The following is a 57,447-nucleotide window of genomic DNA, read 5'->3' on the forward strand; positions in this document are numbered from 1 at the left end:
TCGTTGATGACTTCGCCGTTGCGGCCGCCCATGCCGTGCCACCAGGTGATGTCGGTCGCCGCGAAAGCCGTCGAAGCGGTCATGGCCAGCGCAATGGCTGCCGTCGCCGTCTTGAACATGTCCCTATTCCTTTCAGGAGCTGGTTTCGCGCGACGGCTACGCGCCGGAGGTAACAGTTTCATTTCGCCAATGTGACACTTTGGTGATCCCTCTGCCCCGCGCGGCGGCTGCCCTGAGCCGCGCCACCCGAGCGGTTAACCGCTTTCCGGACCGCGATGAGGACGGTTTGCGCGGCCGATCTCCCCCGGCTTCGCGCCCCTCAGGTCCGCCGGGCAAGCGCCTCGCGGGCGGAACCGGACCGGGGTCATTTCGCGTTTTGATTGAGACCGCTCGGGCTCGACGGTGGGGGCAACCGGATGGTTTTCCTAAAATTCTCCCTGTCCAATCCCCGCCAACGCCCCACAGCGACGTGACCCCAAAGCGGTCATAATGATATATTATCATTTAAAATCAATACAATGAAATGGTCTCCTCAAGCGCAATCTCCATCCGCCAGGCGATATTGTCGGCTTTTTGATCGGTTTAACGCTTGAACATCCGTCAAATTCGCGGAAGCTCGAGGCACACGTAAAAATTGCAATAAAGGACGTTGTTGTGGAACTCACCGTTGAAAGACGTCTTGGGCTTAAAGTCCTATTCGCCCATGGAGAGCTTCGATCGGAGAACGCGGCGGGCAATGCCGCCCGCAAGCTGATCGAAGACCTTGCCCAGCGCGATGTCATTGTCGCGGAATCCAATTCCACCGATGACGCGGCCGCGCGCATTCAGACCGACGCCGGGCTCCAATGCGTTCTGCTCGACTGGTCGCTTGCGGATGAAGGCGGCACGCAGCAGGCCGAAAACCTGCTGTCGCTGATCCGGGCGCGCAACGCCACCATCCCGATCTTTCTGGTGACCTCGCGGCAGACGGCGACCGAATTGCCGATGTCGGTGCTGGAACAGGTGAACGATTTCATCTGGCTGCTTGAGGACACCGCCGAGTTCATCGGCGGGCGTGTTGTCGCCGCAGTGAAGCGGTACCGCGAAACCGTGCTGCCGCCGATGTTCAAGGCGCTGGCCAATTTCGCCAGCGTCTATGAATATTCCTGGCATACCCCGGGCCATACCGGCGGCACCGCCTTTCTGAAGCACATCGCCGGTCGCGCCTTCTTCGAATTCTTCGGCGAGGAGCTGTTCCGCTCCGACCTGTCGATCTCGGTTGGCGAGCTTGGCTCGCTGCTCGATCACTCGGGCCCGATCGGCGAGGGCGAGAAATACGCCGCCCGGGTCTTCGGTGCCGACCGCTCCTATACCGTGACCAACGGCAGCTCGACCTCGAACCGGGTCATCATGATGGCCAGCGTCACCCGTGGCCAGATCGCCCTGTGCGACCGCAACTGTCACAAGTCGGTCGAACACGCGATGACCCTGACCGGCGCCATCCCCACCTATCTGGTGCCCTCGCGCAACGGGCTGGGGCTGATCGGCCCGATCCATCCCGAAACGCTGACCGATGCGGCGATCCAGAGCGCGATCGCGGACAACCCGCTGACGGCCAAGGCGGTCGACCCCGCCCCGGTGCATGCGGTCATCACCAATTCGACCTATGATGGGCTGTGCTATAATGTGCTCAGGGTCGAGGAGCTGATCGGGCAAAGCGTCGACCGGCTGCATTTCGACGAGGCCTGGTATGGTTATGCCCGGTTCAACCCGATCTATCGCGGCCGCTTTGCCATGCATGGCGCCCCCGAGGGTCGCGACCGCAGCGGCCCGACCGTCTTTGCCACCCAATCGACCCACAAGCTGCTGGCGGCGCTGTCGCAGGCCTCGTTCATCCATGTGCGCGACGGGCGCAAGCCGATCCCGCACAACCGGTTCAACGAGGCCTTCATGATGCATGCCTCCACCTCGCCGCAATATGCGATCATCGCCTCGAACGATGTCAGCGCGGCGATGATGGATGGTGTCGGAGGCCTGACACTCACGTCGGAATCCATCCGCGAGGCGATCGCCTTCCGCCAGATGATCGCCCGCATGCGGGCCGAGCTGACCGACGCCGGCGACTGGTTCTTCAGCGTGTTCCAGCCGGAAACCGTCAAGATCGGCGGCAGCCGGATCGCCTTCCAGAACGCCGATGCGGACCGGCTGGCGCAGGAGCCTTCGGCCTGGGTGCTGCATCCCGGCGACGACTGGCACGGCTTCGACCGGCTCGAGGATGACTATTGCATGCTCGACCCGATCAAGGTGTCGATCGTCACCCCCGGCATGTCGGCGCAGGGAGAGCGCGGCGACTGGGGCATTCCCGCCGCCATCGTGTCGGCCTATCTCGACACCCAGGGCATCGTGGTCGAAAAGACCACGGATTTCACCATCCTGTTCCTGTTCTCTTTCGGCATCACCAACGGCAAATGGGGCACGCTGGTCAACGCCCTGCTGAACTTCAAGAAAGATTACGACACCAACCGGCCGCTGCGCGATGCCCTGCCCGATCTGGTTCAGGCCCATCCCGATCGCTATGGCGCCATGGGGCTGAAGGATCTGGCGGTCGAGATGTTCGCCGCGATGGGAGAGCTGAAGACCACCGAGACCATGGCGCAGGGCTTTTCCACCCTGCCCGTCCCGGTGCTGTCGCCGGTCGAGGCCTATGAGCAGCTCGTGCTCGACCAGATCGAATCCCTGACGCTCGACGAGATGGCGAACCGGGTGGTCGCGACCGGGGTGGTGCCTTATCCGCCAGGCATCCCGCTCTTGATGCCGGGCGAAAACGCCGGGCCGGCCGATGGCCCGCTGCTCGCCTATCTCAAGGCGCTGGAGGCCTTCGACCTGCGGTTCCCGGGCTTTGCCCATGACACCCATGGGGTCGAGGTCGAGGACGGGCGCTATCGCGTTCTCTGCATCGCCCCTGCCACCAGCTGAGGAGCCTCGCAATGACCGATACGACCTCTTCCCAGGGCTCCGGCGGCACCAAGATCGGCCTGGTTCCCGCCACCCTGATGGTGGCGGGCAACATGATGGGCTCCGGCGTCTTCATGCTGCCGGCCAACCTCGCCACCATCGGCGGCATTGCCGTCGTCGGCTGGCTGATCACCCTTGTCGGCGCGCTGGCGCTGGCGCTGGTCTTCGCCAAGCTCGCCGCGCTCGATCCCGCGGCCGGCGGCCCCTATGCCTATTCCCGCAAGGCCTTCGGCGATTACATGGGCTTTCAGACCAACCTGATCTATTGGCTGGCCAATGTGGTGGGCAACGTCGGCCTGGCGGTGGCCGGGCTCGGCTATCTCACCTATTTCTTCCCCGAGCTGAAAATCCCGCTGGTGCTGGCCCTGGGCCAGATCGCGATCATCTGGTTCTTCACCTACGCCAATATCCTGGGACCGCGCTTTGTCGGCCGGTTGCAATCCGTCACCACCGTCGCGGCGCTGTTCCCGATCATCGGCATGGCGATCTTCGGCTGGTTCTGGTTCTCGACCGACACCTATGCGGCAGGTTGGAACGTCTCGGGCAAGGATTCCTTCACCGCTGTCGGCGCGACGCTGAACTTCACCCTCTGGGCCTTCATCGGGGTCGAGACCGCCTCGGTCTCGGCGGGCGTCGTCGAGAACCCGCGCCGCAACGTTCCGATCGCCACCCTGGGCGGCGTGGTGCTGGCGGGGGTCTGCTATGTGCTCTCTTCCACCGCAATCATGGGGATGATCCCCAATGCCGATCTGATCACCTCGGCCGCGCCCTTCGCCGATGCGGTCCGCATGGCGCTGGGATCCGAGGCCGCCAATATCGTCGCGATCTGCGCCGCGGTCGGCTGTCTGGGATCGCTTGCCGGCTGGACCCTGCTGGTCGGCCAGAGCGCCAAGGCCGCCGCCGACGACGGGCTGTTCCCCAATGTCTTCTCGCGCACCAATGCCAAGGGCGTGCCCTCGGCCGGGTTGGCGATCGTCGCCGTGATCATGAGCGTTCAGGTGCTGGCCACGATGTCGCCGACGGCGTCGGAGCAATTCGGCAAGATCGCCTCGATCGCGGTGATCATGACCTTGCTGCCCTACATCTACTCGGCGATCTCGCTCAAGGTGCTGAGCTTCACCAAGGTCCAGCATCACGAATATGCGATCTACACGCTGATCAGCCTGGTGGCGGCGATCTATTGCCTGTGGGCGATCGTCGGCTCTGACGGGGAACAGACCCGCTGGTCGCTGATCTTCGTGGTCTCGACCATCGTGTTCTATGCCATGGCGCTGAACCACAAGCGCCAGGTCGAGGCGCATCAGGTGCAGGTCGGCGGCCATGTGCCGCGCATCGTCCGCTATCTGACCTTCACCATCACCCTGGTGGCCTTGGCGCTGATGCTCTGGGTCTCGGTCGGCAAACCGCCTGCCGGCAAGCTCTATACCCGCTCGCCGCAGCCGGTCGCCGGCGCCCCCAGCGCCAGTGCGCCGACCTCCGGCCAACCGGCGAAGCCGTAGGCCGGCCCTGAGGCACAGCGAAAGGGCGGGCCACGGTCCGCCCTTTCCTGTCGACGCAGGCGCGCAAAGCCGCGCGGTCACCTTTGCCGATTGCCCGGTTCTCAGCCGCTGCTAGCATGGCGCATTGCCCCCTTGCTCCGGATAGTTTGAAAATGAGTAAACCCACCTTCCTTATTCCCGCCCTGCTGGGCCTCACCCTCGCCTCTGCCGCCTTGGCCGCGAATGACAGCGCAGAGACCGCGCCGCAGCCCAAGCTCGGCCCCGACGCGGTACCGATCACCGCCGATCACGCCTATCTGATCACCGCCCCGGCGCCCGACTATTGGGCCTTCTCGGCCTTTATCAAACCGCAATTCACCAGCTCGGCCTGCTCGATCGCCGCCGTCACCGGCGCGCTGAACGGGCTGCGCGGCCTACCCGCCAAGGCCGAGGACACGGTGACCACCCAGCCGCAGATGCTGGAGCTGGTCGGCGACCCCGACTGGGCCACGCTTTCGGCCGAGGGGGGTGACGGGGTGACCTTCGATCAGCTCGTGCAATTCACCGGCAAGGCCCTGAAGGCCACGGCGATGGAGGGCTATCGCACCGAGGCTTTCAAGCCCGCTGATGAGAGTGCCGCCTCCCTGGACACACTGCGCAGGCTGCTGACGACCAACGAGGCCACCGCCGAGGACGCGCTTTTGCTCTATTTCAACCAGGGCGTCGTCACCGGTGACTGGGACGGGCCGCATGTCTCGGTGATCGGCGCCTATGACGCCGAGGCGGACAGGGTGCTGATTCTGGAGGTCGATCAAGAGTGGTATATCCCCTACTGGACCCCGACCCCGGTGCTGCTGCGGGCGATGCTCAAGCCCACCGGGGCAGAGCATGGGGTGCTCGAAGGCGAAACCGGCGGGCTCGTTCATATCGTGAAGTGACACCACAGAGGCAGCAGGCCCGCCGCCCCGGTCACATCAGAACAAGCGGCAGGCCCCGAGGGCCTGCCCACCCCATCTTCGATGGCCCAAAACCTCGAATCCAGACCGCGCGAAGATCTCGCATCTCGCGAAGGTGTGCTCTTTTTGAAGCCTTTCTTTTGCGGTATGCTGGAGTCGGGCCGCAATCAGAACGGCCTGTAGTTAAAACGTTTTCCGTCTCCGAAAGGGTCAAACATGCTCCGCTTCAAAGTCCTCGCTGCTGTTCCACTGCTTTGCCTGCTCCCGGCGTGCGAGAACAGCGGATCGAAATACACCCCGATCATCGACGGGGCCGTTGGGCCGAACTATTCCAATGACCTCGCCTATTGCCAGGCGCTCGCCTCGCAACAGGGGACCTTCTCGAACAACACCGCTGCAACCGCCGCAACCGGCGCCGCCGCCGCCGGCGGCACCACGGCCGTACTGAACAACAAGGGCACCAATGTGCGCGACGCAGCCCTGGTCGGCGCGGTCGCCGGGGTTGCCGTGGGTGCCCTGCAACAGCAGCAGAACAAGGAATCCATCATCAAGAACTGCATGCGCGGTCGCGGCTACCGGGTCGTCGGCTGACACGCGGATCACGGCGCCGCCCGCTGCGGAAAATGCGGGCGGCACCGGTTCCCGGGGCACCCTGGCCCTGATGATGTAAGTGGAGTGGCGGCGCGAGCCGCCTTTCCTGTTTTCGGGGTCCCCCCGAGGGCCGCGCGGTCGCAGCGTGCACGCCTCCGAGGACCGGCGAGGTAATCACAGCACCTCGAAGAAATGCGTCCCGTCGCGGTCGAGCTGCGCCACCAGCCCATATTCCCAGTCGAGATAGGCCTGCATCGCCTCGCGCGGCGCCTCGGTTCCCTCGTAGGGCCGGCGGTAGCGGTCGACCCGGGGCGAGGCGAGGCGCGTCTCCCCCTCCTCCACCGGCAGCCCCGCCGCCGCCCAGGCGGCAAGCCCCCCTACGAGCAATCGCACCGGACGCCCGGTCAGCTCGGCCAGATCGCTGGCGGCAAGGGCCGCCAGCACCTCGTCCGGCGTCGTCACCACATAACAATCGGCCTCACCGATCTGGCCCAGCGCCTGCGCCAACTGGCTGCGCAGGGCGAACCAGGCCCCCGGGACGTGACCCCGGACATAGGCGGCCGAGGTCGAGACGTCGACCACAGCGGTTCGCGGCCCGGCCCCGTCAAGCCACGTCGAAAGCTCTCCTGGCGTGATCCGCTCGACCGCGGGAACCGGGGGCAACGGCACCGCCGCCGCGCCCCTGGCACTGCGCGCCGCGGCCGGAACCGGGTCGAGGACGTGAACCTCCCACCCCATCTGCGCCAGCCAGGACGCGGTCATATCGGCGCGCGTGCCGTCATCATCCGCCAGCAACACCAGCGCGCCACGTACCGGGAGGGTGTGGTCGGTCTCCTGCACCAACTGACCGCCGGGCACGTTGACGAAGCCCGGCAGATGCCCCGCCGCATAGTCTTCGGCCGGTCGCACGTCGATCAGATAGACCGAGCGCCCGGACCGCGCCAACCGCGTGGCCTCGGCCAGTGAGACGCGCCCAACGCCGGCGCGCCGGGCCACCGCCCGCGCATCCCGCGCCGCCTGCGCCCGCGCTCGGGCCGAGGGCGGTTGCGCCCTTCGCCCGGCGCCGGTGTCCAGCGCCAGCCCCGCCAGGGTCCAGCCGATGGTGCCGTTGCGCAGGCCCGCCACCGGGTTGGGGATACCGGCGTTGATCAATGACTGGGTGCCGATGATCGACCGCGTGCGACCGGCGCAGTTGACGATCACCTGGGTCGCCGGATCGGGGGCGAGATCGCGCACCTGCAGCACCAGTTCCGCCCCCGGCACCGAAATGCCGCCGGGGATGCTCATCGTCGCGTATTCGTCGAACCGCCGCGCGTCGAGGATTACCGGCGGGCTCTCCGAGCCGATCAGCCGCGCCACCTCCTCGGCGGCCAGCAGCGGCGTGTGCCGGCGCGCCTCGACCAGTTCGCCGAAGGCCTTCGACGGCGCGTTCACGTCGATGAAGGTCTCGAACCCCGCCGCCTCCCAGGCGGCCAGCCCACCGGCCAGCAGTTGCAGGTCGCTGAACCCGAGCCGCCGGAGGATGCGCGCCGCGACCGGGGCGAGATCGCGATATCCGTCATGGCCGTAAAGCACGATCGGCACGTCCCTTCGCGGGATCCGCCGCAGCGCGTCGGCTTCAAGCCGGCCGAGCGGGAAATTCGCGGCCCAAAGTGGATGGCCGGTGGCGAAGGGATCTTCCTCGCGCAGGTCGGCCAGCAGGATTTCGTCGCGGGCAAGAAGCCGCGCGCGGACCTCGGCGGGGGTGACGCTCGGGATATCCTCGGCCTCGGGCCGGGTGGTCAAAGACTGGAAAGTCATGTCATCGCTCCTGCGGTCTCAGAAGAAGGCCCCGGTCGGCGGCAAGGCCCCGGTCAGCTGCTGACGCCCAAGGAATTGCTCCTTGTAGAGGCGCGGGTTATGGGCGGCGATCACCTTGATGTTGCGCCAGTGCCGGTCGAGCGCGGCGCTGCGCGACACCACCGAGCCTGAGCCGAGGTCGATCAGCCAGCCGGCAAGCTGCGGCGCGAGATCGTCGGCGACCACCTTGGCCTCGCTCGCGGCCAGGGTCGCGGCCAGCATCGCGTCGTATTCGTCGACACCGCTGCGGGCGTCCCAGCCCTGCTGGAGCGTCGCGACCGCCCGGTCGGTCACCGCCTCGATCGCGGCGGCATAGGCGCGGATGCGACCCAGCAGGGCTTGCAGGACCGGTTCGCCCGAGGGATGCTCGGCCTCGCCGTGATAGAAGTTGCGCCCCCTGCGATGCAGCACCTCGGTGGCGTCGAGCGTGACGCGCCGGGCGATGCCCGCGATGCAGTTGGTCAGCCAGATCTGATGGAAGGTATAGCGCCAGGGCGCCGCGCCTTCGCGCTCTGGCGGATCGAGCGGATAGACGGCGGCAATCGCCACATCACGAAAGCGCATGGTGCCCGATCCGGTCAGCCGCTGGCCAAAGCCCTGCCAATCGTCTTCGGTTCCGACGCCCTCGCCCCGCTCGACGAGATATTGCACCGTCTCGCCCGACCGCCCGTCGATCGCGGTGCCGACGAAGGCGTCGTTATAGAGGTTCCCGGTGGCATAGGGCTTGTCACCCGAACCACGATAGCTCTGGCGCGCCTCGTCCCAGTCGATCCGCGACAGCACCCGGCTGGGCGGCGCCCCGGCCGCCTGGGCATCGGTTTCGGCAAAGCTCAGCCCCACCGTGGCATGCGCCGCCGCAAGCTCCAGCACGCGGGCGTGCAGCGGGTGCGTCAGGTGGCGCAGCGCGTGTTCGACCTGCCAGGAATGGTTGCGGAAGGCATGGGCCAGGTTGGAATCGACCGCCGCCAGATCGCGGGCGACGCCGAAGAAATCGGTCAGCGAGACCCCGCCGCCCCCCGAGGCGACCGGCAGCCGGAGCGCGCCGATGCCGGCCGCCTTCAGCGCCGCCATCTCGGCATGGGGCAGCCCCGCCGCGGTCTCGCGCCCCGGGGCGGTCCGGGCGAGATCTTCGAACAAGGGACCAAGGCCGAGGCCGGCGGAGAGCGGTGAAATCAACCTCGGCCGATCGGCGGAAGGTCTGGAACTGTCAAGCATGGGAAGTCCTTTCTGGTGCAGGGGGATCAGACCGCGGCGCGCAGGTCGGCGGCATCGCCGGCCACGAAGCGCGGCAGGCCCAGGTTGTCGCGCAGGGTGCGCCCCTCGTATCCCCGGCGATAGCGGCCGAGCCGTTGCAGGACCGGGATCACCTGATCCGCGATCAGGTCCAGCCCCTCGGGCTGGACGTCGATATTGAGGTTGAATCCGTCGGCGCCGCGCCGGTCGACCCAGTCAACCATGTCCAGCGCAAAGCTCTCGGGCGTGCCGACATAGACGCGGTGGCCGCCGGTGATGTTCGAGAACATCAGATCGCGGATATTCCAGCCGTTCAGTCGCGCCTCCTTCAGCATCTCATTGCGATGCCAGCGCGAGGCGATCGGCACGCTGTCCTCATTGGCCTCGATCTCGGCCCAGGGAAGCGGCGCGTCGAGATCGGCAAGGCGGTCGGGATCGACAGCCAGATGGTGCGACAGCTCGTCTCGCAGCGCCGCGGCATCGAGCCCGTCGTCCAGCGCGCGCTTGCGCCGGCGCGCCTCCTCCTCGGTGGCGCCGAGGATCGGGAACAGCCCCGGCATCACCAGCAGGTGGTCGGGATCGCGCCCATAGCCAAGCGCCAGCGCCTTGACCTCGGAGTAGAAGGCCTGGGCGCCCTCGATCACCCGCTGCCCGGTGAAAAGCGCATCGGCATAGCGGGCGCCGAAGGCGCGGCTGTCGGCCGACTGGCCGGCCTGGAAGATCACCGGCCGCCCCTGCGGCGTCTCGGGCACAGAAAGCGCGCCCCGCGCCGAGAAATGCTGGCCCTCGAAGGCCAGCGGCCGCAGCCGCGCCGGGTCGAGATAAAGGCTGCGTTCGGTATCGGCGACGACCGCTTCGTCGGGCAGACTATCCCAGAAACCGGTGACGATGCGGACGAATTCCTCGGCCCGCAGGTAACGATCCTGCTGGTCCCAGCCCTGCGACAGGCCGAAGGCGCCCAGCGCCGGCGCGGTCTGCGAGGTGATGATATTCCAGGCGGCACGGCCACCGCTGGCATGATCGACCGAGGCGATCTGCCGGGCGATGGTATGGGGATGCCCGAAGAGCGTGGTGGTGGTGCAGACCAGCCCGACGTGCTCGGTATGCGCGGCGAGGTTCGCCACCAGCACCATCGGATCGAGCGCGCGCCAGGGCCGGCTATGGGCCTCGGACACCAGCCCGCCCGGCCCGTCGGCGAAGAAGATCGCGTCGAACAGCCCGCGTTCGGCCGATGTCGCGATCTGCACGAAATGGTCGATGTCGGTGGACAGATGACGCTTGTCGTCAAAGGTCTTCCAGGCGGCGTCGTGTCGGCCCGAGGCCAGGACGTTAACGCCAAGGCGGATATGGGGCCGGGTCATGCCGCACCTCCGGGGATCTTCACGCTGACCTCGGCCACGTCGATGCGGGACCGGATGATCTTCCGGTCGGCCAGCCAGTCGGCGGCGCGTTGGAAGCCGGCCATGAAATCCGCATCGTCGGGCTCGTGGAACCGGTTCACCCGCGCCAGCCCGGCGAGGTAATCACGCACCTCGTCGGCATAGCCGGCCTCGGCCTGGGCGATGGCCTCGGCCTCCTGCGGGTTCGCGCTCTGCCAGGCGCCCTCGGCGCTGTAGGCGTCGAGAACAGCGCGGACCAGTTCGGAATTTCGTTCCGAGAACTCGCGGCGGGTCACCAGCGAGGCGAAGTCGATCAGGAATTCCAGATCGCGCCCCTCGTTGAAGATGTCCTTGGCGTCATTCTCGAAGCGCGAGATATCGACGGCGGGCGACCACATCGACCAGGCATCCACCTTGTCCTGTGCAAAGGCCGGGCCGGCGTCCGGCGGATTGAGATAGACGACATTGACCTGATCGCGGTCGACCCCGTTCTGTTCGAGCGCCGCGACCAGCAGGAACTCTCCCAGACCGGAGCGGTTCACCGCCACCGAGCGGCCCTTGAGATCGGCGACGCTGTCGATGCCGCTGGTCTTCTTGACGATGATCGAGGTCGAGCGCGGCGCATAGATGTTGAAGCTGTTGAACACCAGCGGCGCGCCGGCCAGCATCGCGGCGAGCGCAGGGGTGGTCGAGCCCCAGAAGCCGAAGTCGGCGCTGCCGCCGACCACCGCCTGCATCGAGGGCGCGTGGTTGGGAAAGGGGCCGACCCATTCGACGCGGATGCCCTGTTGCGCCAGCCGCGCCTCGAAGGCGCCGCGCTCTTTGGCGACCAGGGTCAGACCACCACGGCCATAGCCGACGCGCACCACATCGGTGGTGCGGCTGAGCCCGGCACCGCCTTGCGCCAGCGCCGGAGAGAGAAGACCGCTCGCCGCGCTGGCGAGGACGGCACCGCCGCTGCGCAGCAGGCGGCGCCGGTCGATAAGGTTGCGTTTCATCTTGGATGTCCTTTCAGGAAAGAGGTCAGTGATGGGTCACGCCCAGCTCTTCCAGCAGGGCCTGACGCAGAAGCTGCCGGTCGATCTCGGCCGGGGTGAAGCTGGCGGCGATGCGACCGGTGCGCATGACCAGGATGCGATCGGCAAGGGTGATCGCCTCGTCCACGTCATGGGTGACGATCAGCACGCCAGGGCGGTGAACGGCGACCAGATCGCGGACCAGATCGTGCATCCGGATCCGGGTCAGCGCGTCGAGCGCGGCGAAGGGTTCGTCGAGCAGCAGGAGCTTCGGCTCGCGCATCAGCGCCCGGGCCAGCGCCACGCGCTGCGATTGCCCGCCGGAGAGACGCCGCGGCCAGTCGTCCTCGCGCCCCTGCAAGCCCACTTCGGCCAGGGCGCGGGCGGCGGCGGCGCGTCCCTCGACAGTCTCCCGCCCGAGCGCGACATTGCGCCAGAGCGTCGCCCAGGGCAGCAGCCGATGTTCCTGGAACACCACGGCAGGGCGCGCAGGCGCGCGGATTTCACCCGCATCGGGCGTATCGAGCCCCGCGAGCGCCCGTAAAAGCGTGGTCTTGCCACAGCCACTTTCGCCGAGGAGAGCCACGAATTCGCCCTCGCGGATCTCCAGATCGAGCGACTGAATGACCAGCCGGCTGCCATAGCGACGTTCGAGGCCGGTGACCGAGACCGCAAGCGGGATGTCTGCGAAACGGTCGCTGCGCGACAGGTCGCGAGAAACCGGGGGAAGATAGGTCATGCGTGACCCTCCGCATAGTTCGGGTGCCAGGCCAGCAGCCGGCGTTCGAAGACCCGGGCCAGAGCATCGGCGCCGACGCCGACGATCGAATAGATGACGATGGTGAGCAGGATGACGTCGGTCTGCAGGAACTCGCGCGCGTCCATGGCGAGAAAACCGATACCCCGAGTGGTGGCCAGGGTCTCGGCGATGATCAGCGCGAGCCAGGCCTGCGCCAGCGCATAGCGAACACCGGTCAGCACCGAGGGCATGGCGCCGGGCAGGATGATCCGCCGCACGATCGCCGGCCAGCCCAGCCCGGTGACGCGGGCCAGCTCCATCAGCTTGGGGTCGATCTGGCGCATCCCCAGCATGGTGTTGATATAGACCGGGAAAACCACCGCCAGCGCGACCAGAAAGAGCTTGGCCCCCTCGCCGACGCCGAACCAGACAATGACCAGCGGCAGAAGCGCCAGGAAGGGGATCGCCCGGATCATCTGCACCGAGCGATCGAGCAGCGTCTGCGCCAGGCGCGAAATGCCGACGGCCACGCCCAGCGCGAAACCGATGGTGCCGCCGATGACAAAGCCGATCGAGGCCCGCGCCAGCGAGGCGACAAGATGGCGCCCAAGCTCGCCGCTTTGGGCCAGTTCCCAGCCGGTGGCCAGAACGCGGCTTGGCGCCGGCAGGACGTGAGGGGTGACGAGCCCGCCGCGGGCGGCGAGTTCCCAAAGCAGGACAACCCCGGCCGGCACGGCCCAGGTCATCGCCAGCTGCGTCAACTGAAGGCCGGGCAGCAGGCGCATCCGGGCGGCCGGCGCCACGGTCGTCGTGGTATCTGCAGGCATTTCAATGTCTCCTGTCGGTTCGGGCATGACGGATCGGTCGCCGGCCCCGGGGGGGCAGCGTCACCGGCATGCGGTCGATGTTGCGATTGGTCTGGAGGCCGCGACCGGAGTCGCGCCGCGATCAGGCGGGTTGCGGGTGCCGCGCCAGCCGGCCGACGAGTTGCCCGGCCGCCGCGTTCAGCCGCGCCGAGATCTCGGGCGAGGCGATGGCGCCATCAAGGATGTCGGTCGGCCCCGCATAGACGCCCGTGGGCATGGTATCGGCCTCGAAGAAACCGAAGAGCGGGCGCAACTGATGTTCGATCACCAGCGCATGACGCAACCCGCCACCGGTCGCCGTCAGCAGGACCGGTTTGCCGCGCAGCGCCTCGGGCTCCATCAGGTCGAAGAGATGCTTGAACAGGCCGGCATAGCTGCCCTTGTGCACCGGCGTGCCAATCACCAGCGCCTTCGCCGCGACGATGCGGTCGAAGACCGCCCGCGCCTGCGGCTCCAGGTCTGTGGCGCGCTGAGCGGTGCCGAACCCCGGGCCGAGGTCGGTCAGATCGTGCACAAGGCCGCGCAAACCCGACAGTTCGGTCACCCGTCTGGTGGCTGCCTCGACCAGCGCCCGGGTGCGCGACGGGAGGTTCAGGCTTCCCGCGAGGCCGACGATATCGGTCATTTTAATCTCCTATATCTACCGTCTTTATCGAGATTTAGGCTAGGAGATCGGGGGCATTGCGTCCATTTCGAAGATCGCCCGGATTAGGGAAGCGTATTCTCCAAACGCGAGCTTCGGCGATAAGGTCTTTCTCTCGTGATCCGGCTGATCCCGGGGCTTAGCGAATGGTTCCGGTTGCCGACTGCACATTCAGAATTGGTGCGGCGGAGGAGCCGGAAAGGCAGACCTCAAGTTAGAAAAACATTTTCTATCAAAATATTACTGAATAATATTCATGCAAAACTTCATGGGAAAGATGGCGAACCGGCCAGCGCCATGGACCCTGGCGATGGTTTTCTATCCGTTCAGCGGCAAGTCCGCCGCGGCGGCATAGGCGGCGCGCATGGCGGCGATGAAACCGGTCACCGGACTGCGCTCCGGGCGATTGGCAAGCTGGATCACCGCCAGTTCCAGGCTCAGCGGCGTGGTCAGCGGCAGGATCCGCATGCCGCTGCCGCGCAGCGTCAGAACCGACAGGCTGTCAGCCACCGTGCACAACCCCGCCCCCCGGGCCAGGCCCACGGCAAAGGGGATGCTCAGCGCGGTCAGGCGACGGCTGGGTTCTATGCCGCGACGGATCAGCTCGGCCTCCAGCTTGCGGCCCAGGGGCGCGTCGACGTTATGGGTCACGCAGCCGGCTTCCATCAGCCAGGCCAGGTCGAAGGCCTCTTCTCCCGCGCGGGGGTGATCGGGGGGCAGTACCGCCACCAGGGGCATGTCGCCGATGATCCACTGCCGCAGCTCCGGCCGATTCGCGGCGGCGCCGCCAATGGCGAGGTCGATCGACCCTTCGCGCAGGGCCTGCAGCTGGTTGTTCTGGCGTCCGCTGTCCACCACGATGTCCAGTTCCGGGAACTGCCGGTGCAGCCGCCCGACCGCATCCGGCACCACCGCATAGGCAAGCGCCGCGGTGGCCATGATCCGCAGCGCCTCCTGAGTGCCGCGCCGGATCGACTCCACCGAATATTCCACCTGCCCCAACCGTTCGAACAGCCCGCCGCTTTCCGCATAGAGCCGCTGCGCCTCCCAGGTCGGTTCCAGCCGGCCCGAGACGTTGCGAAACAGGACGAAGCCCAGTTCGTCCTCGAATATCTGCAAATGGCGGCTGACCGTGGGTTGCGACAGGCGCATGGCGCGCGCCGCAGCGCTGACGCTGTCGGTTTCGAAAACCGTCCGAAAGACTTGAAGCCGATGCAGGTTAAGCCCGTCCATTTCGCTCCTCAAAGCGCCTAATTCTTCATCACAGCCCCGACGACCACCGCCTAGTCGTCCCTCGCCCAAAGGCGCAATGCGGGGCCTTCCCCGGAAACGCAGGGAAAATTCCCCTGAATGATCAGGCAAAGCCATAGCTTCGACGCATAGAATATCGAATATTTGTCGTATTGCCTATAGGCTGGCAGTCCAATTGTCTCTTCCGAAAGGAGACATTGATGCCGATCTTACCCTTCCTCTTTCTCTTCGCGACGCTGCTTTCGGGCTCGGCCATCGCCTATTTCGTCGGCGGCGCCACCATTGTCGGCTTCTTCACCCAAGACCAGCTGCGTTATCTCGCCGCCCTGCCGCAACGGGCGATGAGCCAGCTTGACGTCTTCGCCTTCCTCGCCATGCCACTGTTCATCCTGACCGGTGAGCTGATGAACCGCGGCGGCGTGACCGAGGCGCTGATCCGCTTCTCGCTGTCGATGCTGGGCCGCTTCAAGGGCGGCATGGCGCATGTGAACATCCTCACCTCAGTCTTCTTCGCCGGCATCTCAGGATCGGCGACGGCGGATGCCGCAGCGCTCGGCAACACCCTGGTGCCCGAGATGGAGCGGCAAGGTTATACCCGCGACTATGCCGCCGCGATCACCGCCGCCTCGTCGATCATCGGGCCGATCATCCCGCCGTCGATCATCCTGATCTTCTACGGGGCGCTGCTGAACACCTCGGTGGTCGCGCTCTTCGCCGCCGGCGTGGTGCCGGGTCTGCTGCTGGCGGCGGTGCTGATGGTGGTCAACGCGGTCATGGCGCATCGCTATGATCACCCGGGCGGCAAGGGATCCGAGATCCCGCGTTTCTGGCCATCGCTGCTGAACGCGCTGCCGGCACTGACCCTGCCGGCGATCATCCTCTCGGGCATCCTCTTCGGCGTCATGACCCCGGCCGAGGCGGCGGGCGTCGCCTCGCTCGCCGCGCTGGCCGTGGGGATGTTCTATGGCCGGCTGACCCTGCGCGACCTGCACGAGGCGCTGACCCGCACGGTGATCCTGTCGGGGGCGGTCTTCATCATCCTCGTCGCCGTGGCCACCTTCGGATATCTCACCTCGGTCGAGCAACTGCCGCGCAGGCTGGCCGAGCTGATCGGCGCCATCGGCCTGGACGCCACCGGCTATATGATCGTGCTGAACCTGATCTTCCTGGCCGCCGGCATGGTGATGGACGTCAAGGCCGCCGTGGCCCTGCTGGGTCCGTTGCTGATCCCGCCGGCGATCGCCATGGGGGTCGATCCGGTGCACATGGGCATTTTGATCGGCTTCAACCTGACCGTGGGGCTGCTGACGCCGCCCCTGGGGGGCGTGCTGCTGATCCTCTCGACGGTGGTCGACATCGGCTATTGGCGCCTGGTGCGCGCCACCCTGCCCTTCCTTCTGGTCGAGCTGATCCTGCTGGGCGTGCTGATCTACGTTCCCGCCATCTCGCTCACCCTGCCGCGCTATCTCGGCCTCATCAACTAACCAACAGGAGAGCAATCCATGAAAAACACCCTGCTTGCTGCAACCGTCAGCCTGCTGGCGCTGGCCGGCGCCGCCCAGGCGATGGACGATGTCGTCATCGCCTTCGCCGGCACGGAAGATCTGAAGAATGACGCGGAATATGTCTTCATCCATGCCTTTGCCGAAAGCCTCGGCAGCCATGGCGTCAACGTCGTCGTGCACCCGTCGAACGCCCTCGGCAAGGAAAGCGACCGGTTCGACCAGACCTCGCAAGGGCTGATCGCCGTCAATGTCGGCAACGCCGGATCGCTGATCAAGGCCTCAAAGTGGTCCTCCACCCTGTTCCTGCCCTTCCTGACCTCGGACGAGGCGGAATTCGACCGGGTGGTGGCGGAGTCCCATGCGCTGGATCACATCAACGCGGATGCCGGCAAGCTGGGTCTGCGCGTCGCCGGCTTTGCGATGCGCGGCGGCACCCTGGGCCTGTTCAACACCCAAAAGCCGGTGACCACATTAGCCGATGTCGCCGACATGCGGTTGCGCGCCCAGAGCGGTGACCAGGTGTCCGTCATGGCCGCCTGGGGGGCCAAGCCCACCGTCGTCAGCTGGGCCGAGACCCCGAACGCGCTGCAGACCGGCGTCGCCGTCGGCCATTTCAACCCGCCCTCGACCGTGGTTGCCGCCGGTCAGGTCGAGCTGCTGCATTATTTCACCCCGCTAGAGGCCGGCCCGGTGCCGAAGGTCATCATGATGTCCGACGACTGGTACAGCGGCCTGACCGACGAGGAAAAGGGCTGGGTCGACGCGGCGGTGGCGCATGGCGTCGAGGTGAACCGCGACTGGGCCCTCAAGCAGGTGCCCTATTTCGAACAGGTGATCCAGGACGGTGGCATCGAGATCACGCCGCTGGAGCCGGGCGAGCGCGACAAGTTCGTCGCCGCCTCGCGCTCGGTCTGGAACCAGATCGTGCCGCAGGAAAACATTGATTACATCACGCAATTCCTGAACTGATCCCGTTAGGATCGCAACTGGGGCGCGGTCATCCCGCGTCCCGACGGAGCCTTCAATGACATCGCTTGCAACTTTCCTGGAGCGGCTGAGCTTCGGCGTCGACCGCGTGCTGCGTGCCATCGCCCTGGTCGGTCTGGTGCTGATGGTGGCCTTCATCTCGCTGCAGGTCGTGGCCCGCTATGGCTTTTCCGCGCCCCCCGCCTGGACCGAGGAGGCCGCGCGCTATGCCATGGTCTGGGTCGGCCTGCTTGGGGCCTCCATCTCCTATCGCACCGGTTTCGACCCCCGGTTGGTCAAGCTGCCCGCCACCCTGCCGCGGCCGGTGCTGGGGCTGGCGGCGCTGCTGCGCGGCGCCGCAGTGGTGACCTTCCTGGGCCCGATCCTCTTCTTCTGCTTCTATGGGCCGGGCCTGAACCCCGCCCGCTCGTTCCTGGCGCGGAACATGCATACCACGGCCGAAACCTTCGACATGCCCACGATCTTCGTCGCCGTGACCGTGCCCATCTTTATCATCGCCATCTTCCTGCACGGGCTCGCCACATGCGCGCGGAGCCTTGCGAACCTCAGGGCCACCGGCCCGGACGGAGACACCAATGCCTCACATCACGCCTGACACGCTGCGCAACGACAGCGCTTTCATCACCCGCCTGACCGCGCTGCGCCAGGATCTGCACCGTCACCCCGAAACCGCCTTCGAGGAACATCGCACCGCCGATATCGTAGCCCGGCGCCTGGCCGAGATGGGGATCGAAATCCACCGCGGCCTGGGCGGCACCGGCGTGGTCGGCACGCTCAAGGGCAAGCGCCCCGGTCAGCGGGTGATCGCGCTGCGCGCCGACATGGACGCGCTTTTCATCGAGGAGCAGACCGGCCTGCCCTATGCCTCGGAGGTGCCGGGCAAGATGCATGCCTGCGGCCATGACGGCCATACGACGATGCTGCTGGGCGCCGCCGAGAAGCTGGCCGCCGATCCGGACTTCGCCGGCACCGTCCATTTCATCTTTCAGCCCGCCGAAGAGGGGTTGGGCGGCGCCCGGGTGATGATCGAGGACGGGCTTTTCGATCTGTTCCCCTGTGATGCTGTCTATGGGCTGCACAATGCCCCCAAGGAACCGCTTGGCCGCGTGCTGACGCGCCCCGGCCCCTTCATGTCGGCCGGCGATACCTGGGAGGTGATCTTTGAGGGCAGCGGCGGCCATGGCGCGATGCCGCATACCGCCACCGACCCGACGGTGCCGGCGGGCCAGTTCATCGCTGCCCTGGCGCAGATCATTTCCCGCAAGGTGCCGGCCACGGACTCGGCGGTGATCTCGGTCGGGCATATCGCCGCCGGGGACTACATGAGCCCTAATATCATCCCCGCCAAGGTGGTGGTGCGTGGCACCGCCCGATCCTATCGGCCGCAGATCCGCGACCTGCTGGAACAGTCGATCGGCAGCTTTGCAGAGCATTGCGCCGCGCCCCATGGCGTTTCGGCGCGGCTGATCTATACCCGCCGCTATCCGCCCTTGGTGAACACCGGTGCCGAAGTCTCCCGCGCTGTCGCCGCCGCCAGGGTGTCGGTGGGCGAGAACATGGTCGACCCCAAGGCGCCGCTTGCCGGCGGCTCCGAGGATTTCTCCTTCATGCTGGAAAAGGTGCCGGGCGCCTATGTGATGATGGGCAATGGCGACGGCCCCGAGGCCGCCTTCGTTCATACTCCGAAGTATGATTTCAACGACGCTCTGATCCCGATCGGCGTGGCCTATTGGTTGAACCTGGTGGCTGCCGAACTGGCGGCCTGAACCGACGCCCGCGCCCTCTTCGTCCAGGGGGCGCGGCGCTCGCCCGCCATGGCGATCCGCAGCCCGGCGCGTTTCTTCCCGTTCCTTTCCCAGAGCGAAGGGATTAGACTGTCCCCGAGGCAGACAGCAGGAGAAAACGATGCGCGGAACCGTCCTTTTGACGCTGGCGGCGGCGATGCTGACCGTGGTGTTGGGTGCGGCCCCCGCCGCGGCCGCCTGGCGCGACCGTTACGAGGTCTATGGCGTCGAGACCGACGACATGCTGAAGATGCGCGCCGGCCCCGGGACCGGCTATAACGTGATCCTCGGGCTGCCGAACGGCACCGTCCTGCGCATCCATAGCTGCCAGCAGACCGGCGGCACCCGCTGGTGCAACGTCTCGCTCGACCAGGCGCGCGGGCTCAAGGGCTATGTCTCCTGGGCCTATCTGCGGAAAAAGTGATCCGCCCGGCCTCAGAGGCGATCGCAGGCCGCCGCGCCGCAAGTGCCCCGCAAAACGGACAAAGGCCGGCCCGGGGGCCGACCTTTGCATGAACCGCGCCGGGCGCGGCAGATGATCCCAAGGCGGACCGGTCAGGAGCCGCGCGGCTTCGACGGGGTCGCGGGCATTTCGATGTTGATCTCAAGGCTCGACACCCCATCGTCACGCTGCATCCGGACCTCGACATCCTTGTCCTCGACGGTGACGTATTTCCGGATCACCGCGAGAATGTCGTTCTGAAGCTGCGGCAGGAAGTCGGCCGCGCCCGAGCCGCCAGCGCGCTCATGCGCCAGGAGAAGCTGCAAGCGATCCTTGGCCGTCTGGGCCGTCTTCGCGCGACGGGGTTTGAGGGAGAAACCGAACAAGCTCATGACGTGCGCCCGAACAGCCGCTGGAACAGGCCGGGGCGGCGTTCCTCGCCAATCCGCATCGGGATGTCCTCACCGGTGAGCCGCGCGACGGTATCCTCATAGGCGATGCTGGCGTTCGACGGCTCGTCGAGGATGACCGGCGTGCCGACGTTCGAGGCCCGCAGCACCGCCTGGCTTTCGGGAATGATCCCGATCAGCGGCACGGCGAGGATTTCGAGCACGTCCTCCACCGTCATCATCTCGCCCCTGTCGATCCGGGCCTGATCGTGACGGGTCAGCAGAATGCGGGCTTTCACCGGCTCTTCCGACTTGCTTTCGGCGCGCTTGGTCTTGCTGGCCAGCAGACCCAGGACGCGATCGCTGTCGCGGACCGAGGAAACCTCGGGGTTGGTCACCACCACCGCCTCGTCGGCAAAATACATCGCCAGTTGCGCACCGCGTTCGATCCCGGCCGGGCTGTCGCAGAGGATATAGTCGAACTCCTGCTTCAGTTCGTTCAGAACCGCCTCGACGCCCTCCTTGGTCAGCGCGTCCTTGTCGCGGGTCTGCGAGGTCGGCAGGATATAGAGCGTGTCGAGCCGCTTGTCCTTGATCAGCGCCTGTTTCAGCAGCGCATCGCCCTGGATCACGTTGATGAAATCGTACACCACCCGGCGTTCGCATCCCATGATCATGTCGAGATTGCGCAGACCGACGTCGAAGTCGATCACCACCGTCTTGTAGCCAAGCTTCGCAAGGCCTGCGGAAATTGCCGCCGCCGAGGTGGTCTTGCCCACCCCGCCCTTGCCCGAGGTGATCACGATGATCCTCCCCAGAGGCGGCTTGTCCTTCATTTGCGTCGTCATGCGAGCGCCTCCAAATGCAATCCGTTGTCCTTCAGAAACACCTGCAGGCTCTGCCCCCGCAGCGTGTCGCCGATGCTTTCGCTGGTGCGGTAGATCCCCGCGATGGCCAGCAGTTCCGCCTCTTGCCGCAGGCAGAAGATGCGCGCGGATTCGTCACCATGTGCCCCAGCGATGGCCCGGCCGCGGAGGGTGCCATAGACATGAATATTGCCCGACGCAATCAGTTCGGCCCCAGAGGAGACCGAGCCGATCACCGTCAGATCGCCGCGTTCGGCGAAGATGACCTGCCCCGAGCGCACCGGTTCGGTGATCAGCTTGTTGTCCGGAGGCAGCAGCTTGTCGATCTTGCGCCGGCCGCTGGCCGCGGCCTTTTCCACCGGAATTTCGCGCCCGATGGTCACCGGGATCAGCCCCAGTTCCGCCGCCACATCACATTGCGTGTCCGAGGCGTTCTGCACCCCGAAAACCTGCAGGTCCCGCCCGCGCAGCTGCACCACCAATTCACGGAGTAGATCGACATCGACCAGACCGGGCACCATGCCCAGATCGAGGATCAGCGGCGCATCGAGCAGGAGCTGCGGCGCCTGCCGCAATTGCTCGTCGAGGGCCTCGAAGAAAGCGGCGTCGAGGTCTTCGTTATCCAGCCGCAGGGCGATCGCGGTGATGAACCGTCCGCGAATCTGGAATGGCTGGGTCGATACCGAAGCGCGCCCGCCCCGGCCGTTTGCTTTGTCTGTCCGCACTTGGACCTTGCTCCTGCTCTCGTCGCGGGGTGCGATTCGAACGCACCCTTGATTTTCAGTCACCTAGCCGCCTTCGGCGGGTTTGCGCATCGTGGAACTACCTGAACGAACCGATTAAGCGATTTCCCGCTCCCTCTTGCCCGCCGACACAGAGACATTCCGCTTATGTGGGCCATCCAGGCTGGGCTGCATCTTGACGTGGCGCGATTTTGAGGTGGCGTGGCGACATGCAGCGCCTTCTTACGCGCCGCCGCGAACAATTCAACCCGAAACGGAAGCGAGCCCGGGCAGGAGGTGCGCGCGGCGGCGAGCCCTGCCCAGGCGATATTGACCAGTCTTGTGATGGCGCAATCTGACCCTGCCGCCCCCCCGGTGCCTCGCCCCCGGATCGCCGGTCGAGCCAACCCGGGGTGCAAAGGCGTTCCGGCTGGGTCAGGACGACAGGCTAGCCGCGGATGACCCCCATGACCGACGCGCCGAGCTGCTGCAGAGCCGCGTTGCGGGTGGCAAAGTCCGCGTCGACGTCCGACAGGAAGATGGTGACGATCCAAGGGGCGCGCCCGGCCGGGGTGACCACCGCCACGATATTGCGCGAATGACTGCCGCTGCCGGATTTGTCGAGGATCTGCCACCCCGCAGGAGCCTCCCGGCGCAGCAGCGCGCCGGTCACGCCACCGTGGCGCATCCACTCCGCCAATTGGTCGCGAGAGGCGGGCTCCAAAGCATCGCCCAGCAGGACCGCGCGCAGCATCTCCGCCATGGCGACCGGGGTCGAGGTGTCGCGCGGATCACCGGCGACGAAGGTGTTCAGCTCGGGTTCGAGCCGATCCAGCCGGCTGACCGGATCCCCGATGCTGCGAAAGAACTGCGTCACCTCCTGCGGCCCGCCCAGATGGTCGATCAGCAGGTTGGCGGCGGTGTTATCGCTCATGTCGATGGCGGCCAGGCAGAGATCCGCGATGGTCATACTGCCGCCAACGCGCTTTTCGGTGACCGGCGCATAGGACTGCACATCTGTCGGCCGGATGGTCAGCATCTCGTCCAGGGACTGCGCCCCCGCGTCGTGGCGTGCCAGCACCGCGGCGCAGAGCGGCACCTTCATCGTGCTGTTCATCAGAAAACGTTCGTCCGCCCGATGGGTCCAGGATTGGCCCGAGCCGGTATCGACGAGCGCAATGCCGACCCGGGCGCCAAGCCGGTCCTCGACCTGCGCAACCGTATCGGCCAGTGTCTTGAGCGGAGGTTCGGCGATCACAGTGGTGGCCAGAGACAGACCGAGGGCGAGCCCTGCCGCAGCGCGCGACAGGACAGAGGTGGTGAACCGCATGTAATGTTCCTTTTTGAGACCGGGCGCCGAGGGCGCCCAGGGGATCGGACATCAAGTGATGTCATGGACCTTGCCTAATCCATCCTGCATACCTGCCTCAAACGACAAATCTTATAACCTACCATTAGCTGAGGTAATGCGATGGATCGTCCTGATCTGCCACTCAACGCCCTGCGGGTCTTCGAGGTCGCGATGCGCCAGGGCAGCTTCACCAAGGCCGCGACCGAACTCCGCGTGACCCAGGCGGCCGTCAGCCATCAGATCGCCCGGCTGGAGGATCTGCTTGGCGCGTCTCTCTTCCTGCGCACCTCGCAAGGGCTGATCCCAACCGACGAGGGCCGGCTGCTCTTCCCGGTCCTGGAACACGGCTTCGACGCCATGGCGCGGGTGCTCGACCGTCTGGGCGGGCGGCGCGACGTGGAGGTGCTGGCGGTTGGCGTGAACACGACCTTCGCCCTTGGCTGGTTGATGCCGCGGCTCGATGCCTTCCGCGAGGCCCATCCCGAGATCGACCTGAGGATCTCGACCAATAACAACCGCGTCGAGATCCTGCGCGAGGGGCTCGACATGGCCATTCGCTTCGGGATGGGCGGCTGGACCGGCCATGACGCGATCCCCCTGCTGGAGGCGCCGCTGTCGCCACTCTGTGCGCCCGAAATGGCGGCGCGACTGCAGCACCCGGCGGACCTTGGGCAGATGACCCTCCTGCGCAGCTATCGCAGCGCCGAATGGCCAGGCTGGTTCGCCGCGGCGGGCACCCCCTGCCCGCCCGTTTCGGGGCCGGTGTTCGACAGTTCGGTGGCCCTTGCCGAACTGGCCGCAGCCGGCGCCGGAGTGGCGTTGCTACCGGTCGCCATGTTCGAGCGCTACATCCGGCAGGGCCGCCTGGCGCAACCCTTCGGTGCGACCGTCTCAGCCGGGCGATATTACCTCGCCTGGCCGTCCGACCGGGCGTCGACGCGGGCGATGAACATCTTCGCGCGATGGTTGTCCGGGGCGGCCCCCGCCCCAGGGTGACACAAGGGCTCCGCTGCGCCGCGCCTGAGGCAGCCGCCTAATCGACTTCAGGCGTCTGAGCCAGGTTTTTGGCGGTGTCCAGGAACAGCGCCACCTCTGGCAATTGCTTGCGATCGCGGCGAACGATGGCGTGTTCCACAAAGCTCAGCTTCATCTTGCCGACGTCGATGGGCAGATAGCGGACCCGCGGGTCGGGCATGCAGTCGAGCGCAGAGAAGATCGCCACCCCGATGCCATGGGCCACGGCCTCGCGGATGATCTCGCGGCTGCCGAAATCCATGATCCGGCGCGGGGCCAGATTTTCAAAGGCCATCGCCCGTTCCGCGAGCACCCGGGTGCGCGAACTCTTGTCGCGAAAGACCAGCCGTTCCCGCGCCAGTTGCGCCAGGGAAATGCTCTTGGCGTCCGCCAGCGGATGACCCACGGCCAATGCTGCGCAAAGATGGTCGCGGCGGATCGGGGTGATCAGCAAGGTCGCGTCCCCCAACGGCGGGTCCACCGAAATGCCCGCGTCGATGATCCCGTTTTCGACGCCCGAGGTGATTTCCACCATCGTCGCCAGACGCAATGTGATGTTGAGATCGGGACGCTGCTCCAACATCTCGCGGGTGACCAGCGCCGCCAGACGCGGGCTGTCGCTGGCAAGGCTCAACTTCCCGGTGGCCGGAAACTGCCGGCGGTCCAGCATCCGGTCCACATCTTCGGAGACCGCCATTAGTTTGTTTGTTACAGCGAGAAGCTCGCGCCCGGCATCGGTCAACACCAGCCGATTGCCGACCCGCTGGAACAGCTTCACATTACTTCGAGCTTCCAAGTCTTTGATATGCTGAGATATCGTTGGCTGACTGACATTCATCGCAGCGGCAGCACGACCGACGCCGCCCTCTTGGACGGTCATGTGAAAGGCACGGATTTGTAAAAAGTTCATAGGCTATACCAATGTCCTGGAGCGGCTAAATCGATTTGCTTGATGACTGTGCGATTTGCAACCTCCCGCTCGAAGATCCGGCGCGGGCCGGAATCATTTCTGGTGAGGATGACATGCCGAGCACTTATGAAAGCTATCAACTGGGGCAAGCCAGTGAATTTGGTATCGACCTGATCAACGGAGCCGACAGCTCCGTTTTGTCCTTTCCGGCCAATGGTTCGGACGAGGGGCTGCGCCTTCTGCCCGGCCGTGACGTCAGCCAATATGCGGTCGCCTTCGACCTGCTGATCCCGGAGACCGACAGCGGCTATATCAGCCTGATGCAGACCGGCGACGGGGATGGCGACCTGTTTCTGAAGAACAACGGCGACGGCACCGCAGGCATCGGCATTTCCAGCCAGTACAGCGGCAGCGTCGCGTTCGGCGTCTGGAACCGGATCGCGATCACCGTGGCGCAGCAAGACGGCGAAACCGTGCTGACCACCTATGTGAACGGCGAGATGGTGCAGGCGCATGACCTTGGCGAAACCGCGCGCTGGTCGCTGGGCGAAAACGGCCTGCTGCTGTTCTCCGACAACGACGGCGAAACCGCGCCGGGCTATGTCTCCTCTGTCTTCTTCCTGGCCGATCCGGATTTCGAGGTCGTCAACGCCGCGATCGCCAGCGTGCCGCAGCCCGATGCGGCGGGCTTCTTCCCGGTCTCGCCGGGCGGCGAGGCGATCGAACTGAAGTTCACCGGCAATGACATCGCCCCCAGCTATGGCTCCGCGACCGTGGTGCTTGAAGGCGCCGATCTGCAGACGGTGGTGACCGCTGGTGACAGCCGCTTCGGCCGGACCTCCCAATTGGGGGTCGAGGAACCGGGCGCCGATATCGCGGTGATGGAGCATGGCAGCTACGACGCCAAAGAAGGGCTTCATGTCGTCCCCGCAGGTCTGGAAGGCTCGGTCTCCAGCTATACGATGGTGTGGGACCTGAACCTTTCCGACCTGCCTGCGAACTATCACGCGCTGTTCCAGACCGATGTCGAGAACGGCAGCGATGGCGATCTGTTCATCCGCGGCTCCGACGGCGGGCTGGGGATCGACAGCATCTATGAAGGCAGCGTGGAGCTGAACAGCTGGACCCGCGTCGCCATCACCGTCGAGACCGAAGGCGACACCACCACGCTCAACAAATACATCGACGGCGCGCTGGTCGGCAGCCAGACCGTCGATACCGCGCGCTTCTCGCTTGATGCGGAGAAGGGCTTTCTGGTGATGGGCGACAACGACGGCGAGGTCGGCACCGGCTATCTCGCGCATTTCGCCTTCACGACCGAGGTGTTGGATGGCGCGGCGATCGCCGCGCTTGGAGGTGTCGACGCCGAAGGCCCCCTCGCCGGAACCGAGGCGCTGCAGATCGGGTTCAGCGACTATGGCGTGACCATCGAACAGGGCAGCGGCACGGCAGAGCTGCTGTCGCAGCAGGCCGGGACCGACCCCGAGCCGGAGGTGCCCGCGGTACATGGGCTCAAGGACATGCTGGTGGCCGAAGGCGATGCGCCGCAGAGCTTTGACCTGACCGAGGTGTTCGGCCCGGATGCCGAGAATTTCACCGTTACCAACAGCAACGGCGAGGCGGTCGAGGCCACCATCGAGGATGGCGTCCTGACCCTGGCCTATGGCGATCTCGGCGCCGCCGATCTGGTGCTGAGCGCCGATGTGGGCGGCGAAACCCTGACCGACAACCTGCGGGTGCGGGTGGCGGGCGAAGGCGCCTATACCATCGCCATCCTGCCCGATACCCAGGACTATGCCGACCGCAACGCCGGCGAGGAACGCACCAGCACCTTCACCAATCTGACCAATTGGCTGGTCGACAATGCCGACAACAAGGGCATCAGCTTTGTCACCCATGTGGGCGATATCACCCAGCACGCCGGCAGCGAGGAATTCGACATCGCGCTGAATGCGATGAACGTGCTGCGCGAGGCGGGCATTCCCTTCTCGGTGCTGCCGGGCAACCACGACATCGGCGCCGGCGGCTCGTCGAACGAACGCGCCACCAGCACTTTCAACGGCGCATTCTCCACCAGCTACATGAGCGAGGATCCGACCTTCGGCGGCGTCTACGATCAGGAAGGCGATCGCTACGACAACAACTATCACCTCTGGGATGCGCCCGACGGCAGCGGCTGGATGATCCTCAACCTGGAATTCGGGCCGCGTGATGACGTCCTGCGCTGGGCCGATGAGGTGCTGACCGAGCATGGCGACCGCAAGGTGATGGTGCTCACCCATTCCTACAACGACTTCGACGGCCGCCACGACGCCCTGGGCGGGCCGCTCAACGGCGAAGGCGCGGGCTATAACTATGGCCTGGGCCGCGATGCCGAAGGCTCCTGGGACGGCGAGGAAATCTGGCGCGAGGTGATCTCCAAGCACCCGAACGTGGTGTTCACCGCCGGCGGGCACATCTTCGGCGACGGCGCCGAGACGGTGGTCTCCTACAACGACTTCGGCAATCCGGTCTATCAGTTCCTGGTGAACTACCAGAACGGTGTCGCGCTCGAGTCGACCGGCAGCGGCGATGCATCGCAGGGCGGCAACGGCGGCAATGGCGCGGTGCGTCTGGTCACCGTCGACCCGACCAACAACGCCTTCTACACCGAGACCTATTTCACTGAACTGGATCAGTATTTCAGCGGTGGCCGTGGCGATGGCGAGATGTCCCGCGACGGGCTGACCGGCGATTACGTGGGCCATGAGGAAACCTATACCGGGGTCGATCTCGGCGAACGCGAGGCCGAGGCGATCGCCGATGCCGGATCCGACCAGATCGCCCAGGCCGAGGCCGGCGCGACCGAGGCCACGGTGGCGCTGGACGCCTCTGCCACCAGCAATCCCAACGAGGAAAGCCTGACCTTCCGCTGGTACAGCGAAAAGGGCGAGCTGATCGCCGAAGGCGAGCATGCCGAGGTCTCGCTTGGCGCCGGGGTCAATGATCTGGTGCTGGAAGTCGAGGCGCCGGACGGCACCACCAGCCGGAGCGATCACCGGGTGATCGTGGAAACCGACAAGACCTATCTGATCGAAACCTTCGACGATGGCGATGCGGCAGGCTGGGTCGCCCCGGATCGCGATGCGCCGGCCTATGTCAACCTTGCCACCGACGCCGACCTCGGCCTGCCGCGGATCGGCGAAACCCCGGTCACCGTGGCGCAGATCGACGCGCTGGCGCCGAACGAAGGCATCCTGGTGCAGCCCGAGGGCAGCGCCGGGGCGCTGGAATACACGCTGATCTATGACCTCTATGTCGCCAGCGGCCAGGGAAGCTATGCCGCTCTGCTGCAGACCGACCTCGGCAACAGCTCGGACGCGGATGTTGCGCTGCGCAATGCGGGCGATGGCACTGCCGGTCTCGGGATCTCGGGTAACTATCAGGGGGCGATCCAATATGACGCCTGGAACCGGATCGCCTTTTCCTTCTCGGTCGAAGACGGCGCCCATGTGCTGAACAAATACGTGAATGGCGAATTGGTGGGGACGCAGACCCTGACCTCTGACGCCAGCACCTCGCGCTGGGCGCTCAGCAAGGACGGCTTCCTGATCTTGTCCGACGAGGATGGCGAGACGCAGCAGGTGAGCCTGGCAAGCTTTACCTTCGTGCCCGAGGTGCTCGATGCCACCACCATCGCCAATCTTGGCGGCGTCGATGCGGATGGCCCCTTCGACAGCTCTCCGGCCGAGGGATCGGTGCAGCTGAACTTCGACGGGAGCCTTGATGCCACCGATTTCGGCGCGGTCACGGTGGAACAGATCGCCGTCGGCTTCGAGAACGGCACGTCCTTCTCGGTCAAGGGGGCGGTGGCCTCCGGCGGCGAAGGCGGCGCGCTGTTCGAATCCGCCGATATGGCGGACAACCTGATCCTCTGGCAGGGTGGCGACTGGGCGGACATCACCTTCGAGGCCACCATGCGGGCGCTCGACAACGACGTGATGGGCCTGAGCTTCCGCCATCAGGACGGTGACAATCAGTACAAGCTGCTGTTCGATGCCGAAAACAACACCCGTCAGTTGGTCAAGGTGCAGGACGGGGTCGAAACCGTGCTGGCCGAGGAACACGGCGGCTATCGCTTCAACAGCGAGATCGACGTGAAGGTGACCATCGTCGGCGGCCGGATCACGGTGCAGATGGACGACCAGCTGCTGTTCGGTGGCGCGGTCGAGGATGACGCACCGCTGGGGTCGGGCACCGTCGGGCTTTACACCGACGGCCAATCGCGGGCCTATTTCGACGATGTGGTGGTGCGCGCCCCCGATCTGGGCGCCGATGCCGGTGATGACTTCCGGGTCATCGACTGGAACGGCGACGGTGTCGAAAGCGTGACCCTGAACGGTGAAGGCTCCGAGCTGCCCGAGGGCCTTGCCGATGCCACCTGGACCGGGCTCGCCGGCGAAACCGACGGGCTGGTGACCGAGGTGCAGGCCTATACCGGCACCAACACCTTCGATCTGTCGCTGAATGGCGGCGCCAGCACCGATCAGATCAAGGTCGATGTGGTCAGCGGTGACCGTCTGATCGCGGCCGATCAGTTCGAGGACGGCGATCACGCCGGCTGGACCATCGTCGACACCACCGAACTGGGCGGTTCCGCCGACTGGGCGGTGATCGACGGCGCGCTGGTGGAGCAATCCGGGGCCTATAGCCGCGAGCTGACCTGGGACGGCGCATCGAACCCCGATGTCTGGCAACGCGGCTGGTCGCCCCTGGGTGATGGCGTCTATGCGCTGCACAAGGGCACCTATGCGCTCCGGGACGGCGACCGGAACCTCGAGGACTACGGGATCGAGGCGCAGGTCACCGCCCCCACCGCCGGCGGCGCCGGTCTGATGCTGAACTGGATCGACGAAGACAACTATTACAAGCTGGAGATCGACGCCCGTGTCGGTCTGACCACGCTGGTCAAGGTCGTCGACGGCTATGAAAGCTACATCGGGCGGGTGACCACCACCTATACCCCGGGCGAAACCTTCCATCTGCGGGCCGAGAACAACGGCGGCAAAATGCAGGTCTGGGTCGACGGCCAGGCGATCTTCGACACCGCGCTTGAGGTTCACGACCTCGACGGTGGTGCGGCGGGCGTCTATTCTTGGGGCGTGGCGGGGATCGAGTTCGACAATGTCGCGATCTATGACCTCACCCCGGGTGCGGCGGCAGAACTGCCGGGGGCGAGCGACAGCGACGATCTGCTGGTTGGCTCGGTCGACGACGACCATCTGCTCGGGCTTGGCGGCAACGACAAGCTGCGGGGCAAGGCGGGCGACGACATCCTCGATGGTGGCGCCGGCAACGACCGGCTTGCCGGCGGCCATGGCGACGACCTGCTGATCGGTGGCGCCGGGCGGGACGTGCTGCGCGGCGGCGAAGGCAACGACACCGCAAGCTATGCCGGGTCCGACGCCGGCGTGCGTGTCAACCTCGGGGCCTTCGGACCGGCCAGGGGCGGCGACGCCCGGGGCGACCGGCTGGTCTCGGTCGAAAACCTCGAAGGCTCCGATCACGACGATCGCCTGACCGGCGATCTGGGCGACAACAGCCTGTCTGGCGGGGCCGGCAACGACCGTCTGTCCGGCAGCCTCGGCGATGACGTTCTGGTCGGTGGCGAGGGTGACGATCGTCTGATCGGTGGCTCCGGTGCTGACGATCTGGCCGGCGGCGCCGGCAACGACCGGCTGTTGGGCGGCTTCGGCGCTGACGTTCTTGCCGGCGGCGCCGGCGATGACAGGCTCACCGGCGGCCGGGACCGCGATGTCTTTGTCTTCGGCGAAGGTGACGGGCGCGACACGATCACCGACTTCGAAGCGAACATCGGCTGGTTCGGCGATCTTGGCCGCGACGTGCTGCAGCTCCACATCGACGGGGTCTCGACGGCCGAGGACGCCCTGTCCTTCGCCAGCCAGCACGGCCGGGACGTGGTCTTCGACTTCGGCAATGGCGATGAGCTGGTGTTGCAGAACACCCGCCTCGCCGCCCTGCAGGACGACGACTTCATGTTCATCTGAATGTTCATCTGAACTCTCGCCGCCCCCCGAAAGCAGCGCTCTCGGGGGGCGGCCATTCTGCGGGACATGCCCGCCATGTCTCCGACCTTTGCCAGCCATGTCGCCATCGGTCGGCGGCCAGACGATCGGCGCCCCTCCGGGCGAACCCGGAACGCCCCGGACGGAGACAGCAACCGGGCAAGCCAAGATTTCAGGCAAACGTCACGACGGATCGGACCGATTGGCCTTGCCTCTGCGACAGGGCGCCCATTGCGCCAACTGACGCCCCGAACCACCGGACATTTACCAAGACGAATGGCCCACCCGCACGGGAACCGAAGCGTAAGCGCCTGGCCAAGTTTGGATACGAGCCCTCGTAGGGAGGGCAACAGGCGCGCGCCTTCGAATACAGCGCCGTGGAATAGTTTCAATCCACGCCCTCGCAGGGAGGGCGACCTCCGGCGCGCGCGGCATCAACGAGGACTTCATCGTTTCAATCCACGCCCTCGCAGGGAGGGCGACGGAGAGATCCTGCTTGGTCAACTCGATGACGATCAGTTTCAATCCACGCCCTCGCAGGGAGGGCGACATCTCAAGCCGGCGGGCGGCTTCAGCCTCCGACCCGTTTCAATCCACGCCCTCGCAGGGAGGGCGACGTCTGATCCAGCGCACTGGATCGTCGATGTGAGTGTTTCAATCCACGCCCTCGCAGGGAGGGCGACTCGTCGACCGCTTTCCAGACCGCGCGGGCACCGTTCACGTTTCAATCCACGCCCTCGCAGGGAGGGCGACTCCTGGAAAGTCTGGCTGACAGGGCGGCCGAGTTTGGTTTCAATCCACGCCCTCGCAGGGAGGGCGACCCCCCGGCTGCTGATAACGCTGCCGCCCGGCTACACGTTTCAATCCACGCCCTCGCAGGGAGGGCGACCCTCGCCCAGACCGGCGAAGGTATCGCGCAGCCGGCGTTTCAATCCACGCCCTCGCAGGGAGGGCGACGTGGGGGCTGTTCGACGGCGGGCCCGTGTCCATTGGAGTTTCAATCCACGCCCTCGCAGGGAGGGCGACTGTCTCTGTTTAACCGTCCAGACTTCAAAAGCAATTTCCAAGCGGTGCGCGAACCTCAGGGGTTGCCAGCTCCGGGATGGCGGCTGGGTGGAACAAGGAAGATGCAAGGCTCAGGAAACAAACGAAAAAGAGAGCTTGCGAACCTGCCCGCTTCGGCGTGATCGCTTGGGGTTCGCAGATCAGAAAATCAGCGGGCCGTCATAGTCGATGGCCGGCTTCGCCCCCACATGCTCGACCCGGCTGCGCCAGTTGGCGCCCAGCATATAGAACCGCAGGCTATCCTCGGCGGGATCGATCAGGTCGATCAGCCGGGCGCGCAGGGCGGTCCAGCGGGCGGGGTCGAGATCGCATTCGAAAACAGAATACTGCACCCTCTGGCCATAGTCGAGACAGGCCGCCGCCACCCGCCGCAGCCGGCGCCGCCCGGCGGGCGTTTCGGTGCGCACATCATAGGTCACCAGAACCAGCATGGCCTACCTCCAGATCCAGGCCGGATAGCCGTCAAGCTCGCCGCGCAGGTGGCGCGCCAGAAGCTGCGCCTGCAGATGCGGGAAAAGGCCGAAAGGGGCGGTCTCGTCGAAGAACGGGTGGCGCAGAGGCATCCGCTTGCGCTCCTGCCAGGCCTTCAGCAGCGTATCGCGGCCCTGATCGGTCAACAAAACGGCGCCGGTGTCCTGCGCGTCGAAATCGCGGGGGCCAAGCTGGCGGCGGTTGAACAGGCTGAGGCAGAGCCGGTCGGCCAGGGGCGCGCGAAACTCCTCCATCAGATCGAGCGCCAGGCTCATCCGCCCGGGGCGGTCGCGGTGCAAGAACCCCATCTGCGGGTCGAGCCCCTGCGCCTCGCAGGCAGCGCGGCAATCCTGCGCCAGCAGCGCATAGAGCAGCGACAGCACCGCGTTGACCGGATCGCGCGGCGGCCGGCGATTGCGCCCCGAAAAGGTGAAATCCGGGTTGCGCAGCAGATGCGGAAAGGCGGTGAAATAGGCATTGGCGGCCTCGCCCTCCTGCCCGCGCAGACTGTCGAGATCGGGCGAGGAGAGCGCCAACCGCGCCGCGTCGGAAAGCCGCCGTTCGGTGGTGTCGAGGGTGTCGCGCGCGCCCGCCGCCATCGTCGCGCCGTAATCGCGCAGGGCGCGCCGGATCACGCCGCGCTGGTTGGCGGCCTTGGCCGCGACCACGCCCTGGGCCACCGACAGCGCCAGCGCCGGATCCTCGGTACGCCGGTGCTGGGCGCGGCGCAGCAGCACATTGCCCGACTGCGGCCCCTCGACCCGGGCCAGGAACCGGCCCGACATCGACAGAAAGGCGATGGAAATCCCGCCCTCGGCACAGAAGGCCATCAGGGGCGGGCTGACCGTGACCTGCGCGAAACAGACAATCTGCCCCAGAAGATGCGCCGGCGCCCTGCCCCGTTCGACGCCGTCGATCTCGACCACCACATTCTGCCGATCCTTGCGCAGGACCGCGCCTTCCGAGGTGACATAGAGCGTGTTGAGCAGTTTCTTCATGGCGCCTCTCCCGGTACGGTATCGGCGGTGACGGCCCGATCCAGCCAGGCGAGGATATGAGGTGGCGCCTGCATCCGCTCGGGCCGGCAGAGCTCGATCAGCGAACAGGCGCGGCAGCGATGCTTGTCGAAGACCGGCGGAGGCACCTGCCCGGTGGCGATCATCGCGCGCACCTCTGCGGCGATCCGCAGGGTCAGGGTGCGCAACTCGTCATCGAAGACCACGGCCTTGCGCCGACGGGTTTCGCCATAGAACAGCGCGCCTTCGGGGATCCGTCGCCCTGTCATCTCCTCCAGACAAAGCGCCTGGGCGCAGAGCTGCACCTCGTCGGCGCGGTGCGGCTTGGGGCGGCCACGCTTGTATTCGACCGGGCGGATCACCTCGCCCTCCACCTCGACCACATCGGCGACGCCGTGAAGCCCCAGCCGCTCCGAACCGATCTCGACCGCGCGCAGGGTCTGCAGCCCCTTGCGCCGGTCACCCGCGCCGCCGTCGGCGCGGGCATGCAATATCCGCCCCTCGGCAGTCAGCCGGTTTTCCGACCACAGCCGTTCGACATGGATCAGCGCGCATTGGCGCGGGCAGAACAGCCAATGCTGCAGCGCCGAGATCGGCACGCTGTCGGGTGGATCACCAGGGGTCGACAATCGTCACGCCCGCCGGCAGATCGGTGTCATCGACGGTGATGCGATAATCCGAAAACGCCCGCGCCGGCGGCCAGTTGTGGGTTCTCGGATCACCCACCGGCAACGCCTCGCCCTGATAGAGGCGGTCGACCTTGATCCGGTCGAACAGCCGATGCGCCTGGGCATTGCCAAGCGCACTGTCGTGGCGGAAGGCGACGATCCTCTGCGCCGCCATCTCGCCGCGTGCGGCCGAACGGTCGAAATCGAACATGTCGCGCAGCGCGATCCAGAAGAGCGTCAGATCCTCTTCGGAAAACCCGGTCTTTTCCGCTAGCTTGGCGTTGATGAACCCATGCACCACATAGAGGCCGAAGGGCACGATATGCTTGCGCCCCATGGTGCGTTCCTTGTCCACATCCTTTTCGTTGGTGACCGAGGAGCGGGTGATCGAGATCTCCAGCGGCATGATCGGCTCCACCGAGCGCGCGAAGGACAGCTGCACCGGCCCGCGCACCTGGCCGGCGTTGACCTCGGTGGTCATGACGGCGCCGAAGGTGCGGATGTCATAGAAGTTGTCGCACATCCAACGGGTGAGGTTGCGCGCCTCCTCTTCCTTCTTGGGCAGCTTCTTGGATTCAGGCTTCAGCCCCAGCGCCTCATAGGCCTTGGCATGCTGATTGTTCAGCACCGAGCGTTCGGTGAAATAGATGTTGAACCCCGGCTCGCCCTCATGCGCGGCGGCGACGTAATTGCGCACCTTCCGCTTCAGCGCCACATCGGTGACGAGGCCGTTGTTGGTTTCGGGATCCATCCGCGGCAAGTTGCCGGCATCGGGATCGCCATTGGGGTTGCCATCCTTGACGGTGAAGAACAGCGCGAAATCATAGCGGTTGGTCAGGGCGGTCATGCGGGTGTCTCGTCACTTTGTTCCTCGACCACCTCGGTGGTCTTCTTGGTGAATTTCTGGTGGTAGTAGCCGGCCACGAACCGCCCCTGCGCCTCGAGCGTCAGCGATCCCGGCAGGTCGGGCGACAGCCCGGCCCAAATCTGGCCCATCTGATCGTCGAACCAATGGGCCAGCCCGCCCTTGTCACCCTTGCGCAGATTGGCCAGGTGATGGGTCGCGGTCTTGACCAGCAGCGGAAACACCCGCGCCGGGGTGGCCGAGGCGGCAGCAAAGTACCGGTCCCGAATGGTCGCGTTCAGCCCCGGCAGCGCCGCGAGCTGGATTTGCTCCAGCACCGCGAAGAGCCGCCCAAGCCGATAGGCCGGGTCGGGATTGTCTGGATCGAGGCTCACGGGCATCTCCTCCGTCAGGTTACGTGTCAGATAGGCCTTGCAGATGGCCGCGCGCGGGCCGTTGACGATACCGTCGGCGCGGATCCGGCCGATCACCGCGGCCAGAAGCAACCGCGGATAGGGCAGCCCGCCCAGCACCGCGCGCATCATCTCGCCGCCCAGAAGCGGCGGGATATTCTCGGCCTTATGTTGCAGCGCGGTCTCGTAGAGCAGTGCCCAGAGCGCCGGCGTCCGCCGCCAGGCGGCGGGCTCCAGCCGCAGGTCGTCCTGGAACCGCATCAGGTTGCGGGTGAAGCCGCCGAGCGTGCCGGGCAGCCAGAAGCGGACCGAGAGCCGCGCCGCATTGGGCGACAGCCCCAGCACATAGACCCGGGTATCGGGATGAAAGCGCGGATCGTCGGGCTGTTGGCCCTTTGCCAACGCCTCCAGCGTCACCTGCAGTTTTTGTGCTGCCTCGCCCTCGGTCTCGGTGTCATCGACCGGATCGAGCAGCCCCGCCAGCAGATCTTCGGCGGCGCTGTCGCCGTCGCGATCCGGCGTCTCGGCCCAGAACACCACGGTGGCGTCCCCGATCCTGAGCGCCCGGCGTCCCGGCCCCTTGCCCGAGCGCGCCAGAAGCGCGTTCAGCGCGGTGCCATAGGCGAAGGCCGCCGCCTCGGACACCGGGGCGTTCTCGCCCTGCTTCTTGCCGAAGGATTCAAAGGCGGTATCGTTGAAGCTGACCAGAGACGCGCCGGAGCTTTGCGCCCCCATCACCCCCTTGATGCTGGGATGCAGCCGCGCGACGGGCGCATGGGCCCCGGTGATCAGGCACAGCGGCCCCGCCTCGGCCCCGTCCGCGCCGGACAGCAGCGCGGTAAGGGCGGGACGATCGTGCAACAGCCGCGCGTCGCCCTCCAGCCGGAAGACGACATTCTGGTCGAGCACCTCTGCCGGACATGCCTGGGCGGCGAAATCTTCCCAGCTCCAGCGATTCAGAAACCGCAAGAAGGCCTCTGCCCCCTCGTCCTCGAGCCCGGCCAACCGCTCGGCCTGAAGCTCCACGAAGGCCGCGTGTTCGCGCGCCGTCCGCCCCTCCTGCCCCGGGATCTGGCGGCCCTCCTCCAGCAGCGGCTTGCCCTTGTCGTCCTTGGCCGCGGTCACCCCCAGCGCATAGGAGGTCTTGTCCCACAGGAAATTCGGCGCGATGCCAGAGGAGCGTTTCACCGCCGCCGGCACCGCGATCTGATCGGGCACCAGTTTCTTGCCGTCGACCTTCAGCCGGGGCCGGATCGCCACCAGGGCGCCGTCGCGATCGAACACCACCTCGGCGCCGATCTTCTCGGTGGAATAGCCCCGCCGCGGCGCCTCGCCGTTGTCGGCCATGCGATCGTAAAGGCTGGCAAGCGCGGTCAGGATCGTCATTGCGCCAACCCCTCGGCCCGGGCGCGGGCGATGTCGATCACGCCGCCCTCCATCCGGGCACGGAAGAACAGCGCCTCGCGCCCCCTGGCATAATCGACATCATAGAGCATCCAGCCCAGATCGCGGTTTCGCTCCGCCTCCGGCAGGGTCGTTTCGGGAAAGGCCTCGACCAGCGTCACATCGGCGGGGAATTCCCGCACGCCGAGACAGGGCTGATGAAACTGCTGCCCCCTGGCGGCGCGGCGGCGGGCCATTTCGATGTGCTTGGCCTCGCTATCCTCGGGGCCGGCCTTGGGAGTCATCTCAAGATGCGCCTCGATGCCATAGACCACATCGCGCAGCGCCATCATCGCCCGCTGCTGCCGATTCTCGTCCACCGCCAGATGCAGCCCCCTGACCGTGCCCGCCTTCATCGCCGTCTTGACGCTGCCGGCGGGGATTTTCGATCCGATCTCGTTGCGGCGGATATTCTCGAACCGGATGGGGGCGAGGACATGAATCCGATCAATCACCCAGCGAATGGCCGGCTTCCAGTGAATCGCCTCGATAATGCCACGCGCGGCAGAAGGGGTCATGGCATCATAGCTGACCCTTTCGACCTTCATTTCCGGCCGGGTAAAACAGGCGTAATCGCCCCGGATCAGGAGTTTAAGTCCGTAAGCCAATTTGCCCCCCTTTAAGATTAACCTAAGGTTGCAAAACTGGATAGGGCGCCGTCAATGCAAATATCGTTGCCGCCCAAACTCCTTTGCCGTTCAGAAGGACAGGAACCCCAAATCCCCGAAATCGTCCCACCTGAGCCCGGTGTCGGCATCGTAAATCCCCGGCTGATCCAGCAGCAGGAACTGGTCGCCGAACTCCGCTTGCCGGAACGGGCGCACCAGGCCCTCGCCCAGCATCCGGCGGCGCACCCCTTCGGGCACCTGCACCTGGTAGCTTTGCAGGCGCCGGGCGATGCCGCCGGCGCTGGAGATATAGCGCAGCGCCTCCAGCTCCGCCTCAGGCAAGCCCCAGTCGCCGCCCAGGACCACCACCGGTAAGGCACCGCCTTCAATGATCTGATAGGCCTCGGCGATCGAGGCATAGGGGAAGATCGGCCGCCGGTCGCCCGAATCCGTGATGGATTTCAGGATCTGGAACGGCTTGCCGCCGACCTTGCCGTCATCCATCCCATGCGCCCGGGTCCAGTAGATGTCCCTGAAGTAATCGCGGACAGCATCGAGGCTGAGCGGATCGTCGATGTGCTTGCCCAGAACCCGCGCCGCCGCATCGGCCAGTTGTTGCAGACCGGCGGGCGGCGCGAATTCACCCTGCTCCCCCCGCTCGGCCTCGAAGACCACGACCCGGCCGCCCTCGACCAGCCGCCCCTCGCGGTTGCAGCGGCCGGCGGCCTGGGCGATGGAATCGAGCCCTGCCAGCGCCCGCCAGACCACCGGAAAGCTGATGTCCACCCCGGCCTCGATCAGGCTGGTACTGACCAGTCGCACCGGCTCGCCGGCCGCAAGCCGCGCGCGTACCTGGTCGAGCACGCCACGCCGGTGCCTCGCGGTCATATTGGTCGACAGATGCGCGGCCCCCGGGCAATCGCGGATCAGATCGTAGACCGCGCGCGCCTGTTTGCGGTTGTTCAGGATCGCCAGCCCGCTGGGCGCCGCCGCCAGCCCCGCCGCCAGGCCCGCATTGTCGATCCGCCCGGCAAGGTCCACCCGCACCCGGCGCAGCGCATCGTAGAGCCCCGCCGGATCGGGGGCGAGTTCGCGCAAGGCCAGCGGCCCGTCACGCTCCAACCCCTCGGGGCAGGGAAACCCGTCAGGCTCGCCCTTCAGCAGGGCGGGCTGGGTGGCAGTACAGAGGACGACTGAGCCGTGATAGCCCCGCGCCAGTTCCTTCAAGGCGGCGAGACTGGGGCGCAGCAGGTGATGCGGCAGGGTCTGCGCCTCGTCCAGCACCACGACGGCCCTGGCGATCCGATGCAGCTTGCGGCAGCGGGAACCACGCGCGGCATGCAGGCTTTCCAGAAACTGCACCGCCGTGGTGACGATGATGGGCCGATCCCAACGCTCCGCCGCCGTCCGAAGGCTCGCCAATTCGTCATCGCCCTTCACCTCGTCCCAGTCGAAGGCCGAATGGTGTTCCAATACCGCCGCCTCGCCCAGATCGCCGAAGACCGTGCGAAACACCCCGGCCGTCTGTTCGACGATGGAGGTATAGGGGATCACGAAGATCAACCGATCCATGCCTTGCGCAATCGCGTGATCCAGCGCGAATCCCAGTGACGTCAGCGTCTTGCCGCCCCCGGTCGGCACCGTCAGGCTGAACATGCCCGGCGCCTGCCCGGCCTGGGCGCGCGCATGGTCATGCACCCGGCGCCGCAGCGCGTTGACCGGCCCCTCATCGTCCCGCGCCGCCATATAGGCATCCAGCCGGTCGCGCAGCGCGGTCAAAGGGATGTCCGGCGCGGCGGGCTCGGGCCGCCCCTCCAGCCGGTCATAAAAGGCGCCGGTCTCGCTCCGGTCGGCATCGACCAGGGCGGAAAACAGCATCCGGCCCAGGAACTGGAGCGTGTAGTTCAGCATCTCATCCCGTTTGGGCAGAGAGGCCACCACCGGCGGCAGCGCGGTGATCCCGGGCAGCGGCCAATCCTCCTGAGGTGCAAGTCGCGCAGCCTCCTCCAGCCGGGCAGAGAACAGTCGGCCGCCCTCGCCTTCGCCTTCGCCCTTCAGCCCGGCGTGGTGGCCGAGGATCACCTGCGCCAGCAGGGCACCGAAGGGATTGGGCCAGGTCTCATAGGCATAGCGCGCGCCTTCCGCCGCATGGGGTTCGATCACCGAAGGGTCTGAGAGCCGCGCCTGGAAGCGCGGTTTCATCTTGCCCAGATCGTGCAACCAACCGGCAAGCTCCCCAAGAACCGGCGCGAACGCTCGGGCGTTTTTCCCGGCCGTTTTCGACACCGCGGCGGAATGATCGAACAGGGTTTCCCAATCGGATTTCCCGGGATCGTGTCCTGAATGCGCAAATAACGACATCTCTGCAAATCACCCGGCAGAAGCAGTTGACCAAGGTATTCCAGAAACCGACGACCGCCCACCCGATGCGATGACCTGTCGCAATTTCGAAAATGTTCCGTTCCAGATACCTATCTTTGCCCCATGGCATTTTCTATTCAATTCCGAAGTCACGCGCGGGAAACCCAGCCTCCATTTTCAGGCAGACCGGAATTTCCGCCCCCAAACGGCGGAGCCCCCCGCTTCCGCCGCCGCCATGTGCCGCGCCTTGCCCAGATGTCTGCCATGCGGGATCATGCTGCCGTTCGCAGAACTCACGCATCGCCCATGCGACCGCGGGTCACACGGTGACCCTGTCGTCCACCAAGAGCCCGGACGCGAGCAGTTCGAAGGGCTTGATGGCATCCTTCATGACTTGATCGGTGCGGAAGCCACCCGTTGACATACGGTGCGTATGCGAAACTGCGGATCAGGGCGACACCCTGAAAGGACATTCCAGATGCTTCACAACGAACCCGTTTTTCCCTCTGACCGTCACGCGCTTCATGAGCAACACGGCTATTCCGCCGCGATCCGCTCCAGCGACCTGCTGTTCGTATCGGGTCAGGTCGGCGGCCGCGCGGACGGATCGCCGGAACCGGACTTTGCCAAACAGGTGCAACTGGCTTTCGACAATCTGCTGGCCGTGCTTGATGCGGCCGGCTGTGGGCCGGAAGATATCGTCGATGTCACGAGCTTCCACACAGACCCCGAAGTACAGTTGGGGACGGTCATGGAGGTAAAGAAACGGATATTCCCCGAGGCTCCCTATCCGAACTGGACGGCCCTCGGTGTCACTTGGCTTGCCGGGTTCGACTTCGAGATCAAGGTTATCGCCCGCTGTCCCGCGCGCTAAAATAACAGGCCAGCAAGCCGCGCCCTTGATGGCCTCGGCTTGCTGGCTAAGCCCGAATGCAAAGTGTCCCGGAAAGGCTGCCGACCAGCCTTGGTAAGAGTGCCGGTCGAACTTATCGCGATCAAGCGGCAGTGAGGTAAGACTACGCAGCCGCCGATGATCGCCCGACGCTATCCGCCGCCAGCCTCCGCTATGCTGCGCGAGACAGGCGGTCCCGGGCCGCTTCGATGAACTCACCATGCAGCGCTCTGATCGTCGGGTGCAACGCGTCGCGTTCAACCACGAACTGGACGTCCACGTTTCTCGGCCCCTGGCTGGCGCCGATGATGTCATGACCGGCATCGGAGATCGCCTGCAAGCCACGGGACAGGACCGACAACCCCTGCAAGTCCCGTCCGATGACAGATGCGATCGACAGGGTCCGGGTGGCGATTTCGGCCGTCGGATACAGTCGGGCGAGTTCCTGCGTGACCCGGCGCATCGTCTTCAGCGAGGCGGCGAGGTAATGCGTGATCGTATTGGCGTTGGACACCTTCGACACGATCCGGACATTGTGGCGCGTCAGCACGTCGAGGATCGTGGCGTCATAGCCTTTCACACCGACCATATCCTGTTCGAACACCTCCAGCGTCACGACATCAAGGCCAGTGACGATCTCGGCCGCCGGCCGATCCGCCGGCTTGTCGTCGATCAGGGTTCCGGGATCATCCGGTTCGAACGCATTGGTGACACGCAGGGGGATATCGGCCTGCCTGAGCATCTTGGCCGCCTTGGGATGGATCGCCTCCATGCCCATGTTGGACAGTTGATCCGCCACATCGTAGCTGGTGCGCCCGAGCTTGCGGACCAATTCCTGACCCACCAGCTTCGGATCACCCGAGGACAGGTGGAACTCCTTGTGGATGATCGCCTCGCTCGCTTCGACAAGGGCCGCCAGGCGCGAAAACGTCACCTCGGAATAGCCGCGGTCGTATTCGCCCACCAGACCCTCGGCGCATTGCGCGTAGCCGGTGACGATGGGCATCTCGACGCCGGGATCAATGCCTTCGAGTGCCTGTCGAATCCGGGCGTCCAGGGACAGATCGCCCTCGTCGCGCCAGCCGGACAAATCGACGAAACGCGCCTTCACCCCCGCCCGCTGCAACAGCAGCGTCGCGACGAAGGCCGAATGGGCCTCGCCCAGGCCGGAAAGCAGCTCGCGGGTCTGCCCCATGTGCTGAACCAGGCGGAAATGGCCATAGGAGCACAGGCGCTGCAGATCAATCAGACAATTCCGGGCGCCATGCAGCCGCTCATCGACAAAGGCGTCGGCCTGCTGCAGGTCGCCAGGGTGGTCGAGAATGGCGCAATGCGCCGCTTTCATCGCCGCGGCCACACGATTCAGACCATCATGCCAGCCGTAATGACCGTCGTCATTGGCGAACAGGGCATAGACTCCGGGCTCACCCGACTTCTTGTGTTCGAGCAACAGATCGGTGATGCCACCAAAGGCGGAGACGACGAAGATGCGGCCGTAAAGCCCGCGGCCCTCGCGGGCGCCGATGAACAGGGTATCGCGCAATTCGTTCAGGCGGGACATCGAGGTCCCGCCGATCTTTTCCACGGTGAGGACCATCTCAGGCCTCCTCGGCTGCCGCATAGGATCCGTCCTCGCGATGCACCTCGGTGCCGGTCACCGGCGGGTTGAAACAACAGGCCATGATCAGCTCTTCCTCGGCGCGCAGGATATGGCGGTCGTGTTGATCCAGCGCATACATCACACCGGGCACGATCTCATGGGTCTCGCCGCTGGCCAGATCGGTGATCGAGCCCTTGCCCTTCATGCAATAGACGCTTTCGAAGTGGTTCTTGTATTCGAACGTGTGCTCCGACCCCGCCTGAAGAAAGGTGATGTGGAAGGAAAAGCCCATCCCGTCATTGGCCAGGAGCATCCGGACCGAGGTCCATCGTGCATCCGCCACCACGCGGTCGCGGTCGGTTTCGATGATTTGGTTCAAATCTCTGACGATCATGGGTCTTACTCCGCTGCAATTTTGTTCGGTTCCGCCAGCACATCGCCTGCGGCATCCATGAGAATGCCGAAGCCCTTGCGCAGCATTTCGTCTGATGTGGTCAACGGCGCGAGCACCTTGACCACCTGCCCCTCGTTGCCCGAGGTCTCGATCACGAGCCCCAGATCATAGGCGCGGGCGCAGATCGCCGCGGCCAGTTCCCCCGAGCCGACATCGACCCCCCGCATCAATCCGCGCCCCTTGAGCTTGCCCTCGGGCACCATGGCGGCGAGATCGGCCAGCGCGCCATGAAGCAGCTCGGCCTTGTCCGCCAGTTCGTCGCGGAACCGATCGTCAGACCAGAATTTCTCGATCGCGACCCGGGCCGTGACGAAGGCATGGGTGTTGCCCCGGAAGGTGCCGTTATGCTCTGCCGGGCCAAGCACGTCATGCTCGGACCGCACCAGCACCATGGCCATCGGCAAGCCGAACCCCGAAAGCGATTTCGCCATGGTCACGATGTCCGGCACGATACCCATCCCGTCAAACGAGAAAAACGTGCCGCAACGGCCGCAGCCGGCCTGAATATCATCGACGATCAAAAGCGCGCCATGGTCTTTTGCCAGCTTGGCGATCCGCTTGACCCATGCCTGGCTGGCCACGTTGAGCCCGCCTTCGCCCTGCACGGTCTCCAGCAAGATCGCAGCCGGCGCATCAATGCCGCCGGAACTGTCCTTCAGCATCGCCTCAAGGTAATTGGCGGTATCGGTGGCCGCACCGAAATACCCGTCATAGGGCATCCGCGTGACACCGTTCAGCGCCATGCCGGCACCCGCGCGGTGATAGCTGTTGCCGGTCGCCGCCAGCGCTCCCGCCGTGACCCCGTGAAAACCGTTGGTGAAGGCGATGATATTGCTGCGCCCGGTCACCTTGCGGGCGATCTTCATGGCGGCCTCGACCGCATTGGCGCCGGTGGGGCCGGTGAACATCACCCGATGATCCATACCGCGCGGCGCCAGAATGTGGCGGTCGAAGGCATCAAGGAAGGCGGCCTTGGTGTCGGTATGCAGGTCGAGCCCATGGGCGATCCCGTCCCCCGCGACATGTTCGATAAGCGCCGCCTTCATGTCCGGGTCGTTATGGCCATAGTTGAGCGAGGAGCAGCCGGCGAGGAAGTCAATCCAGGTGCGGCCGTTCTCGTCGGTCAGCTCAGAGCCTCTCGCGGTTGCGAACATCGCGGGCAGGTTGCGGCAATAGGAGCGCGCCGCGCTCTCGCGGCAATCGAAAATGGAGGTGGCATCTGTCATGGTCTTGGGCATGGAATATCCTTTCGGGGCGAGGCCCCAAGGAAGGGTTTCAGGAAGGATTAGGGGAGGATTTCAGGCGACGCGGGCCAGCGCCTTGGCGTCCGGCAGTGCGATCGTCACCATGTGCTCGGTGTCGTGACGGCCCTCGAAATGCGCGTCACGTTCGAAATGCGGTGCCTCCGACACCGCAGCACCAATGCCGCGGGCAAAGCCGCGGAACAGGGCCCAGGAAGCAGCGTTATCCCGGGTGATTGTCGTTTTCAGATGGGTGGCACCACCGCAGGCATCGCGCTTAATCAGATCGAGAAGCATCGCCCGGCCAAGCCCGATCCCGCGCGCTTTGGGGCTGACGGCCACCTGCCAGACGAACAGCTCCCCCCGCCCCGGGATCATATGGCCGGAAACCCAGCCCACGACATCGCCACCGATCTCGGCCAACACGCAGGTGTCGCGGAAATGTTCGGCCTGGATCAGATTGCAGTAGAGCGAGTTCTCGTCGAGGGGCTTGCAGGCTTTCACCAGCTCCCAGATTGCCACCCCATCCGCCGCAACAGGTTTGCGCAGACGGGGCATGGGCGTTCGGGGGTCGTCACTGTCTTTCGGCATCGGTCGCACCTCTATTTAGTTAGATTTGCTAAGCGGATTACTCCCATATATGCTTCGAAATGTAAAGCAACTTCTCAAAATCATGGGCGGAGACTGGCGAAAAACCCAATAAATTAGCTATTTTTCCCTCAACCCAACCGAAGTTCATCCAAGAATTTTATTAGTATATTGAAGCATTATCGACAAATTGCGGCACCCCTGCCCTTCGTGCGATGATGGCGACCATGACCACGACCTCAGACAACAGAATCGACGACAGCCTGATTGCGCTGCGACGCATCCTGCGCGCCACCGAGCTATACGCCCGCGATCTCGCCCATAGCGTCGGACTAACGCCGGCACAGTTGCGGGTGCTGCAGATCGTCGGCGAGAAGACCAGCACCACCCCCAAGGCTCTGGCCACCCAGATGGGGGTGAGCCAGGCCACGGTGACGGCGCTGGTCGACAAGCTGGTGGCGCGCGAGCTTGTCGCGCGCATGCCCTCCGAGCTGGATCGACGTCAGACCAATGTGGTGGTTACGGAGCAAGGTCGCGGCAAGCTGCAAGATGCACCCGACGCGCTTCAACAGCGCTATGCCCGCGCCTTTTCACGATTGGAGAACTGGGAGCAGGCCCAGTTGATCGCCTCCCTTGAACGTGTCGCCGACATGCTGGACGCTCAGCATATCGACGCCTCGCCGGTCCTGACGATGGGTGAGATCCAGGGCACGAGAAAGCCCGACTAGCCACACGAGAATGCCGGCTCGTCCGTGGCGCCACAATGCCCCCGGTGACGCAGAGGCGGCCTCAGGCTCAGCGCGGGGAATGGCAGCTCCCCGATCCGGCCCACGAAACTCTTGCGATCGCCCAGAAATAGCGCGCAGGCGAACCGCAAAGCGAGTTCGAAACCGGCTCAGACTGCCCGGGAACGGAAACGAGATGTGAAAGTGCCAAAACACCGCGCGGAACGCGAAGTCAGACGACGGAATTCCTGATTTTATCTCTTGAAATCAATGTGGTGCGGGTGAAGGGACTTGAACCCCCACGCCTTGCGGCGCCAGAACCTAAATCTGGTGCGTCTACCAATTCCGCCACACCCGCACTCGGCGGCCCGGGCCGCGCGTGTTGCGCGTCATAGCAAAGCTCTCGCCGCGATGCGAGGGAAAATCACCGAGCTCGCCCGCACAGTTTTCCCGCCCCGGCCCGGCAGGTGGCGCCGGCCGTCACGGGACCAGATCACAGGACCAGGTCACAGGCCCAGAGTGCGGAAGACCTGCGGCAGGCATTCGGGGATATCCTCGGCGATCAGGCCCGGGCCGTAGCTGCGGGCGCATTCGACATGCAGCCAGGCGGCAGTTTCGGCAGCCCTGGAGGGAGGGAAACCACGCGCCAGCAGCCCGGCGATGAAGCCCGCCAGCACATCGCCCGAGCCCGCCGTCGCCAGCCAGGGCGCGGCACGCTCATAGGCCGCCGAGTTCACCGCACAACCTCCGTCGGGGGTGGCGATGACCGTATCGGCGCCCTTGAACAGCACCACGCAGCCCGCCCGTTTCGCCGCGTCCCGCGCCGCATCCACCTTGGAGTAGGCCGGGCCCTCGGTCGCGGAAGCGGCGAGCTTTTCGGCGATATCCGGAAACAACCGGGCGAATTCGCCGCCATGGGGGGTGAGCACGCAATTGTCGTGCAAGGCATCGAAGAGGGTCGCGTCCCGAGCCACCAGCGTCAACGCATCGGCGTCGAGCACCACCGCCCGCTGCGCGGCCAGAGCCACCTCAACCAAGGCGCGGGAATGTTCCGTCACCCCCATCCCCGGACCAAGGCAAAGCGCATTCCGCCGGCGGTCCTGCAGGACCGCGTTTAATGCGGTGAAATCCGCGACTTCCACCATCATCAGCGCGGTGATCCGGCCGGCAACCTCCTCCATCGCGGATTGCGGCACCCCCAGCGTCACCAGCCCGGCGCCGATCCTGAGCGCCCCGCGTGCCGCCAGACGCGCCGCCCCGGTGTGGCCGGCGCCGCCCGACAGGATCAGGGCGTGGCCGTGGGCGTATTTGTGCGCCCCCGCGCGCTTGTCCAATCCGCTTAGCCCGCCACGGTCGAGCAATCGGACCACCTCGCCCGACGCCACAGCCTTCGGGCCGACGCCCGCCTCCAGCCCGATACTCTTGACCACGACCTTGCCACAGAGCGACGGGCCGTCCGCCAGCCGGTGGCCCAGTTTTTCCGTATGAAAACTCACGGTGAGATCCGCGCGAAGCACGGGACCAAGGGGCTTTCCGCTATCGGAGCAGAGCCCTGTCGGCATATCCACCGCCACGACCCGCACACCCTTGTCCGCAAGAAGCCCTGATGCGCCAGGCATGGCCAACACAGAGAAGAGACCACCGAACGGGCGTGTCAGCCCCGTGCCGAATAGGGCGTCGACGAGGAGATCAACGTCTTCGTCGAGCTGAAAGCGATCGTCCGTCACCGGAGGCGAGTTGATCCCGCGTACCGCAACCTCCCCCAATTCCGACCACTGTTCATAATTGGTACAGGCATCCGGTGGCAGTTTCGCCGGATCACCGTAGAGAAACACCTCCACCTCCCAGCCGCGCGCCTTCAGCAGGCGCGCCACCACGAATCCATCGCCGCCGTTGTTGCCGGGCCCACAGAGCACCACGGCCCGCCCGGGCGCGGCCGCCAGCTCCGGCCATTCCTCCAACACGGCCTCCACCACGCCCTGCCCGGCGCGCTCCATCAGTTCCAGCCCGGTCACCTCGCCGGACCGGATCGCCGCCTGTTCAATGGCGCGCATTTGGGCAGCGGTCAGCAGTTCGGTCATGTTTCCTCAGCGTTTTAATATAGATTACTTTTTGAGCAAACTGCTCAAAAAGTAATCTCACACCCATTTTCGCCCATTTGGCCCTTGACCCCGCGACGCTATCGCATTGTCGCTGTCATTTAGAAGTGATCTGCCCCCCCGAGACAAGGTTGCGAGGAGTTCGTCGATGAAAAAGATCGAAGCGATCATCAAGCCGTTCAAACTGGACGAGGTGAAAGAGGCTCTTCAGGACGTCGGCGTCCAGGGTCTGAGCGTGATTGAGGTCAAGGGCTTCGGTCGTCAGAAGGGGCATACCGAACTCTATCGCGGCGCAGAGTACGTGGTGGATTTCCTGCCCAAGGTGAAGATCGAGGTCGTGCTTGACGACGATCAGGTCGACGCCGCCATCGACGCCATCATCGCGGCAGCCAAAACGGATAAAATCGGCGACGGGAAGATCTTCGTCAGTACCGTCGAACAGGCGATCCGCATCCGGACCGGCGAGTCCGGCTCGGACGCGCTGTAATCCACACCCAAAGAACGACCCTACAGAAAAGGACATTGCAGAATGAGCAAGGATGCAGTTCTCCAGTTGATCAAAGAGGAGGAGGTCGCCTACGTCGACATCCGTTTCACGGACCCGCGCGGCAAGTTGCAGCACGTTACCGTGGTGGCGGATCTGGTTGACGAGGACTTCCTTGAAGAAGGCTTCATGTTCGACGGTTCCTCGATCGCCGGCTGGAAGTCGATCGAAGCTTCCGACATGAAGCTGATGCCCGACACCGAAAGCGTCTATATCGACCCCTTCTATGCCGAGAAGACGATCTGCATCCATTGCTCGGTGGTCGAACCCGACACCGGCGAGGCCTATGAGCGCGACCCGCGCGGCACCGCGGTGAAGGCCGAGGCCTATCTGAAGTCCTCCGGCATCGGTGACGCCTTCTACTGCGGCCCGGAAGCCGAGTTCTTCCTGTTCGACAACGTCAAATACTCGAACACCATGAACAAGGTGTCCTACGAGGTTGACGCCACCGACGCTGCCTGGAACACCGACACCGATTACGAGATGGGCAACATGGGCCATCGTCCGGGCGTCAAGGGCGGCTATTTCCCGGTGAACCCGGTGGATGAAGCCCAGGATCTGCGTTCGGAAATGCTGTCGACCATGAAGCGCATGGGCATGAAGGTCGACAAGCACCACCACGAAGTGGCGTCCTGCCAGCACGAGCTGGGGCTGATTTTCGGCACCCTGACCGAACAGGCCGACAACATCCAGAAGTACAAGTACGTGATCCACAACGTGGCCCACGCCTATGGCAAATCGGCGACCTTCATGCCGAAGCCGATCTATGGCGACAACGGCTCGGGCATGCACGTGAACATGTCGATCTGGAAAGACGGCAAGCCGCTGTTCGCTGGCGACAAATACGCCGATCTGTCGGACGAGGCGCTGTATTTCATCGGCGGCATCCTGAAGCATGCCAAGACGCTGAACGCCTTCACCAACCCGGGCACCAACTCCTACAAGCGTCTGATCCCGGGCTTTGAAGCTCCGGTTCTGCGCGCCTATTCGGCCCGCAACCGCTCTGGCTGCGTCCGTATTCCGTGGACCGAAAGCCCGAAGGCCAAGCGCGTCGAAGCCCGCTTCCCCGATCCCTCGGCGAACCCCTACCTGGCCTTCGCAGCCCTGCTGATGGCTGGCCTCGACGGGATCAAGAACAAGATCGATCCGGGCGAAGCCATGGACAAGAACCTCTACGACCTGCCCGCCGAAGAACTGGCCGACATCCCGACCGTCTGCGGCTCGCTGCGTGAGGCTCTGGAATGCCTGGCCAACGATCACGACTTCCTGCTGCAGGGCGACGTCTTCACCAAAGACCAGATCGAGGGCTATATCGCGCTCAAGATGGAAGAGGTGCAGACCTACGAGCACACTCCGCACCCGGTCGAATACGGCATGTACTACAGCTGCTGATCGACTGCCGATCACAGCGGAAGGGCGTCCCTCGGGGCGCCCTTTTTCGTTGCGAGAAACGGCAGGCGGCAGCAGATGCGGCTGGCCGCACAGGGGGCTCCGCCCCGGCCGCGGGCGCTGCCCGCGTCCTCCCCGGGATATTTTCAGCTAGAAAAAGGCTGAAGAGCTGCGCGAGCCGGGCGCGCGCTTTGGCGGTTGCCAGCCGGGCGCGCCACGGGCAAGCTCGGCGCATTGCTCCAACGCTGTTGCCCTGATGAAACGCCTTGCCCTCGCCTGCCTTCTGACCCTGCTGCCCGCCGCCCTGGGCGCCGCGCCTTGCGGCAATTCCGGCGCCGGCTTCACCGCCTGGAAGACCGCTTTCGCGACCGAGGCGCGCCGCGCCGGGGTGGGCGCGCGCGGCCTGCAGGCGCTGGCACAGGCCGGCTATGCCAGCCGCACCATCGCCGCAGACCGCAACCAGAAGAGCTTTCGCTACAGCCTGGAGAAATTCATGGAGCTGCGCGGCGCCAATGCCATCGTCGCCGAGGGACGCAAGCGCAAGGCGCGCAACCCGGCCTTCTATGCGGCGCTGGAACGGACCTATGGCGTGCCCGCCGGGGTGCTGATCACCCTCCACGGCATGGAAACCGGTTTCGGGCGCTTCATGGGCGACAGCCCGGTGGTCTCGGCGATCACCACGCTCGCCTATGATTGCCGGCGATCCGATTTCTTCACCCCGCATGCAATTGCCGCGCTGACCCTGGTTGACCGGGGCGAGATCACCGCCGCCACCCTGGGCGCCCGGCATGGTGAACTGGGACATACCCAGTTCCTGCCCGGAAATGCGCTGGCCTATGGGGTGGACGGCAATGGCGACGGACGGATCGACTTTTATGACATCTCCGACGCGCTGGCCTCGACCGCGAATTTCCTGCGCCAGAAGGGGTGGCAGCCCGGCCGCGGCTATCAGCCGGGAGAGCCCAATTTCGCGGTGATCGGCCAGTGGAACGCGGCCAGCGTCTATCAGCAGGCAATCGCCCTGATGGCGGCGCGGATTGATGGCTGAGGCCACAGTTTCGCCACATTCCCCGCAGTGCAACCACAGGTTTACCCGGCGTTTTCAGGCCTGCCTCACAGCGGTTCCAGCCCGGTCCCTTCGCGCCGCTGCCCCGGACTCCTCCGGTTTCGGACATATTTCCTCCGCAATTCCCCAATAATTTTACTAAAGAAGCGAAGACAACGGAGGTCTCCCGCTGTGCAACAGAACTGCCGGTATCACGGCGGATTGGTCTTTTTCGAAGCCCCCGATGGCGCGCTGGATCGACTGAGCCAGATCGCCGCGGCGACTTTCGGAGACTACCGCCAGCCGGTTGAACGGCAAAGCCGGCTGCCCGACGGCCGGCTGCGGATCGTGACCGCCGGCTATGGGTTGACGCTGCGCCTCGACCCGCAGCCCTATGCCGGCGCCCTGGTCCACCCCAGCCCCGAGTTGCAGGCGCTGATCCACAAGGTGGCGCTGAAACGGATAACGCTTGAGCTTTGCCCGGTCTCGGGGACAGGCGAGGATGTCGAGATCTCGGAACAGCTGCTGGTGATGATGCTCTATCGCATGTGCGAGACCTATCCGGCGCATCAGATCGAATGGATGGATCCCGAGATCCAGGTGGGCGTCGAGGATTTCCTCGGCGTCTTCGCCTCTGCCTGGCCGCGTCGGGTCGCGGCGCGCCGGTTGCGCTATAGCCCCAAGGCGCAGCTTTTCGAACCGGTGGACAAGATGGCCGGCAACCTGTCGCAGCAGGCCGAGACGTTGCAGAACCAGCTCCTCGCCAGTGTCGAGGACGGCCTGCCGCCGCTGAGCCCCGAAGAGGCGCTGGCGATGGCCTTTCGCGCCGGGCCGGGCGTGGCGATCGGACGGCCACCGCAACCCACCGAAGTTCAGCGGCTGGCGGCCTGGGGGCTGACGGCGCTCCTGGTCTTCGTGTCGCTGCCGGTGGCGGCCGGGCTGGCGATCCTCAACCTGCTCCGGGGAGAGGATGTTCGGCTGACCTCCCAGGTCGCGGCCCTGACCGCCGGCTGCATCTCGCTGACCAGCTCGGGCCTGCTGGCCGACGTCGTCTCCCGCCTGCCGGGGTGATGCCTCAGCGCCTCAGTCGGCGATCGGCTGCGGCCAAGTCTCGGGCGGCATATCGGCGCGGGCGACGACAAAGGTATGCACGCTGAACACCACCGCCCGGGTTTCCGGCAACCGCCGCACGGTCTGACGCTCGCTGCGGAAATAGCCATTCCCCGGCGCCGTCCGATGCGGTCGGCGATCGCGCTCCAGCCGCGGCTGGAACAATTCGGGATCATTGTACCAAAGAGCGTTGAACCGCCAAAGCGGCCGATCCACCTGGACCCCGTCGAACAAACGCTGCACCCGGGCGGCGATATTGTCGTCGTAATCCGGCACCGGCACGTGAATGCGCGTCAGTGGCGTCATGAACTTTTCAGCCAATGTCCAGCTCGCCGGAAAGCACAGGACCGCCGCGGTCAACACATGTTCGTCACAGCCTTCGGGGCGTTGCAGGATCAGGAAATCCTCCTGCGCCAACCGCCCGATGGTCCCCATCGGATCGTCGCGGTCGATCGGCACCACCACCGCATCCGGACGGGTGACAGTCTCCGCGCCGGCCCCGGCCTCGGGATAGGCGGTCGCCAACAGCAGCTCCAGCAGCTCCAGCGCCGCGGCCCGGGCGCCGTCGTCCAGCACGATCACCGCCTCGCGCCGTGTCGCCACCAATTCATCCCGCCGCGCCATCTGGCCGGCAAAGGCGTCATCCCGGATCAGCCATTCCGCCACCGGCAGCGGCTGGATGCCCGGCAGGCGGCGCAGGCTGGTGACGTCATAGGGAATTTTCTTCTGCAGAATCTCGCTCATACCACCGCCATAGCAGCCCGACTCGGCGCTGTCGGCGAAAAACATGTCGCACCGCCTCAGGGGGCGAGAAAAATCCGCCCCAAAAGACCGTGGTGATCAGAGCCCAGGCGGCCAAGCACGGTGATGCGCCCCTCGCCGCCGGTGGCGAGGATATGGTCGATCCCCACCCCCAGCCCGCCATGCGGAAGGGAGAAGGTCGCCGCCTCGCGGCCGATCCTCTGCGTGTCGCTCGCCCGGGCGATCCGGGCCACGCCTTCGGACCAGGCGACATTGTTGAAATCGCCGCCGATCACCTTGGCGCCCGACATCTCGTGCAGCAGCGGCTCGATCAGGCCGATCTGTCCCGGCTGTGGAAACGGCCAGGGCCAGCGCAGATGGATCGAGATCGCCCAGATCATCCCCCAGGGCGCCTGCACCTGCATCGCCGCCAACCCCGGACCGCAGATCGCGCTGCCCGGCACCATCGGCCAGTGCGACAGCACCGCCGGCCCGCCGACCTCGCGATAATCACAGAAGTTCTGCGCCGGGAACTCCTCCCGCAGCGCCGTCAGCACCGCTTGATTGGGGCGCGAGACCTCCTGGACCGTGACCACATCCGGGCGGCGGGCGCGGATATCGGCGACCACCAGATCGGGTGTGGCGAGACGGAACAGCAAATTCTTCTGATAGAGCACAACCTCATGCGCGCCGACCGAAGGCTCCACCTCCGGGCGCCAGAGCGCCCAGAATCGCGGCGCCACCACCGCCGCCATCAACGCGACCAGCGGCAAAACGCCCCAGAGCGGCCGCCGCAGGAGCAGCAGCAGCAGGATCACCATCAGCGCCAGCGGCACCCGGAACACCGTCCAGGCATCCAAGGCCGGATGCAGCGCGCCGCCATATCCCAAGACCACCGCCACCACACCGGCCCCCGCCAATGCCGTTCCGATCCCACGCAAGATCCGCATCCCGCCTGCTCCTTCCGCTCGCCAAGGGTTGATAACCCCGCCGTAAGTGCCCAGCCTTAGGGGAACCGACCGAAAGGACCGCCCATGCCCTCAGAACGCATCACCTTCCCCGGCCATACCGGCGCTGAGCTTGCCGCCCGGCTTGATCTGCCCGAGGGACCGCCGCTGGCCACTGCGCTTTTCGCGCATTGTTTTACCTGTTCCAAGGATATTCCCGCCGCCCGGCGGATTGCCGCGCGACTGGCGGCCATGGGCATCGCGGTGCTGCGCTTCGATTTCACCGGCCTCGGCCATTCCGCGGGCGAGTTCGCCAATGCCGGCTTCAGCTCGAACGTCGCGGATCTGAAGGCCGCCGCCGCTTACCTGGCCTCGCGCGGACTGGCGCCGCAGCTTCTGATCGGCCATTCCCTGGGCGGGGCGGCGGCGATCCTCGCCGCGCCGGACCTGGCCTCGGTCACGGCGGTGGTGACGCTGGGGGCGCCATACGATCCCGAACACATCACCCATCTGATCCGCGACGCCCTGCCCGAAATTCGCCAAAAAGGCGAGGCAGAGGTTGAACTTGACGGGCGAAGCTTTCGCATCACCCGAAGCTTCATCGAGGATATCCAGGCCAGCAAGCTTGACGCGGCGCTGCATCGGATGAAGGCGGCGCTCTTGGTCATGCATGCGCCGCTGGACGATGTGGTCGGCATCGACAACGCGACCCGGATCTTCCTCGCCAAGAAACATCCCAAGAGCTTCGTCACCCTCGATACCGCCGATCACATGATCAGCCGCCCCGAGGATGCCGAATATGCCGCCGAGGTGATCGCCGCCTGGTCGAGCCGCTATCTGGGTCTTCACGCCCCCGCCGCCCCGACGGGCACCCCCGAAGGGATCGTGCGGGTGACCGAGGCCGCCCCTGACGGCTTCCTGCAGGATGTGCAATCCGGCCCCGATCACCATCTGCTGGCCGACGAGCCGCTGTCGGTCGGGGGCAGCAACCGGGGCCTGTCGCCCTATGGGCTGATCGCCGCCGGTCTCGGCGCCTGCACCTCGATGACGATCCGCATGTACGCCCGTCGCAAGGGCTGGCCACTCGCGGGCGTCAGCGTCGATATCTCCCATGCCAAGGTGCATGCCGAGGATGCCGCCAGCGGCCAGCCGGCGCAGATCGACCGCTTTACCCGGGTGCTGCGCCTGACCGGCGATCTGGACGAGGCCCAGCGCGCAAAGCTGGTCGAGATCGCCGACAAATGCCCGGTGCACCGCACCCTCACCCATGGCGCGGCGGTGGAGACCACCCTGGCCCCCGCCGAGGGCTGAGAGCCCGGCCCCCTCTGCCCGGCGATGCCCCGCCGGGCAGAGGTGCTCACGCGCCGCCCCCTTCGACCTGGCGGCAAATATCCCGGGGGAGGCTCCGCAGGAGACGGGGGCAGAGCCCCCATGGCCCAGCCTGCCGCTTGTCGCGGCGGCGCCATCGGTTTATGACGCGGCCATACCGTCCCCGCACGAAAAGGTCACGCTGCCCATGATCCCCCGCTATTCCCGCCCTGAAATGGTCGCCATCTGGTCGCCCGAGACCAAGTTCAAGATCTGGTACGAGATCGAGGCCCATGCCTGCGACGCCCAGGCCGCGCTGGGGGTGATCCCGAAGGAGAATGCCGAGGCGGTCTGGAAGGCCAAGGATGTCGCATTCGACGTCGCCCGCATCGACGAGATCGAGGCGGTGACCAAGCACGATGTGATCGCCTTCCTGACCCATCTGGCCGAACATGTGGGGAGTGAAGAGGCCCGCTTCGTGCATCAGGGCATGACCTCTTCCGACGTGCTCGACACCACCCTGAACGTGCAGCTGGTGCGCGCCACCGACATCTTGCTGGCCGATCTCGACAAGGTGCTCGCCGCGCTCAAGACCCGCGCGCTCGAGCACAAATACACCGTGCGCGTCGGCCGCTCCCACGGCATCCATGCCGAGCCCACCACCATGGGGCTGACCTTCGCGCGCTTCTATGCCGAGATGGACCGCAACAAGAACCGGCTGGAAAAGGCCAAATGGGAAATTGCCACCGGCGCCATCTCGGGCGCGGTCGGCACCTTCGCCAATATCGACCCGGCGGTCGAGGAACATGTCTGCGAGAAGATGGGGCTGCGCCCCGAGCCGATCTCGACCCAGGTGATCCCGCGCGACCGCCACGCGATGTTCTTCGCCACCCTCGGCGTCATCGCCTCCTCGATCGAGAACGTCGCCATCGAGATCCGCCACATGCAGCGCACCGAAGTGCTGGAAGGCGCCGAATTCTTCTCCATGGGGCAAAAGGGCTCCTCGGCGATGCCGCACAAGAAGAACCCGGTGCTGACCGAAAACCTCACCGGCCTCGCCCGCCTGGTGCGCATGGCGGTGATCCCGGCGATGGAGAACGTGGCGCTCTGGCATGAACGCGACATCTCGCACTCCTCGGTCGAACGCGGCATCGGCCCGGATGCGACGATCACGCTCGACTTCGCGCTGAACCGGCTTGCGGGCGTGGTCGAGAAGATGTTGATTTTCCCCGACAACATGTTGGATAACATGAACAAGTTCCCGGGCCTCGTAATGTCGCAGCGGGTGCTTCTGGCGCTGACCCAGGCCGGCGTATCGCGCGAGGATGCCTATACGATGGTGCAGCGCAACGCGCTCAAGGTCTGGGAGGATCGCGTCGATTTCCGCGAACAGCTGCTGGCTGACAAGGATGTCGTCGCGGCCCTGGGCGTCGACGGGATCAACGCGAAGTTCGACATGGAATACCACACCAAGCACGTCGACACGATCTTCAAGCGCGTCTTCGGCGAATAAGCCAAGCCGGTCATCCGGCACGCAAACCGCGCCCCGGCCCCGCCCGGCGGCGCGGTTTTTCTTTGGGGACGGGCCAAGATGGGTTACCTTAGGTCATGTGACCAGTTTCGACAGGAGTTTCCCAGATGATGATCAAGACCGCACTTGCCAGCCTTGCGCTTTGTCTCCTCCCTGCGCTGTCTTTCGCAAGCTGTGCCGCCCATGAGCAGGCGCAAAGCTGCGCGGCGGGCACGACCTGGGACGCCGCCAAGTCGGCCTGCGTCCCGAAGGCCAACAGCTAGGCCATTTCGCCCTGCGTGCAGGCAGCCGGGACAGCGTCGCGCCCCGGAGGCGGTGGATTTGTGATCGCAGCATCTATTGTCTGATGGACAGGAGCGCGGCTTCCCGCCTATCACCTCAGGCATGATCGCCGTTTCGCCCCCTTCGGCCGCCTCGCGCGCGCCCTGCCGCCCTGCCCCGTCTCCGGCCAGAGCTGGCCTCGCATGACGCCCGCCGAGACGCTGCGCGTGCGCAACCGCGCCATCCTGCTGATGATCGGCGCAACGCTGTTTTTCTCGCTGATGGACGCCAGCGCCAAGGCGGTGGCGCCGCGGATCGGCGTGCTGGGCGGGCTCTGGGCACGCTACGCCGGGCAGATGATCTTCGTGCTGATCCTGGTGGCGCCTCGCGTCCACCTGGTGGCGCGAACCCGCTACCCGGTGCAGCAGATCCTGCGCTCCTGCCTGCTGATGGGCGCGACGATCTTCTATTTCAGCGCCCTGAGCGTGCTGCCGCTGAACGCCGCGGCGCCGCTGATGAACACCAACCCGGTGCTGATCACCCTGGGCGCCGCCCTGTTTCTGGGCGAAAAGCTGGGGCCGCGCCGGATTGCCGGGATCGCCGCCGCGATGGTCGGCGCGATGATCATCATCCGCCCCGGCGGCGAGATCTTCAACATGTCCGCCCTGCTGCCGCTCGGCGCCGCCTGCTGCTATTCCGGCTACGCGTTGCTGACCCGCCGGCTTGGCCCCGACGAGGATCCCTGGACCTCGCTCTTCTACACCGGCGTGGTGGGAACGCTGGTCTTCAGCCTGCTGATCCCGTTTCACTGGCAAACCCCGGACCTGACCGCCTGGATGCTGATCGGGGCGATCACCTGTTTCGGCACCTTCGGCCAGTTGTTGCTGATCCGCGCCTTTTCCTCGGGCGAGGCCGCCATGCTGGCGCCCTATGCCTATTGCGGGCTGATCTTCGCCACGATCTGGGGGGTGGTGCTGTTCGGAGAGCGGCCCGATATCTGGACGCTGTGCGGCACGCTTGTGATCGCCGGGGCCGGGCTCTATGTGTGGCATCGCGAAACCTA

General features: G+C 65.6%; 49 protein-coding genes, 1 tRNA gene and 1 CRISPR repeat array (2 of these 51 cut by a window edge). Of the genes, 21 read left to right on the forward strand and 29 right to left on the reverse strand.

Annotated features, from left to right (window positions below; translation table 11 throughout):
• Positions 1–119, reverse strand: the start of a protein-coding gene (locus tag ACN0V4_RS13205) for an extracellular solute-binding protein (RefSeq protein ID WP_417676801.1). Its footprint begins 1,177 nt before the window's first position; 119 of the gene's 1,296 nt are visible here — the first part of the coding sequence; the start codon lies at positions 117–119; its stop codon lies off the left edge, out of view.
• A 535-nt stretch (positions 120–654) separates the two neighbouring features.
• Here ACN0V4_RS13205 and ACN0V4_RS13210 point away from each other — a divergent pair.
• From ACN0V4_RS13210 to ACN0V4_RS13225, 4 genes are all read left to right on the forward strand, one after another.
• Positions 655–2,955, forward strand: coding sequence for an Orn/Lys/Arg decarboxylase N-terminal domain-containing protein (locus ACN0V4_RS13210; RefSeq protein WP_417676803.1), 2,301 nt, complete (start codon positions 655–657; stop codon positions 2,953–2,955).
• An 11-nt stretch (positions 2,956–2,966) separates the two neighbouring features.
• Positions 2,967–4,493: an arginine/agmatine antiporter gene (gene adiC / locus ACN0V4_RS13215; RefSeq protein WP_417676805.1), complete on the forward strand. Its 1,527-nt coding sequence runs from the start codon at positions 2,967–2,969 to the stop codon at positions 4,491–4,493.
• 152 nt (positions 4,494–4,645) lie between these two features.
• Positions 4,646–5,410 (forward strand): phytochelatin synthase family protein, encoded by a 765-nt coding sequence (locus tag ACN0V4_RS13220; protein WP_417676807.1) that lies wholly within the window; start codon positions 4,646–4,648, stop codon positions 5,408–5,410.
• A gap of 234 nt (positions 5,411–5,644) precedes the next feature.
• Positions 5,645–6,019: a glycine zipper family protein gene (locus tag ACN0V4_RS13225; protein ID WP_417676809.1), complete on the forward strand. Its 375-nt coding sequence runs from the start codon at positions 5,645–5,647 to the stop codon at positions 6,017–6,019.
• A gap of 174 nt (positions 6,020–6,193) precedes the next feature.
• Here the strand turns inward: ACN0V4_RS13225 and ACN0V4_RS13230 are convergent, their stop codons facing one another.
• The 8 genes from ACN0V4_RS13230 to ACN0V4_RS13265 form a co-directional block, all read right to left on the reverse strand.
• The gene (locus ACN0V4_RS13230) at positions 6,194–7,819 is read right to left on the reverse strand and encodes a rhodanese-like domain-containing protein (protein WP_417676811.1); all 1,626 of its coding nucleotides are present in this window, start codon (positions 7,817–7,819) and stop codon (positions 6,194–6,196) included.
• An 18-nt stretch (positions 7,820–7,837) separates the two neighbouring features.
• Complete coding sequence (locus ACN0V4_RS13235; protein ID WP_417676813.1) at positions 7,838–9,073, reverse strand: hypothetical protein; 1,236 nt, start codon at positions 9,071–9,073, stop codon at positions 7,838–7,840.
• A 26-nt stretch (positions 9,074–9,099) separates the two neighbouring features.
• Positions 9,100–10,452, reverse strand: coding sequence for an NtaA/DmoA family FMN-dependent monooxygenase (locus ACN0V4_RS13240; protein WP_417676815.1), 1,353 nt, complete (start codon positions 10,450–10,452; stop codon positions 9,100–9,102).
• On the reverse strand, positions 10,449–11,468 hold the full coding sequence (locus ACN0V4_RS13245; RefSeq protein WP_417676817.1) for an NrtA/SsuA/CpmA family ABC transporter substrate-binding protein: 1,020 nt from the start codon (positions 11,466–11,468) through the stop codon (positions 10,449–10,451). Before ACN0V4_RS13245 ends, ACN0V4_RS13240 begins: the two co-directional genes overlap by 4 nt.
• A 25-nt stretch (positions 11,469–11,493) precedes the next feature.
• The gene (locus ACN0V4_RS13250; protein ID WP_417676819.1) at positions 11,494–12,225 is read right to left on the reverse strand and encodes an ABC transporter ATP-binding protein; all 732 of its coding nucleotides are present in this window, start codon (positions 12,223–12,225) and stop codon (positions 11,494–11,496) included.
• Entirely contained in the window at positions 12,222–13,052 is an 831-nt protein-coding gene (locus ACN0V4_RS13255) for an ABC transporter permease subunit (protein ID WP_417676821.1), read from the reverse strand. The genes ACN0V4_RS13250 and ACN0V4_RS13255 overlap by 4 nt, the downstream gene beginning before the upstream one ends.
• A gap of 121 nt (positions 13,053–13,173) precedes the next feature.
• Complete coding sequence (locus ACN0V4_RS13260) at positions 13,174–13,716, reverse strand: NAD(P)H-dependent oxidoreductase (protein WP_417676823.1); 543 nt, start codon at positions 13,714–13,716, stop codon at positions 13,174–13,176.
• Between the two features lie 336 nt (positions 13,717–14,052).
• Positions 14,053–14,967 carry a LysR substrate-binding domain-containing protein gene (locus ACN0V4_RS13265; protein WP_417676825.1) on the reverse strand — a complete coding sequence of 305 codons (915 nt, stop codon included), beginning with the start codon at positions 14,965–14,967 and terminating at the stop codon, positions 14,053–14,055.
• Positions 14,968–15,185: 218 nt separating this feature from the next.
• Between ACN0V4_RS13265 and ACN0V4_RS13270 the strand changes: the two genes are divergently transcribed.
• The 5 genes from ACN0V4_RS13270 (at position 15,186) to ACN0V4_RS13290 (ending at position 19,685) form a co-directional block, all read left to right on the forward strand.
• Positions 15,186–16,469 carry a TRAP transporter large permease gene (locus ACN0V4_RS13270; RefSeq protein WP_417676827.1) on the forward strand — a complete coding sequence of 428 codons (1,284 nt, stop codon included), beginning with the start codon at positions 15,186–15,188 and terminating at the stop codon, positions 16,467–16,469.
• Positions 16,470–16,487: 18 nt separating this feature from the next.
• Complete coding sequence (locus tag ACN0V4_RS13275) at positions 16,488–17,459, forward strand: TRAP transporter substrate-binding protein (protein ID WP_417676829.1); 972 nt, start codon at positions 16,488–16,490, stop codon at positions 17,457–17,459.
• Between the two features lie 55 nt (positions 17,460–17,514).
• Positions 17,515–18,072: a TRAP transporter small permease gene (locus tag ACN0V4_RS13280; RefSeq protein WP_417676831.1), complete on the forward strand. Its 558-nt coding sequence runs from the start codon at positions 17,515–17,517 to the stop codon at positions 18,070–18,072.
• Positions 18,053–19,243: a M20 aminoacylase family protein gene (locus tag ACN0V4_RS13285; protein WP_417676833.1), complete on the forward strand. Its 1,191-nt coding sequence runs from the start codon at positions 18,053–18,055 to the stop codon at positions 19,241–19,243. Before ACN0V4_RS13280 ends, ACN0V4_RS13285 begins: the two co-directional genes overlap by 20 nt.
• 139 nt (positions 19,244–19,382) lie before the next feature.
• The gene (locus ACN0V4_RS13290) at positions 19,383–19,685 is read left to right on the forward strand and encodes an SH3 domain-containing protein (RefSeq protein WP_417676835.1); all 303 of its coding nucleotides are present in this window, start codon (positions 19,383–19,385) and stop codon (positions 19,683–19,685) included.
• Positions 19,686–19,816: 131 nt separating this feature from the next.
• Here the strand turns inward: ACN0V4_RS13290 and minE are convergent, their stop codons facing one another.
• From minE to bla, 4 genes are all read right to left on the reverse strand, one after another.
• The gene (gene minE, locus ACN0V4_RS13295; RefSeq protein WP_417676837.1) at positions 19,817–20,095 is read right to left on the reverse strand and encodes a cell division topological specificity factor MinE; all 279 of its coding nucleotides are present in this window, start codon (positions 20,093–20,095) and stop codon (positions 19,817–19,819) included.
• Complete coding sequence (minD, locus tag ACN0V4_RS13300; protein ID WP_417676993.1) at positions 20,092–20,910, reverse strand: septum site-determining protein MinD; 819 nt, start codon at positions 20,908–20,910, stop codon at positions 20,092–20,094. Before minD ends, minE begins: the two co-directional genes overlap by 4 nt.
• Before the next feature lie 26 nt (positions 20,911–20,936).
• The gene (minC, locus tag ACN0V4_RS13305; protein WP_417676839.1) at positions 20,937–21,683 is read right to left on the reverse strand and encodes a septum site-determining protein MinC; all 747 of its coding nucleotides are present in this window, start codon (positions 21,681–21,683) and stop codon (positions 20,937–20,939) included.
• A 445-nt stretch (positions 21,684–22,128) separates the two neighbouring features.
• The gene (bla, locus tag ACN0V4_RS13310) at positions 22,129–23,010 is read right to left on the reverse strand and encodes a class A beta-lactamase (protein WP_417676841.1); all 882 of its coding nucleotides are present in this window, start codon (positions 23,008–23,010) and stop codon (positions 22,129–22,131) included.
• A 141-nt stretch (positions 23,011–23,151) separates the two neighbouring features.
• Between bla and ACN0V4_RS13315 the strand changes: the two genes are divergently transcribed.
• A complete protein-coding gene (locus ACN0V4_RS13315; RefSeq protein ID WP_417676843.1) occupies positions 23,152–24,027 on the forward strand; it encodes a LysR family transcriptional regulator in 876 nt (291 codons plus the stop codon).
• A gap of 37 nt (positions 24,028–24,064) precedes the next feature.
• Here the strand turns inward: ACN0V4_RS13315 and ACN0V4_RS13320 are convergent, their stop codons facing one another.
• A complete protein-coding gene (locus tag ACN0V4_RS13320) occupies positions 24,065–24,955 on the reverse strand; it encodes a LysR substrate-binding domain-containing protein (RefSeq protein WP_417676845.1) in 891 nt (296 codons plus the stop codon).
• A 113-nt stretch (positions 24,956–25,068) separates the two neighbouring features.
• Here ACN0V4_RS13320 and ACN0V4_RS13325 point away from each other — a divergent pair, with 113 nt between their 5' ends.
• Positions 25,069–31,002: a LamG-like jellyroll fold domain-containing protein gene (locus tag ACN0V4_RS13325; protein ID WP_417676847.1), complete on the forward strand. Its 5,934-nt coding sequence runs from the start codon at positions 25,069–25,071 to the stop codon at positions 31,000–31,002.
• 403 nt (positions 31,003–31,405) lie between these two features.
• Positions 31,406–32,046: a CRISPR direct-repeat array (repeat unit 32 nt; unit sequence GTTTCAATCCACGCCCTCGCAGGGAGGGCGAC).
• 179 nt (positions 32,047–32,225) lie between these two features.
• Here ACN0V4_RS13325 and cas2 read toward each other — a convergent pair.
• The 7 genes from cas2 to ACN0V4_RS13360 all read right to left on the reverse strand — a co-directional run bounded on the left by cas2 (position 32,226) and on the right by ACN0V4_RS13360 (position 39,909).
• Positions 32,226–32,516 (reverse strand): CRISPR-associated endonuclease Cas2, encoded by a 291-nt coding sequence (gene cas2 / locus ACN0V4_RS13330; RefSeq protein WP_417676849.1) that lies wholly within the window; start codon positions 32,514–32,516, stop codon positions 32,226–32,228.
• 3 nt (positions 32,517–32,519) lie between these two features.
• The gene (gene cas1c, locus ACN0V4_RS13335) at positions 32,520–33,554 is read right to left on the reverse strand and encodes a type I-C CRISPR-associated endonuclease Cas1c (protein WP_417676851.1); all 1,035 of its coding nucleotides are present in this window, start codon (positions 33,552–33,554) and stop codon (positions 32,520–32,522) included.
• A complete protein-coding gene (cas4, locus tag ACN0V4_RS13340) occupies positions 33,551–34,201 on the reverse strand; it encodes a CRISPR-associated protein Cas4 (RefSeq protein WP_417676853.1) in 651 nt (216 codons plus the stop codon). Before cas4 ends, cas1c begins: the two co-directional genes overlap by 4 nt.
• Positions 34,185–35,087 carry a type I-C CRISPR-associated protein Cas7/Csd2 gene (gene cas7c / locus ACN0V4_RS13345; RefSeq protein ID WP_417676855.1) on the reverse strand — a complete coding sequence of 301 codons (903 nt, stop codon included), beginning with the start codon at positions 35,085–35,087 and terminating at the stop codon, positions 34,185–34,187. The genes cas4 and cas7c overlap by 17 nt, the downstream gene beginning before the upstream one ends.
• Complete coding sequence (gene cas8c / locus ACN0V4_RS13350; protein WP_417676857.1) at positions 35,084–36,883, reverse strand: type I-C CRISPR-associated protein Cas8c/Csd1; 1,800 nt, start codon at positions 36,881–36,883, stop codon at positions 35,084–35,086. The genes cas7c and cas8c overlap by 4 nt, the downstream gene beginning before the upstream one ends.
• Complete coding sequence (cas5c, locus tag ACN0V4_RS13355; RefSeq protein ID WP_417676859.1) at positions 36,880–37,548, reverse strand: type I-C CRISPR-associated protein Cas5c; 669 nt, start codon at positions 37,546–37,548, stop codon at positions 36,880–36,882. Before cas5c ends, cas8c begins: the two co-directional genes overlap by 4 nt.
• Before the next feature lie 90 nt (positions 37,549–37,638).
• Positions 37,639–39,909: a CRISPR-associated endonuclease Cas3'' gene (locus ACN0V4_RS13360; RefSeq protein ID WP_417676861.1), complete on the reverse strand. Its 2,271-nt coding sequence runs from the start codon at positions 39,907–39,909 to the stop codon at positions 37,639–37,641.
• Between the two features lie 478 nt (positions 39,910–40,387).
• On the opposite strand from ACN0V4_RS13360, the gene ACN0V4_RS13365 reads away from it, so the two are divergent.
• A complete protein-coding gene (locus tag ACN0V4_RS13365; protein WP_417676863.1) occupies positions 40,388–40,783 on the forward strand; it encodes a RidA family protein in 396 nt (131 codons plus the stop codon).
• Between the two features lie 190 nt (positions 40,784–40,973).
• On the opposite strand, the gene ACN0V4_RS13370 is transcribed toward ACN0V4_RS13365, so the two are convergent.
• The 4 genes from ACN0V4_RS13370 to ectA are packed head-to-tail and all read right to left on the reverse strand — an operon-like array spanning position 40,974 to position 44,687.
• The gene (locus ACN0V4_RS13370) at positions 40,974–42,398 is read right to left on the reverse strand and encodes an aspartate kinase (RefSeq protein ID WP_417676865.1); all 1,425 of its coding nucleotides are present in this window, start codon (positions 42,396–42,398) and stop codon (positions 40,974–40,976) included.
• Between the two features lies 1 nt (position 42,399).
• Entirely contained in the window at positions 42,400–42,795 is a 396-nt protein-coding gene (locus ACN0V4_RS13375; RefSeq protein ID WP_417676867.1) for an ectoine synthase, read from the reverse strand.
• 5 nt (positions 42,796–42,800) lie between these two features.
• Positions 42,801–44,093 (reverse strand): diaminobutyrate--2-oxoglutarate transaminase, encoded by a 1,293-nt coding sequence (gene ectB, locus ACN0V4_RS13380; protein WP_417676869.1) that lies wholly within the window; start codon positions 44,091–44,093, stop codon positions 42,801–42,803.
• A gap of 60 nt (positions 44,094–44,153) precedes the next feature.
• A complete protein-coding gene (ectA, locus tag ACN0V4_RS13385; RefSeq protein WP_417676871.1) occupies positions 44,154–44,687 on the reverse strand; it encodes a diaminobutyrate acetyltransferase in 534 nt (177 codons plus the stop codon).
• A gap of 224 nt (positions 44,688–44,911) precedes the next feature.
• On the opposite strand from ectA, the gene ACN0V4_RS13390 reads away from it, so the two are divergent.
• Positions 44,912–45,412, forward strand: a complete 501-nt coding sequence (locus ACN0V4_RS13390) for a MarR family winged helix-turn-helix transcriptional regulator (protein ID WP_417676873.1) — start codon at positions 44,912–44,914, stop codon at positions 45,410–45,412.
• Between the two features lie 270 nt (positions 45,413–45,682).
• Here ACN0V4_RS13390 and ACN0V4_RS13395 read toward each other — a convergent pair.
• Both ACN0V4_RS13395 and ACN0V4_RS13400 read right to left on the reverse strand, forming a co-directional pair.
• Positions 45,683–45,767: transfer RNA gene (locus ACN0V4_RS13395), tRNA-Leu, on the reverse strand.
• A 148-nt stretch (positions 45,768–45,915) separates the two neighbouring features.
• The gene (locus tag ACN0V4_RS13400) at positions 45,916–47,490 is read right to left on the reverse strand and encodes an NAD(P)H-hydrate dehydratase (protein WP_417676875.1); all 1,575 of its coding nucleotides are present in this window, start codon (positions 47,488–47,490) and stop codon (positions 45,916–45,918) included.
• A gap of 166 nt (positions 47,491–47,656) precedes the next feature.
• On the opposite strand from ACN0V4_RS13400, the gene ACN0V4_RS13405 reads away from it, so the two are divergent.
• The 4 genes from ACN0V4_RS13405 to ACN0V4_RS13420 all read left to right on the forward strand — a co-directional run bounded on the left by ACN0V4_RS13405 (position 47,657) and on the right by ACN0V4_RS13420 (position 51,557).
• A complete protein-coding gene (locus ACN0V4_RS13405; protein ID WP_028094450.1) occupies positions 47,657–47,995 on the forward strand; it encodes a P-II family nitrogen regulator in 339 nt (112 codons plus the stop codon).
• 42 nt (positions 47,996–48,037) lie between these two features.
• Entirely contained in the window at positions 48,038–49,444 is a 1,407-nt protein-coding gene (gene glnA / locus ACN0V4_RS13410; protein ID WP_417676877.1) for a type I glutamate--ammonia ligase, read from the forward strand.
• Positions 49,445–49,697: 253 nt separating this feature from the next.
• A complete protein-coding gene (locus ACN0V4_RS13415) occupies positions 49,698–50,489 on the forward strand; it encodes a lytic murein transglycosylase (protein WP_417676879.1) in 792 nt (263 codons plus the stop codon).
• Between the two features lie 189 nt (positions 50,490–50,678).
• On the forward strand, positions 50,679–51,557 hold the full coding sequence (locus ACN0V4_RS13420; protein ID WP_417676881.1) for a hypothetical protein: 879 nt from the start codon (positions 50,679–50,681) through the stop codon (positions 51,555–51,557).
• Positions 51,558–51,569: 12 nt separating this feature from the next.
• On the opposite strand, the gene ACN0V4_RS13425 is transcribed toward ACN0V4_RS13420, so the two are convergent.
• On the reverse strand, positions 51,570–52,340 hold the full coding sequence (locus tag ACN0V4_RS13425) for a heme-dependent oxidative N-demethylase family protein (RefSeq protein ID WP_417676995.1): 771 nt from the start codon (positions 52,338–52,340) through the stop codon (positions 51,570–51,572).
• 56 nt (positions 52,341–52,396) lie between these two features.
• Positions 52,397–53,287: an endonuclease/exonuclease/phosphatase family protein gene (locus ACN0V4_RS13430; RefSeq protein WP_417676883.1), complete on the reverse strand. Its 891-nt coding sequence runs from the start codon at positions 53,285–53,287 to the stop codon at positions 52,397–52,399.
• Between the two features lie 84 nt (positions 53,288–53,371).
• On the opposite strand from ACN0V4_RS13430, the gene ACN0V4_RS13435 reads away from it, so the two are divergent.
• The 4 genes from ACN0V4_RS13435 to ACN0V4_RS13450 all read left to right on the forward strand — a co-directional run.
• Entirely contained in the window at positions 53,372–54,595 is a 1,224-nt protein-coding gene (locus ACN0V4_RS13435; RefSeq protein ID WP_417676885.1) for an alpha/beta fold hydrolase, read from the forward strand.
• Between the two features lie 205 nt (positions 54,596–54,800).
• The gene (gene purB / locus ACN0V4_RS13440) at positions 54,801–56,105 is read left to right on the forward strand and encodes an adenylosuccinate lyase (RefSeq protein WP_417676887.1); all 1,305 of its coding nucleotides are present in this window, start codon (positions 54,801–54,803) and stop codon (positions 56,103–56,105) included.
• Positions 56,106–56,230: 125 nt separating this feature from the next.
• Positions 56,231–56,386 (forward strand): hypothetical protein, encoded by a 156-nt coding sequence (locus ACN0V4_RS13445; RefSeq protein ID WP_417676889.1) that lies wholly within the window; start codon positions 56,231–56,233, stop codon positions 56,384–56,386.
• A gap of 201 nt (positions 56,387–56,587) precedes the next feature.
• A protein-coding gene (locus ACN0V4_RS13450) for a DMT family transporter (protein WP_417676891.1) crosses the window boundary here: on the forward strand, positions 56,588–57,447 show its 5' portion. 10 nt of this gene lie beyond the right edge of the window; 860 of the gene's 870 nt are visible here — the first part of the coding sequence; its start codon is at positions 56,588–56,590; the stop codon falls past the right edge of the window.

Origin of the sequence: Pseudodonghicola sp., from assembly GCF_048268305.1 — a bacterium.
Lineage (GTDB): Bacteria > Pseudomonadota > Alphaproteobacteria > Rhodobacterales > Rhodobacteraceae > Pseudodonghicola.

Coding starts and splice junctions, on each gene's coding strand:
- adiC (WP_417676805.1), top strand. CDS start 2,967: ATGACCGATACGACCTCTTCCCAGGGCTCCGGCGGCACCAAGATCGGC.
- ACN0V4_RS13220 (WP_417676807.1), top strand. CDS start 4,646: ATGAGTAAACCCACCTTCCTTATTCCCGCCCTGCTGGGCCTCACCCTC.
- ACN0V4_RS13225 (WP_417676809.1), top strand. CDS start 5,645: ATGCTCCGCTTCAAAGTCCTCGCTGCTGTTCCACTGCTTTGCCTGCTC.
- ACN0V4_RS13230 (WP_417676811.1), bottom strand. CDS start 7,819: ATGACTTTCCAGTCTTTGACCACCCGGCCCGAGGCCGAGGATATCCCG.
- ACN0V4_RS13235 (WP_417676813.1), bottom strand. CDS start 9,073: ATGCTTGACAGTTCCAGACCTTCCGCCGATCGGCCGAGGTTGATTTCA.
- ACN0V4_RS13240 (WP_417676815.1), bottom strand. CDS start 10,452: ATGACCCGGCCCCATATCCGCCTTGGCGTTAACGTCCTGGCCTCGGGC.
- ACN0V4_RS13245 (WP_417676817.1), bottom strand. CDS start 11,468: ATGAAACGCAACCTTATCGACCGGCGCCGCCTGCTGCGCAGCGGCGGT.
- ACN0V4_RS13250 (WP_417676819.1), bottom strand. CDS start 12,225: ATGACCTATCTTCCCCCGGTTTCTCGCGACCTGTCGCGCAGCGACCGT.
- ACN0V4_RS13255 (WP_417676821.1), bottom strand. CDS start 13,052: ATGCCTGCAGATACCACGACGACCGTGGCGCCGGCCGCCCGGATGCGC.
- ACN0V4_RS13260 (WP_417676823.1), bottom strand. CDS start 13,716: ATGACCGATATCGTCGGCCTCGCGGGAAGCCTGAACCTCCCGTCGCGC.
- ACN0V4_RS13265 (WP_417676825.1), bottom strand. CDS start 14,967: ATGGACGGGCTTAACCTGCATCGGCTTCAAGTCTTTCGGACGGTTTTC.
- ACN0V4_RS13270 (WP_417676827.1), top strand. CDS start 15,186: ATGCCGATCTTACCCTTCCTCTTTCTCTTCGCGACGCTGCTTTCGGGC.
- ACN0V4_RS13275 (WP_417676829.1), top strand. CDS start 16,488: ATGAAAAACACCCTGCTTGCTGCAACCGTCAGCCTGCTGGCGCTGGCC.
- ACN0V4_RS13280 (WP_417676831.1), top strand. CDS start 17,515: ATGACATCGCTTGCAACTTTCCTGGAGCGGCTGAGCTTCGGCGTCGAC.
- ACN0V4_RS13285 (WP_417676833.1), top strand. CDS start 18,053: ATGCCTCACATCACGCCTGACACGCTGCGCAACGACAGCGCTTTCATC.
- ACN0V4_RS13290 (WP_417676835.1), top strand. CDS start 19,383: ATGCGCGGAACCGTCCTTTTGACGCTGGCGGCGGCGATGCTGACCGTG.
- minE (WP_417676837.1), bottom strand. CDS start 20,095: ATGAGCTTGTTCGGTTTCTCCCTCAAACCCCGTCGCGCGAAGACGGCC.
- bla (WP_417676841.1), bottom strand. CDS start 23,010: ATGCGGTTCACCACCTCTGTCCTGTCGCGCGCTGCGGCAGGGCTCGCC.
- ACN0V4_RS13315 (WP_417676843.1), top strand. CDS start 23,152: ATGGATCGTCCTGATCTGCCACTCAACGCCCTGCGGGTCTTCGAGGTC.
- ACN0V4_RS13320 (WP_417676845.1), bottom strand. CDS start 24,955: ATGAACTTTTTACAAATCCGTGCCTTTCACATGACCGTCCAAGAGGGC.
- ACN0V4_RS13325 (WP_417676847.1), top strand. CDS start 25,069: ATGCCGAGCACTTATGAAAGCTATCAACTGGGGCAAGCCAGTGAATTT.
- cas2 (WP_417676849.1), bottom strand. CDS start 32,516: ATGCTGGTTCTGGTGACCTATGATGTGCGCACCGAAACGCCCGCCGGG.
- cas1c (WP_417676851.1), bottom strand. CDS start 33,554: ATGAAGAAACTGCTCAACACGCTCTATGTCACCTCGGAAGGCGCGGTC.
- cas7c (WP_417676855.1), bottom strand. CDS start 35,087: ATGACCGCCCTGACCAACCGCTATGATTTCGCGCTGTTCTTCACCGTC.
- cas8c (WP_417676857.1), bottom strand. CDS start 36,883: ATGACGATCCTGACCGCGCTTGCCAGCCTTTACGATCGCATGGCCGAC.
- ACN0V4_RS13360 (WP_417676861.1), bottom strand. CDS start 39,909: ATGTCGTTATTTGCGCATTCAGGACACGATCCCGGGAAATCCGATTGG.
- ACN0V4_RS13365 (WP_417676863.1), top strand. CDS start 40,388: ATGCTTCACAACGAACCCGTTTTTCCCTCTGACCGTCACGCGCTTCAT.
- ACN0V4_RS13370 (WP_417676865.1), bottom strand. CDS start 42,398: ATGGTCCTCACCGTGGAAAAGATCGGCGGGACCTCGATGTCCCGCCTG.
- ACN0V4_RS13375 (WP_417676867.1), bottom strand. CDS start 42,795: ATGATCGTCAGAGATTTGAACCAAATCATCGAAACCGACCGCGACCGC.
- ectB (WP_417676869.1), bottom strand. CDS start 44,093: ATGCCCAAGACCATGACAGATGCCACCTCCATTTTCGATTGCCGCGAG.
- ectA (WP_417676871.1), bottom strand. CDS start 44,687: ATGCCGAAAGACAGTGACGACCCCCGAACGCCCATGCCCCGTCTGCGC.
- ACN0V4_RS13390 (WP_417676873.1), top strand. CDS start 44,912: ATGACCACGACCTCAGACAACAGAATCGACGACAGCCTGATTGCGCTG.
- ACN0V4_RS13400 (WP_417676875.1), bottom strand. CDS start 47,490: ATGACCGAACTGCTGACCGCTGCCCAAATGCGCGCCATTGAACAGGCG.
- ACN0V4_RS13405 (WP_028094450.1), top strand. CDS start 47,657: ATGAAAAAGATCGAAGCGATCATCAAGCCGTTCAAACTGGACGAGGTG.
- glnA (WP_417676877.1), top strand. CDS start 48,038: ATGAGCAAGGATGCAGTTCTCCAGTTGATCAAAGAGGAGGAGGTCGCC.
- ACN0V4_RS13415 (WP_417676879.1), top strand. CDS start 49,698: ATGAAACGCCTTGCCCTCGCCTGCCTTCTGACCCTGCTGCCCGCCGCC.
- ACN0V4_RS13425 (WP_417676995.1), bottom strand. CDS start 52,340: ATGAGCGAGATTCTGCAGAAGAAAATTCCCTATGACGTCACCAGCCTG.
- ACN0V4_RS13430 (WP_417676883.1), bottom strand. CDS start 53,287: ATGCGGATCTTGCGTGGGATCGGAACGGCATTGGCGGGGGCCGGTGTG.
- ACN0V4_RS13435 (WP_417676885.1), top strand. CDS start 53,372: ATGCCCTCAGAACGCATCACCTTCCCCGGCCATACCGGCGCTGAGCTT.
- purB (WP_417676887.1), top strand. CDS start 54,801: ATGATCCCCCGCTATTCCCGCCCTGAAATGGTCGCCATCTGGTCGCCC.
- ACN0V4_RS13445 (WP_417676889.1), top strand. CDS start 56,231: ATGATGATCAAGACCGCACTTGCCAGCCTTGCGCTTTGTCTCCTCCCT.